Below are 57671 nucleotides of genomic sequence, written 5' to 3'. Positions count from 1 at the left end.
GCCCGCGTCAGGCGCCCCTGCGCACGCACCGAAACCCCACATGGCTGGTCGATGTGTCCACCGCTTCGGCATGTCGCGCGGCGGGGCGATAGCGGCGGCAGTAATTCGGTGCGCACAGATGCGATCCGCCTTTGAGCACCTTTTGCGGAATGCGCACGTTTAGCTGGCGGGAATCGTAGCTGCCCTCCAACGCGCCGCCGCGCGGATTTTGTGGCACGCAGCATGCCTTCGCTGCATCCTGCGGGTGCCGGCAGGACCACCAGTCCGAGGTCCATTCCCAGACATTGCCGATCATGTCGTAGAGGCCGAACGGGTTGGCCGGATAGGTGCGCACCGGCGAGGTACGCTCGAACCCATCGGTGCCAAGGTTCTGGAGCGGAAATTCGCCTTGCCAGATATTGGCCATGTGGCAACCGTCAGGCGTCAGTTCATCGCCCCATGCGAACTCCGTCTGCCCATGGCCGCCACGCGCGGCATATTCCCATTCCGCCTCGGTGGGCAGATCCTTGCCCGCCCATGCGGCATAGGCGGTCGCATCGCTATAGGCGACATGGACCACCGGATGGTCGTCGAGCCCCCTGATAGAACTGCCGGGACCATAGGGCCGGCGCCAGTTGGCCCGGAAGCGGAATTCCCACCACTGGCTGTAGTCCCGCAGGTTCACGGGATGCGGCGGCGGAGCGAAGACCAGCGAGCCCGCTTTGAGCATCTCGGGTCGGGCGCCGGGATAGTCCTTCGCATCAGGCACGATCTCCGCAAACGTGACGTGCCCCGTCCCCTCGACGAACGCCCGGAACTGGGCGTTCGTGACTGGCGTCTCGTCCATTGCGAAATCGCTGACCATGACGCGGTGGACGGGTTTTTCCTCCGGGTAATGGTGATCGGATCCCATCAGGAAGGTCCCGCCGCGGATCCAGACCATCGGCATCTCGGCGGGGGCGCCAACTGCCGTCTGTCGCTGTCGTGTCAGCCTGCCCATGGCAGCCCTCGCCGCTCGCTCGGGTTCAGGGATCGAAGGCGAAAATGCGCTTCCAATCCGTCTTCATGCTGATCACCGTCCAGCCTTGCCTGATCGCTTCGTCATGGAGTTGGGCGGTGAACGTGCCGACATGCGTGTCAGGCAACCCTTCCGCCGGGCCGTAGGCATACTCCCGCGACGCATCATCATGCAGCACAAGGACTGCAAGGCGCGGCCCATCTCCGGCCCTGGCATATTCCAGCATCTGCCGGTCGCCGGTCGAGTTGCCGAAGGATGCCTGCGGGCGGCGCCCGATCATGAAATGGATTCCCTCGGGCTTGCCGGCCTGATCGTCGTTGAGCAGCAGCTTCGGCTCCTTGATCAGGACTGGCTTGCCGTTCGCATCATAGGTGTAGGAGGTGGCGCCCGCCGTGCCGACCACTTGCTCCGGCGGGATGCCGTACACGGCCTGGGCATAGACCCGCACGAAATCCTGGCCACCGCCGGTGACGATATAGGTGCGGAAGCCATTTGCCCGGAAATAGGCAAGCACTTCCTGCATGGGCACATATGTCAGCTCGGTATAGGGCCGCTTCCACCTTGGATCGCGGGCATGCGCGAGCCATTCTGCCACCTCGGTCCGGAATGTCTCCGTCGACATGCCGGTGAGCGTCACCGCCAGAACCTTCTCCAGGTCGTGAAGGGAGAGTTTCGCGATGGCATCGCGATCGCCGGAGAGCACCGTCCTGAAGGGTTCACGCTGCCTGAGTTCCGGTTTCGCTTCGGTCAGTAGATGCAGGCGCGCGAAGGCATAAAGCACCTGAGTGTAAAGGGGATGTTCCGTCCATAGCGTGCCGTCCTGATCAAAGGTGGCGACACGATCCTGAGGCGGCACGAAGCCGGGACTGGCCGGGTCGGTCGTCGTGCGAATGAAGTCGATGATCGCGCGCTTTGCCGAGCCCTCGTTCCATGAGGGAAGCGCGTCTGCTACCGGCTGGGGTGGTGCCTGCCCGATCGCCCCGCCGGTGGTCAGGGCCAGCCCCAGAACCACGATGGAGGCCAGGATCGCCAGCGTTCGGCGCCCCCTCGCGCCAGCCGAAGTCATCCGCATCGCCGATGCCTCCCACATATCCCGCGATGGCCCGATCGAACATCGCGCCACGCATCCGTTCAGCGTCAGTCGCGGCCGCTTTTCATCTGCCGGACCTGCTGTACCACCTGCTCCAGATTGTAGCTCGCGGGATCCTGGAGAGGCGGGTAGTCAATATAAGTCGATAGTTCCCTCAGCCAAAGGGCCTGGCCGATGGGCAGGAGGTTCCAGTCGTAGACATAGGCCGTCACGGGCCCGGCCAGCGCTCCGCCCAGGCCGGTCAGCGTCTTGAGCTGTTCACCGACAGAAGTCTCGAACGGGTCGCGCTTGATGTTGACCACCTGCGTCCAGTGATAGGGCACCACACCGCTGATGAAGCCGGCCGGCGCATCCGATACCATCGCGAAGTACATTTTCCAGTTCTTGTAGCGAACGGCCGAGGGGTCCTTGCCGGAATAGTAGAAGAAGGTGTCGCGTCCGGATTTTTCCGAGGACCCTTCGAGATAGGCGCGCTGGTTGATGCCATCGAGCGTGGTCTTGACGATGTTCGGATAGTTGCCCTTCTCAATCCGCGCCTTGAGGTCGTTGCCCTTTGCACCGCCGGCAATATCGACGAGCGTCGGCAGCCAGTCGAGCGAGGCGAACATCTCCGTCTTCAGTGTTCCGGGCGCAATGTGCCCCGGCCAGCGCACCAGAAGCGGCGCGCGCATGCCTCCTTCCCAGGTCGACAGCTTGCCCCCCTTGAAGGGCGTGGTGCCGCCATCGGGGAAGGTGATGGTCTCGGCGCCATTGTCGGTCGTGAAGACGATGAGCGTATTGTCCAGTTGGCCCATATCCTGAAGCTTCTGCAAGACGACGCCGATGTTGTCGTCCATCTGCTTCATGCCAGCTTCATTCACGCCCCAATCCTTGCCGCCGGGCTCCCCCACCATGCCCATATATTTGTCGGAGAGAACGGTGGTGATGTGCATCCGCGCCGGATTGTACCAGACGAAAAAAGGCTTGCTCGTCTTGCGCGGATCATTGCGTTCGAGGAAATCCGTGACCTTGGCCGAGATTTCCTCATCGACCGTCTTGGAGCGCTCCAGCGTCAGGGGGCCTTCGTCCTTGCATACCTGCTCAGCAGCGGTTCCATCCGCTGACGTGCAGGAGAGCACCGGCCGTGGCGGCGTCAGGCAGATGGTCGTCTTCGGGTCCACGGCGCCAGCCGGCTCGGCAAGCCCGGGCACCGGGGTATTGCGGCAGGGCGGAGCGACCGTCTGCTCTCTCGGTGACTTGTTGATGTCGGGAAAGCTGACCCCCTGCATCGCGTCGAGATGGTACAGATAGCCCCAGAATTCCTGAAAGCCATGTGCCGTCGGCAGCGAGTCCGTATGGTCCCCCAGATGGTTCTTCCCGAACTCGCCGGTGGTGTAGCCGAGATCCAGGAGGAACCGGGCAAGTGCGGGCGTGCCGGGCCTCAGATAGGAGGGGCTGCCGGGCAGCTGGGGCGGGATCATGCCTGTTCTGAGGGGATGCATGCCCGTGAAGAAGGCGTTGCGGCCGGCGGTGCAGCTTTGCTCGGCGTAGTAGTCGGTGAAAACCGCTCCCTCCCGCCCGATGCGATCGATGTTCGGAGTCTCGCCCACCATGAGGCCGCGATGATAGATACCCGGCTGCATCCAGCCGATGTCATCGCCCATGATGAACAGGATATTGGGCCGGCCGGGAGGTTGTTGCTGCCCGAGGGCTGGCGGTGCCGATACGGACATGGAGATCAGCGCAGCCACCCCAGCCCACAGGCATGCCGTCCGCTTCATTGGTGTGCTCATAATCCCAGCTCCGCATTGCAAGCATTTGATGGGAAGTTGCCGCACGCATCAGCGAATTCGATCCATATTTACACCGAATTCGGGATGAGAAAACAGAATTATACGATCGGAATCATCATGAAGACTTACGTATTTTGACGGTGCCGCAAGATGGAGAGGCGATACGCCTTTTGAGGGGGTGGATTTCCCCTGCATCATGATCGAAGGATCGATGGTTTCTGTGCGCGGGATGCTCACCGCGGAGGACGACACGACCGCCTTGCGAGGTCGAACGTGCCGGTTTCCTTCGCGCGCTTAAACACGTACCAGCTGCGTTTCGCACCGAACCAGTTGCCCCCGGTGAAGGGCTTCTGGTCGCTGACCATGTACGACAAGGACATGTTCTTCGTCGCCAACCCCATCAACCGTTACTCGATGAGCCTGCGCACGAACCCGGTTCGTGAGCCTGATGGGTCACTGATCATTTACGTCCAGAACGAAAGTCCCGGCCCGGGCAAGGAGGCCAACTGGCTGCCCGCACCCAAGGAGCGGTTCGACCTCATGATGCGTCTCTACTGGCCGGATGAGAACACCCCCTCGATCCTCGACGGCTCTTGGATCATCCCTGCCATCACGAAGGTCGACTGACCCATCCGTTGAGTGGGCACTCACCTTTGGCAGCGGCGGTGCGGATGTATCGCGGCAGGTGAGGAGGTGAGAGGGAGGGAGACGGCAAATGCGCACGAGCCTATGTGCGATCTTGAAGGGAGCAGCGCGCCGGGGGCGGCGCGCGACCCCGACGATACTCGTTCTGGCGATGCTGGGCGGCACCGTGCATGCGGCCGATCCCGTGGCGAGCCAGGGACCGTCGGCGGTCGCACCACCCACGCCTGTCCCCTCCGACTGGCGCTTCCAGGCGACCCTCTATGGATGGCTCACCGCGATCGACGGCGACGTTGGGGTGCGCAATCTTCCCACCGTTCCCGTGCATGACTCGATCGTCGATGTGCTCGGGGATCTGGACGGTGCCTTCATGGGCACGTTCATGGCCCGGAACGGCCAGTTTCTGCTCCTGCTCGATGTGGTCGCCGCGCGCCTGTCGGCAGGCAGACAGGTCGGCACATACGGCGGATCGAGCGCCGACGTCGACCTCTCGCAGACCATCGTGACAGGCGCCGTGGGCTATCTGCTGCCTACCGGCCGGAGCGACATGGACTTCGCACTGACAGGCGGGGTCCGCTACATGCGGCTGTCCGCCGACGTGAGCCTGACGCCGTTCGCCCTGCCGACGATCACATCCGACAGCCAGAGCAAATCATGGGTTGACCCCACCATCGGCTTCGTCGCCCATTGGACCATCAACGAAAAATGGTTCGTCAATGCGACCGCCGACATCGGCGGCTTCGACGTCGGCTCAAAGCTGTCGAGCAACGGCTATGTGGGCCTCGGCTACATGTGGACCAAGTCCATCTCCAGCGCCATCGGCTATCGCTATCTTTACGAGGACTACGAGGGGGCCGGAAACCGGACTGGAGCCTTCCGCTACAACGCCGTCATGCATGGTCCGACCGTAAGCGTGGCATGGCACTTCTGACGGCCCGGATCGGCAGTTCGGCAGTCACTCAAGGCCATGCACATGGCCAGCAACCGCAGCGCGCGGGCTCGGCAGCATCTCTTCCGGCTGGCCCACCGCAGCCCTGAGGGACACGGACGACGCGGTGCGCGGAGAGAAATGGCCTGCCGGCGGATCTTATCAGAGGCTGGCCTCTTCCTGCTCCTGCAGCAGGCGCTGGGCGATGGCTGAGGCGCTCTTCACGTGCTGCAGGGCGGCTGCATTGGCCTCATCGCCCTTCCCCGCCTTGATGGCTTCGACGATACGCTGCATCTGTGCCGGTCCATCCACGCTGCGCCCTGAGGTCTGGATGGTCATGGAGCGCAGGTGGTTGATGCGCACGGTGAGCGAGTTCACGATGCCCCAGGCGATATCCTTGCCCGCAGCGGCGAACAGGGTGCGGTAGAATTCCGTGGTGGCTTCCAGCACCGCCGGCATGTCCGCACCCGCATAAGCCGTTTTAATGCGGGCAAAGCAGGCCTCCAGCGCGGCGATGGCGGCAGGGTCCTGCTGCTCGGCGCAGGCGCGGGCGGCGCTGCCCTCCAGCACGCCCCGGATCTCGTAGATCTGCCGTGCCTGATCCGCCGTGGTGCGGGCGACGATGGGGCCGCGCGCCTGCATGGTCGCCACCAGTCCCTCGGTCTCAAGATGCCGGAGCACCTCGCGCACGATGGTACGGCTCACGCCGAGCTGTTCGCACAGGTCGCGCTCCACCAGCCGCGCGCCGGGCTTGAAGCGCTGCGAGAAAATCGCCTCGCGCATTTTCTCCAGCGCCAGCTCACGCAGGGTCTTCGCCGGCCGGTCCACCCGCAGGGGCTCCATAGGCTCTCGAAGTGTGGTCATCGTCATGTCGTCCCGTTCACCCGACACCTGACGCAGCTGCGCCAAAAACTCAACATCTACGCCGCCGCAACCAAGGCTCCGGCGGGTGAGGAACCCACGAAAACGCAAATCCCTCGTTGCGGCCCTCATTTTGGCATGCCATATTACGGCACGCCATAATAATCCAGCGGGCGACGATCATGAACCTCCACCGAGAAGCGTTTGTGCGTAGGAACCGGACGGCTGTTACGCCATCCCTCTCGCGGCTTGCGGCATGTGCCGCCGGTGCCTTGATGGCACTCTCGCTGGCCTCTGCCGCCAGCGCGCAGGAGTGCAAGCCGAAGATCGCCGACAGCCTGCTGTCCAAGCCCGGCACCTTCATCATGGCCACCAGCCCCACCCTGCCGCCCATGGCCTATGCGGATCAGAAGGGCGTGCTGAAGGGCCTGCGCATCGACCTCGGCTATGAGATCGCCAAGCGCCTGTGCCTGAAGCCGGAATATGTGAGCACCGAATATGCGGCCATGATCCCCGGCCTGCAGGGCCGGCGCTGGGACATGATCAACGCCGGCCTGTTCGTGACCCCGGAGCGGCTGAAGCTGCTCTACATGATCCCTTATGAAAATCTGGCGATCAGCATCTCCACCGCCGTGAAGTCCGGCCCGCCCATCACCAAGGTGGACGACCTCTCCGGCAAGAAGATCAGCACCGACATCGGCGGCTATGCCGAGCGCAAGATGAAGGACCTGAACAAGGAGTTTCAGACGCGCGGGCTGGCCCCCATGGATATCGCGCTGTTCGACGGCTACGCCACCGTCTATCAGGCACTGCGCGCCGGACAGGTGGACGCCGCCGTCTCCATCGACCCGGTCGCCAAGCTCTATCAGGAGCGCGGCGAATTCACCCACGCTCTCTCCGGCATGTATCCCACCCCCGGCTCGCTGGCCTTCGGCGACAAGGCGGTGGCGGATGCGGTGGCCGGCGTGCTGCGCGAGATGGAAACCGACGGCTCGCTGGCCAAGTTGCTCGACCAGTATGGCGTCGGCCGCGCCGAGGGCGGCGTGCAGGTGCTCGGCCCCAAATCCTGAACTGCTTCCGGGACACCACGTCCCGGATCCTCATCGCGGGCTTCCAGCAAGCTCATTCGCGATCCGGCGGGGCCCGCACCCCGCCGGCCCCTCGCGTGCGACCTGACGCGCGCGCCAACACCAGATGATAAGAGGTCGCCGTGAAAGGCTGGCACTGGGACGGATTCTTCGAATATCTCACCAACGCCTATCTCCTTGAAGGCGCGCTCATCACGCTCGGCCTGACCATCTTCTCGATGATCTTCGGCCTCATGCTCGGCTTCGTCATCGCCGTCATGCGCATGTCGAAATACAAGTTCCTGTCCGGGCCGGCCTATTTCTACACCTGGATCTTCCGCGGCACGCCGCTGCTGGTGCAGCTCATCATCATCTATACCGGCCTGCCCCAGATGGGCATCAAGCTGTCCGTCCTTGAGTCCACGCTCATCGGCCTCACCCTCAACGAGGCGGCCTATCTGTCCGAGATCGTGCGCGCCGGCATCGCCGCCGTGCCGCGCGGACAGGTGAATGCCGCCCGCGCCATCGGCATGACCGAGTTTCAGGTGATGCGCTATGTGGTGGCCCCGCAGGCCTTCCGCATCATCATCCCGCCGCTGGGCAATTCGGTGAACGGCGTGCTGAAGACCACCTCCATCGCCTCCATCATCTCCATGGAGGAACTGCTCCGCCGCACGCAGGTGTTGATCCAGGAGAAGTTCCTGGTGCTGGAGCTGTTCGTGGTCGCCGCCCTCTATTATCTCGTCATGACCACCGTCTGGGAGCTGGTGCAGCGGCGCATCGAACGCCGGTTCGGCCGCGCCTTCGAGGCCCAGGCCAGCGAACCCGCCTCCCTTGGCGAGCAGCGGTGAGGAGGCCCCGATGAATACGACTGCTCCCATGATCGAGATTGCCGCCGTCAACAAATGGTACGGCGCCGGCTTTCAGGTGCTGAAGAACTGCAGCCTCTCCGTCCGTCGTGGCGAGGTGGTGGTGGTCTGCGGCCCGTCCGGCTCCGGCAAGTCCACGCTCATCAAGTGCGTCAACGGGCTCGAGCCGGTGAATGACGGCACCATCAAGGTGGACGGCGCTGCCGTCACCGACCCGTCCACCAAGCTTCCGTCACTGCGGGCCAAGGTGGGCATGGTGTTCCAGCATTTCGAGCTGTTCCCGCACATGAACGTGCTGGAAAACCTGTGCATCGGACAGGAGAAGGTGCTCAAGCGTGGGGCTTCCGAGGCCCGCGCCAAGGCGCAGGCGCTGCTGGAGCGCGTCGGCATGACCGCCCATTCCCACAAATATCCCGGCCAGCTCTCCGGCGGCCAGCAGCAGCGCATCGCCATCGCCCGGGCGCTCGCCATGGACCCCATCGCCATGCTGTTCGACGAGCCCACCTCGGCGCTCGATCCCGAGATGATCACCGAGGTGCTCGACGTGATGGTCTCGCTGGCACAGGAAGGCATGACCATGATGGTCGTCACCCACGAGATGGGCTTTGCCCGCAAGGTGGCCGACCGCGTGGTGTTCATGGATCGCGGCGAGATCGTCGAGGACACGCAGAAGCAGCGCTTCTTCGAGGATCCGCAGAGCGACCGGGCCAAGCTCTTCCTGTCCAAGATCCTGTCGCACTGACCAACTGATCAGCACCCGCCACGCGGGACGGACCGGCCCAACGCCGAACTGCCCGCCTTCGCTTGGCATACCATAATACAGAACCTAGAGAGACGACCCATGCTGCAACTCCGCAAACTGGTGGGATATGAGGAAAAGACCCTCATCGAGGGCGGCAAGGCCGCGCCCTCCCCGCTCTATCTGTTCGGCGCCGCCGCCGTGCTCACCAATCCCTGGGCCGGGCGCGGCTTCGTGGAGGACCTGAAGCCCGAGATCATGGCCATCGCGCCGGAGCTGGGCGCGCTGCTGACCGAAGAGATCCTGCGCCGCACCGGCGGCGGGGATGCGGTGGAAGGCTATGGCAAGGCCGCCATCTGCGGCACCGCCGGCGAGATCGAGCACGCCTCCGCCCTCATCCACACCCTGCATTTCGGCAACCATTTCCGCCGCGCGGTGGGCGCCAAGACCTATCTCGCCTTCACCAATGTGCGCGGCGGGCCGAACACACCCATCATGATCCCGCTCATGGACAAGCATGACGAGGGCCGGCGCTCCCATTACCTCACCGTGCACTTCGCCATTCCCGATGCGCCCGCTCCCGACGAACTGGTGGTCGCGCTCGGCGCCTCCATCGGCGGACGTCCGCACCACCGCATCGGCGACCGCTACAAGGATCTCGAATCCCTGAAGGACCTCCATGGCTGAGCCCTCCTTCCCCGGCCGCGCGCGCGCCCCCGTCGCCCTGCGGGGTGGCGCGCTGCGTGGCGAGATCGGCTATCTGCGCACCGGCAGCGGCAGCCCCGTGGTGCTGATCCACGGCGTCGGCATGAATGCGGAGATCTGGGCGCCCCAGATCGCCGCGCTGGCGGCCCATCATGACGTGATCGCCATGGACATGCCCGGCCATGGCGGCTCCCTGCTGCCGCCGGCCGATGCCACGCTGGATGATTATGCCGACGCGGTCATCGGCCTGCTCGATGCCCTCGGCCTGCCGCAGGCGGCGCTCGTGGGCCATTCCATGGGCGCGCTGGTGGCCACCCACACCGCTCTGTCCCATCCCGCCCGCGTGAGCCGGCTCGTCGCCATGAACGCCGTCTATTGCCGGCCCGAGGCGGTCAAGATAGCGGTGCGGGAGCGGGCGGCGGAGCTGGAGGAGAAGGGCTTTTCCGCCTCCATCGCCCCCACCATGGAGCGCTGGTTCGGCGATCCGGTGCCGGCCCATCTGGTGGATGTGGCCGCCATCGCCAGCCGCGCCCTGCGCACCGTGGATGCGGAAGGCTATCGCCGCACCTACTGGCTGTTCGCCACCTCGGACGAGGCCTTCGCGGACACGCTGCACACGCTCGCCATGCCGGCGCTGTTCTACACTGCCGAATTCGACCCCAATTCCTCCCCCGCCATGTCGCGGCAGATGGCCGAGCGTGCCCCGCAGGGCCGCGCCGAGGTGCTGGCCGATGCGCGGCACATGATGGCCCTCACCCATCCCGACGCGGTCAACGCCAGCCTCATCGCCTTCCTGAACGAGGCGGATGCGGGGGTGCAAAAACTGGAGCCGATCAAGCCATGACGGAAATCCGGACCTTCGATCAGTACATCGACGGCGCCTTCAGCCCCGCCGCGCAGGCCTTCGACAGCATCGATCCCTCCACCGAAGAGGTGTGGGCCCGCATGCCGCAGGCGAGCGCGGATGATGTGGACCGCGCCGTGCGCGCCGCCCACCGCGCCATGTATGAGGGTCCGTGGTCGCGCATGACCGCCACCGAGCGCGGGCGGCTGCTCTACAGACTGGGCGATCTCGTCACCGCCCATGCGGCGGAGATCGCGGAGCTTGAGACCCGCGACACCGGCAAGATCATCCGCGAGACGCGGGCGCAGATCGGCTATGTGGGCAGCTACTACCGCTATTTCGGTGGCCTCGCCGACAAGCTGCAGGGCGCTGTCCTGCCCATCGACAAGCCGGACCTCGACGTCACCCTGCGCCACGAGCCCATCGGCGTGGTGGCGGCCATCGTGCCGTGGAACTCGCAGCTCTTCCTCTCCGCCGTGAAGCTCGGCCCGGCGCTCGCCGCCGGCTGCGCGGTGGTGCTGAAAGCCTCCGAGGAAGGCCCCGCGCCGCTGCTCGCCTTCGCCCGTCTGGTGGAGGAGGCCGGCTTCCCGCCGGGCGTGGTGAACGTCATCACCGGCTTCGGCGAGGAATGCGGGCGCACGCTCACCACCCATCCCCTCGTCTCCCGCATCGCCTTTACCGGCGGCCCGCACACCGCCCGCCACATCGTGCGCAACAGCGCGGAGAACCTCGCCTTCACCACGCTGGAGCTGGGCGGCAAGTCGCCAGTGGTGGTGTTCGCGGACGCTGATCTCGACAGCGCTGCCAATGCGGTGGTGGCCGGCATCTTCGCCGCCAGCGGCCAGAGCTGCACCGCCGGCTCCCGCCTGCTGGTGGAGCGCAGCGTGGCGGAGCGTTTCCTCGGCATCCTCTCGGAGAAGGCCAAGGGCATCCGCATCGGCGACCCGCAGGCCATGGAGACCGAGATGGGCCCCGTGGCCACCGCCAGGCAGGTGGCCCACATCGCAGCCACCATCCGCGCCAGCCGCGAGGCCGGGGCGGAGCTCGTCACCGGCGGCGGACGCCCGGAGGGGTTGGCGCACGGCTTCTATGTGGAGCCCACCATCCTGCTGTCGCAGAGCGCCGATCTGCCCTGCTTCCGGGAGGAGTTCTTCGGCCCGGTGCTGAGCGCCACCACGTTCGACACCGAGGATGAGGCGGTCGCCAAGGCCAATGACACTGCCTTCGGCCTCGCCAGCGGCGTCTTCACCCGCAGCCTGTCGCGGGGCCATCGTATGGTGGCGCGCATCCATGCGGGCATCGTGTGGGTGAACACCTATCGCGCCGTCTCGCCCATGGCCCCCTTCGGCGGCTACGGCCTCTCCGGCCTCGGCCGCGAGGCGGGAGCGGACTCCATCCGCGACTACACCCGCACCAAGTCGGTGTGGATCAATACGTCAGACGCCCCCATCCCCGATCCCTTCATCATGCGCTGAGCGCGCCTTTCACCGGGAGACATCGGCCATGCTGAACCGCGTCCTCACCCCGCGCGAACTTCTTATCGGCGGCGGCAGCCTCGCCCAGTTGCCGGCTTTGCTCGGCCGCCTCGGCATGGCGCGCCCCTTCCTCGTCATCGACCCCACCATCCTGCGCCTCGGTCTCGCGGACGGGGCCATTGCCGCCGTGCGCGAGGCCGGTCTCGATCTGGAGGTGTTCTCCGACGTGGTGGAGGACCCCACCGACGAGAGCGTGGACCGCGCCGTGGCGCGCATCCGTGAAGGCGGGCGCGATGGCGTGATCGGCTTCGGCGGCGGCAGCGCCATCGACACCGCCAAGGCGGCCGCCATCATCGCCAGCACCGGCGAGAAGGTGCATGCGCTGAAGGTGCCGCGCATCGTCGACCTGCCCACCATGCCCATGGTGGCCATCCCCACTACCGCCGGCACCGGCAGCGAGGTGACGCGGGCCTGCGTCATCACCGACACCGCCGGGCAGGAGAAGATGCTGATCCTCGGCACAGCCGCTCTGCCCGCCGCCGCCATCGTCGATTATGAGTTGACGCTCTCCTGCCCGTTCCGCGTCACCGTGGACACCGGCCTCGACGCGCTCACCCACGCGCTGGAAGCGCTGATCAACAAGAACCGCAATCCCCATGCGGAGGCCTTCGCGCTCTCCGCGCTGAAACTCATCGGCGCCAATCTCGAGACGGCCAGCCTAGAGCCCGGCAACCGCGCCGCGCGCGAGGCCATGATGCTGGGGGCGACCCATGCGGGCCTTGCCGTCTCCAACACGTCCACCGCGCTGGTGCATGGCCTCTCCCGGCCCATCGGCGCCTTCTTCCATGTGCCGCACGGCCTCTCCAACGCCATGCTGCTGCCGCTGGTGACGGAATACTCCCTGGATGCCGCCTTGCCCGGCTATGCCGCCGCGGCCCGTGCGCTGGGCTGGGCCGATGGCACAACGTCCGATGCGGAAGCCGGGCGGGCGCTGGTGGAAGGCTTCGTTGGGCTCAACGCCCGCCTCAAGGTGCCGACCCCGAAGGCCTATGGCATCGACGAGGCTGCCTACCGCCGCCTGCTGCCCGAGATGGCCCGGCAGGCGCTCGCCTCCGGAACGCCGCTCAACAATCCGCGCGTGCCGTCGGAAACGGAGATCATCGCCCTCTACGAAACCGCGTGGGACGGCGGCCGCCTCGCCGCCTGAGGCACGCGGGGCCGGACTCCGGGCGAGGTTCATGATGCCCCCGGCAGCATGAACCTCACCCGGATTTACCGTGACGCGCTAACACCAAGTTTATTCAGAACCGTCAGTTGGTCCGCCCCCGGCTCGGACATCCTGCCCGCAGCGGGCACACCACCGGATACTCCGTCGGCAGGGGCTGGGCTCTGCCGCCTCGGCAAGCTCAGGACCGTTGTGTCACCTGATGTCGGAGGCCCTCCAGCCGATCCGGCGTCCTGATCGGACACTCAATTGACCCTGAAGCGGACGGGCGCGGTGATCGTCCTGTTGGCATCGGCTGGCGGCGGCGGAACAGGGGACGCCCGGCGGACGAGCGCCAGCACCTCGGCATCGAGGTCCGGAAAGCCGGAGGAGCGTGCGAGGGCCACGGTCAGGACATTGCCGCTCTCATCGAGGGAAAAGCGCACGAAGACCGTGCCGCTCTCGCGGCGACTGCGTGCGGCCGGCGGGTATTTCTTGCGTCGCTCCAGATGCGCCATGAGACGGGCATTCCAGGCTGCCGGTGTCGGTGTGGACATCAATCCCGACGCTGTCTGCCGGGCCGCATTACGTTCAGAGGGCGTCACCTGCGCCTGCGCGCGCACCGCCTGCGCCGAAGCCGTACTCGCCTCCTGACGCCGCTGGACCGGCTTGCGTTCCTTTGGGCGTTCAGGCTCGGGAGGCTTGGGTTCGGCGGGCTTGGGCTTGGCCACCGGCAGCGTCACCTCGGCCTGTTCGATGACCGGCAGCGGAGTCTCGGGGGCGAGAGGCTCCGTCACCTCGGACACCTCCTCCACGGCCTGCGTGGTCTGTTCCGGTATGGGCGCCTCAGCGCCCTTCATCTGCTGGGCGGCGTGGCTTGCCTCGGTGCTCACCAGATCAGGCGAGATCTCCGTCTCCTCGGTGGCCGTGGCCTCCGGCGTATCGGCCAGATCGATCATGATGGCCGCAGGCGGCATATCATCAGCGGGCACCACGGCGGGTGCATGCAACAGCCAGAGCGCGCCGCCCACATGGGCCGCGAGCACGATCAGGCCCGCACATGCCCACAGCGCCGCTCCGCTACCCGGCGCATCCGCCACGGAGGGAGGCATGAGACCTGCGACACGCGTGGCGGCGGCTTCCGTCGCCATGGCGGCATCGGGGCCAGCGGCAGCGGCGGTCACGTTCTCCCCTGTCCTTCATAGCAGCCGCGCCACACGTAGCGGTAGGGCAGCGGAGTCAACGCCAGCCGGTCCACCTTTGGCGAGGTGGCATCCTTCTCCTCGTCGTCCGCAACGTCATCCAGCACACCGGATATGCGCCCCAGCACCAACAGGCCAGCGACGACGGGCGCCAGGAAGGCAAGAGTGACCAGGCCCCAGACGAAGCCGTCGACGATCGTCTGCATACTACTGATGATCATGGACTCATTCCTTCCATTCCGCCGGATCACACCGCAGGCGGAGCGTCGAAGCCTCTCTCGACAAGGGCGTGCACATGCCGGAAGGCCGCTTCCCCTCCGGCCATCATCCGGGCGTCCTCCTCCGGCGACAGCTCCAGTGCATCGAGGGCGGCGGTGAAGGTCTTCCAGTGCAGGCCACGCCCTTCCGGTGCGGGGGCCAGATGGTGCGCACCGAAGGTCTCGTTGAGCCCGAGCGAAGCTGCCGCCTTCAGCAGGAAGGCTGCGCCGAGGTTCGAGCCCTCAGCCACATAGAGCCAGCCCAGCGCGGTCGGCAGATCCACCGCACCACCGGGCGTGAACAAGGGCGCGCCCACGACCGGCGGCGGCGCGAGGCCCAGATCCGCGAGATCCTGCGCGATCAGGTGCAGACGCCGCCGGCCGGCGAGGTCGGGCAACAGGCTGTCGAGTGTCGGATCGGCGTAAAGCGCGTCGATCTGACGATGGAAGCCGTGCTGGACGCGCAGGAACAGGCCGTAGCGCTCCCGGCTGGAAAAGGGCGCGCGGGACATGATGCCGGCATCAAGCCGATCATGGGTGGCGCCGGTGCGTGCCTTCAGGCGCTTCGTCCGGCCAAGGTCGGCGGTCTCCGGCGCGAGCGTGTCGGTGGTCATGCGGAAGATCCTTCTGGTGCGGGAGCGTCAGGAGCCGGCAAGGCCCTTCAGGCGCTCATATCCTGCGGCGAAGCCCTTCAGGGGCACGGACAGGGTCACGTCCTGGCCGCTGTCCTGCGCCTTGGCGGTGAGCTTCAGCGTGGTGGCCTTGCTCAGCGTCTTGATGAGCGCCGCATCAAGCGTAAGCGGCACGATGCAGCCGGCGGGCAGGCAGGTGGAGAAGGCAACGGCCTGCGCCGGCTTTCCCTCGTCCACCTGCGGGGTCACGCCGTCCGCGAGCCGCAGACCGAAAGGCATGAGCAGGGCACCGGAGGCACCTGTCTTGCCGACGGTGAGATCCACCGCCAGCACCAGCTGGTTGCCCTCCTGCCGGCGCTGCTGCTGGCTCATGCGGCAGATGCGGGCCGTGCCCTCCACCACGCAGGAGACCGTCCAGTCCTCGTAGGTCTCCTGCAGGGAGGAGGCTCCGCCGGGCAAGGCCGGAGCCCGTGCCGGAGCGGGCGCTTGCGCGAGCGCGGGCAAGGCGAGGGACAGGGTGGCCACGAGGGCCACCCCATGGATGAAGGTGCGCGCCATGCTCAGAACTCCACGCGCAGATTGGCGTTGATGCCGTTCTCGCTGGCCCGCGCGCCATACTGGCCCACATAGGTGATGCCGAACGTGCTGGACGACAGGATGCGCCAGTCGAAGCCCGCCTCCACCAATGCGGTATCCACATCGAGCGGCACACCGGCGACGCTGAAGCTGTCGCTGCCGATGAAGTTGGCGGTGGACACCGGATTGACGTCGCCGAAGGCATGCTGCCAGCCAAGGGTTCCCCGGGCGACGGTGGCGAGGCCGGCGAGATCGAGGCTGGCGGACGCACGGGCGCCCAGCGTGGTGAAGGTGGTGCTGGTGGTGGCGCCCTGCACGGTGAGGGCCGCGAAGCCGCCCGTCTCGCTGAAGCCATCCGTCTTAAGCTGGACATAGGCGAGATTGGCGAAGGGCTCGATCGCGACCGTGCCCATGTCGACCCGGTAGCCCAGTTCGCCGAAGGTCTGGAAGGTGCCGGCGTCGTAATTGGCCTTCAGGTTCTGGCCCACGAAGGCGACGGTGCGCTCCGACGTCATGTCGTGCCACGTGTAGGCAAGGCCCGAGCGGAACGACACCGCCCCCACCGTGGTGCCCGCATAGGCGCCGAAATGATAGTTGTCACTTTCCCCGCTGGCACCCGTCGTATTGAACGAGCCATAGCTGTAGCCGCCGAGCAGGCCGACCCGCCACGTGTCGAACACCCGCGTATCGGCACCAATCAGGAAGCCGCCGACCTTGTGGCTGATGGAAGCGGCATCGCCGTCCGCATTGATGCTGCCCCACGATCCGAAGGCGCTGCCCCACGCGGCGAACAGTTCGTCGTGCAGGGTCGGCTTGGCCATCGCCTTGTTGAAGGGCGCTGCATAGGGATGCTGATCGCCTGCATAGGACATCACGTTCATGCCCGGAGCCCCCACATTGTTGAAGGCGCCACGGACACGGCCGGTGATGGCATCGCGAACGAAATGGCTGTCCTGCATCATGGCCGTCTGCGACGTGCCATAGCTGGAGCCGGAGAGCTGTTCGAACGCCTGGCGTGCGGCATCATAGGTGGGCACGTTGGCGACGGCGAACCAGAGCGCGCTGCCCTGCGACATGGAATCCAGCGCGCCTGCGACGGCCTTCTGGTTCGGGGAGAACGCAACCGGCTGGAAGATGCCCGGATTGGTCGGGTTCGTGGGATTGGTGGGGGTCGTCGGATCGGTCGGGTCAGTCGGATCCGTGGGATCGGTCGGGTCGGTTCCGCCGCCCGTCTTCAGCGCCACCGTGAGGTAGGCGTTGTTGGTATCGGACGACGAGGTGTAGCTGAGGAAGGCGCTATCCTGCACATCCGTGAAGGTGCCGGTCAGGGCGCCGGTGGACGACAGGATGGTGTAGCGATAGCCGGTGCCGGAATAATCCGTGCCGTAATCGCCCTGCCCGCCGAGAGCGGAGACCTTCACCTTCGCGCCGCTGGCGATGGTGACGCTGCCGGCCACGTTGGTGAGGTCGGACGTCTTGTCGCCGGCGATGTTCACCGCATAGGTGGACGTCGCGCCGAACACCAGATCGCCCGCCACGCTGAGCGTGCCGATGGCGCCCGTCAGGCCCGGCGACAATGTGCCGGAGGCGATGTTGAGCGCGCTGCCAGCCGTGCCCAGCGTGCCGATGCCGCCGAGGAGGCCGGTGCCCGTCACCTCGAACGTGCCGCCCAGCTTGCCGTTCGCGTCCGCCAGAAGCGAACCGCCGCTCACATACGTCGTGCCGTTGAAGGCGGAGCTGTCCGCCGTCAGGCGCGTCACACCCGCGATCTGCTTGATGGTGCGGGCGCCGATCTGGGTCGCCTGAACCTGGATCTGCGGATCGAACGCATAGTCGGTGCCGGTGTGGTTGAACACCAGCGTGCCCGTGCCCGCGCCGAAGAACAGGCTCGGCGCATTCAGCGTACCGGCCGCAGCGGCGGCAGCGCCTTCGGCAGCGCCGATGTTGAGCGTGCCCGTGCTGTTGGTGGCGCTGGACGCCAGAACCACGCCGTTCTGGCCGGTGGTGGTGGCGATGACCGAACCGCCATTGGCGATCGTCAGCGTGCCGTGCGTATCATAGCCGCCGACGCGGAACGCATTTCTGCTCGTCAGCGAGGAACCGCTCCCGGTCACAAGGATGTCGGCGTTCGCGCCATCGGCGGCATTGGCGGTGACGAGCTGACCGGCAACCGTCGCGCCATTCTCCACTGTCAGCGTGCCGTTGCCGACGACGATGTTGTTCTCCGCCGCCACGGAGGCGCCGCTGCCGCTCACCTTCACCGCAGCCACACCCGCGCCGCCAATGGTCAGAGCGCCATAGGTCGTGGGATTGGTGGTGTTCTGCAGCGTCAGCTTGCCGGTGCCGGAGATGGTCAGCGTCGTGTTGTCGCCCGCCCCCGTGCCGAGCGCGAGAGGCCCGCTGACGATCGCCTCGCCGCCGGTGACGAAGACATTGGCAGCCTCGCCCGCGCCGGACACGACCGGCGTGACCATGGGGTTCCAGTTGGTGGCCTCGTTCCACGCGCCGGTCGTCTCGTTCCAGTAGGTGCTGGACGAGGCGTTCTTCAGCTTCACATTCAGATAGGCGTTGTTGCCATCCGACGACGAGGTGTAGGTCAGGAAGGCGCTATCCTGTACGTCGGTGAACGTACCTGTCAGCGCGCCGGTGGCGCTAACGATGGTGTAGGTGTAGCCCGCGCCCGCATAACTGACGCCGTAATCACCCTGCCCGCCGAGCGTGCTGACCTGCACCTTCGCGCCATCGACGATGGTGACGTTGCCCGCCACGTTGGTCAGGTCCGAGGTCCTGTTGCCGGCGATGTTCACCGCATAGATGGAATTGGCGCCGAACACGAGATTTCCGGCGACATTCAGCGTGCCGATGGCGCCCGTCAGGCCCGGCGACAACGTGCCGGAAGTCAGGTTGATCGTGCTGCCGGCCGTGCCCAGCGTGCCGATGCCGCCGAGGAGGCCGGTGCCGGAAACCTCGAACGTGCCACCGAGCGCGCCGGTCGCGTCCACCAGCAGCGAGCCGCCGCTCACATAGGTGGTGCCGTTGAAGGCGGAGCTGTCCGCGGTCAGACGCGTCACGCCCGCGATCTGCTTGATGGTGCGGGCGCCGATCTGGGTCGCCTGAACCTGGATCTGGGGGGCGAACGCATAGTCGGTGCCGGTGTGGTTGAACACCAGAGTGCCGGTGCCGGAACCGAAGAACAGGCTCGGCGCATTGAGCGTGCCGGCCGCGACGGCGGCAGCGCCTTCGGCAGCGCCGATGTTGAGCGTGCCGGTGCCGGTGCTGCTGGACGAGATGTTCATGCCGTTCTGGCCGGAAGCCGTCACCACGACCGAACCGCCATCGGCAATGGTGAGCGTGCCATGCGAGGCGGCACTGCCCATCCGGAACACGCTTCTAGCCTGCAGCGTCGAACCGGCGCCGGTCACGAGGATGTCGGCGTTCACCCCATCGGTGGCACTGGCGGTGACGAGCTGCCCCACCGCCGTGGCGCCATTCGCCACAGTCAGCGTGCCGTTGCTCACGACGATGTTGTTTTCCGCCGCGATGGATGCGCCGCTGCCGGTCACAGTGACAGCGCCCGTTCCGGCACCGCCGATGGTGAGGGCGCCGTACGTCGTGGGATTGGTGGTGTTCTGCAGCGTCAGCTTGCCGGTGCCGGAGATCGTCAGCGTGGTGCTATCGCCCGCCACGGTGCCGAGCGCGAGCGGCCCGCTGACGATCGCCTCGCCGCTGGCAACGAAGACATCCACGCCAGCCCCGCCGCCGGACGTGACCGGGACGCCCGACGGAGACCAGTTGGCCGCCGTGCTCCACGCACCGGTGGAGCCGCCCCAATGGATGCCGGGCTCAACCGTCTTCAGCGCCACGTTCAGATAGGCGTGGGTGGCGTCCGACGACGAGGTGTAGGTCAGGAAGGCGCTGTCCTGCACATCGGTGAACGTACCCGTCAGTGCGCCCGTGGCGCTGAGAATGGTGTAGGTGTAGCCCGCGCCGGAATAATCGACGCCGTAATCGCCCTGCCCGCCAAGCGCGGAGACCTTCACCTTCGCGCCACTGGCGATGGTGACGTTGCCGGTCACGCTGGTCAGATCGGAGGTCTTGTCGCCGGCGATGTTCACCGCATAGATCGAGCCGGAATTGAACACCAGATCACCACGCACGTTCAGCGTGCCGATCTGCCCAGTCAGACCCGGCGACAGCGTGCCGCCGGAGGCGATGGTGGTCACGTAGCCTGCGACACCGTTGTAGGGAACCGTCCCGATGATGCCGATGCCACCGAGCGTGCCGGTGCCGGAGACATTGAAGGTGCCGCCGAGCGCAGAGGTGGCCGTGGACAGAAGCAGCGTGCCGCCTGTGACATTGGTCGTGCCGGTGAAGGCGAGGCTGCGGCCGGTCAGATGCGTCTCACCGGCGAGCTGGTTGATGGTGCCGTAGCCCCGGTAGCCCTCGGTAAACACCGAAGCCAGTTCGAACGCGCTGGTGGCCGTTCCGGTATGATTGAGGACGATTGTGTTCGCCTGCATGCCGCTCTGCAGCGCGATGTTGGTGGCCGTCAGTGTGCCGGCCGCCGCCGCGGCTTGCCCGGCCGCCGCGCCGATGTTCAGCGTGCCGATGCCGCTGGAGTAGCCGACGGACAGCGTTCCATTGACGTTGAGCGCCCCGCCGTTGGTCAGCGTGATGATGCCGGCGCCGTTATAGCCCACCTGAAGCTCTCCGGTCACATTGACCGAGGAGCCGCTCCCAGTCACCAGCAGGGTGCCGGTATCGGTGCTCGAACCCGACAGCGTCATGCCGTTCTGGGCCGTCACCGTCCCGCCGTTCTCAACCGTCATCGAGCCATTGGAAACGGTGATGGATCCGCCCCGCATGAGGGTCGGGGTCAGGACGACGCCTGCCGCCGTCAAGGAGGCCTGAGGGCCGCTGACCGTGACCGTTCCGGTTCCGCCGAGACCGCCCACGAACAGGCCGAGGACTTGCAGTGTGCCGGTATCCGTGACCGTCAGCGAGGCCGTGTTGCCGCTGCCCCGTGCGAGCATGATGCCCGTGCCGGTGATCGCGCCGGGGGTGCGGACGAAGACCGTTCCATTCGAGATGCCGCTGGTCTGATAGCTTTCGCCGGCGGGCGGCAGGCCGGGAGTCCAGTTGCCCGCCGTGAACCAGTTGTTGTCACCTGCCGCGCCGCTCCAGGCATAGGAGATCTCCTGCGCCTGGGCCGACGACATGCCGCAGATGGCGAATGCCGCCCCGGCCAGCAGCGCATTGCGCAGGCGCGGCAGCCGGGATGCCCGCGCAATCGGCTTGCAGATCGCCGCCGGAAGCCCGAACGAGACGGAGGGGTCACGCTGTTGCATGGCTTTTTTCCTCAAATTGCTTGATCGTGGCGGGACGAAAATCCCGAAATTGAGCGGCTCCCGAGGCGCTGCCCCGGGACGGCCTTTGCGTCAGAATCTGTAGTTGAGACCCAGCCTGATCGCGTGCAGGTCGAACGTGTTCGATGCCTTGCGGCCGTTGACGATCCCGGAGGCGCCCTCGTGCAGCGTATCGCGATAGATCGGCAGCTCAGTTGGCGTGTAGCCGACGATCTCGCGCGTCAGATATTCCGGTCCGGCGCCAGCGGTGGCGTTACCGAATTCGTAGTCCGTACTGCCGAAGCGGCTGTAGGTGTAGTCGCTCTTCAGTGACCAGCGATCATTGAGCGCATACTCACCGCCAAAGCCCATGGTCGCGCCGATCCGCGTCGCGCCATCCTCGTCGACGTAATGGACGTAGTTCAGGTTCCCACCGGGCTGGTCATGGCCGCGCGCATAGACCCAATATTGATCGCGCGCGACGTCCTCCCGCAGAAGGGCGACGCCGGCGGTGCCATAGAGCATCAGCCCGTTGTCGAAGGCGTAGCCAACGCGGCCGCGCACGGTGGTGATCCAGTCGACCTTGTGATGAGTGCGCGACTGGAGCCAGTTCGAGGCGGCGAGAACAGCATCGTCCACCGCACGATTGTCCTGGCGCCCCTCGGCCCAGGACTTGCCGAAGTCGGCCTCGATGCCGAGCACGAACTTGTTGGCGAACTGCCAGTTATAGCCGGCCTGCAAGCCCACGAGGCCGCCGGAGAACTCAAGATTGGCAGCTTCGCTGGCTGCGATGCCATCTGCGAGACCACCGAACGTGTCCGCGGCGGGGTTGAGGACGCTGCTCGCGCCCTGGGTGCGCGCCATCGCGAAGCCGCCGTTGGCGCCGGCATAAAAGCCGCTCCAGTCGGTCGCGCCATGCCCCTCGCCGGTCGAGGCCCACGCCGGGCGCGAACGCTGTGGCAGCGGCTGGTCGCCACCGAACTTGCCGGTGAGGCTGGCATAGAAGGTGCGGCCCGGCCCCGGCTGCGGCAACATGCCGAGCGGATCCACATAGAACTGATCGGTGACATTCTCGACGCGGGCCGAGGCGGTCCAATTGTCGTTGAGCTTGTATTCGGCGAACACGTCGAACAGCGCGTAGGGGTTCCACTGGATCTGCGTGATGAAGGCCGAATAGCCGCGCGAGGTCACGTCGCCATGGTCTGCGGCGCGTGGGCCGACGTAATAGGCTCGGCCGCCGACGGTGAGCTTGTCGTCCAGAAACTTCTGCGACAGCTTGAGATCGAGCATGTATTCAGGCGGCACGTAATTGGTGGCGTAGTCGCCATACAGCGACATGTTACCGCACGTATCCGCGGTGACGCAGTATTCCACCTTTGTGTAGTAATTGGCGGAGAAGTCGGCCGCGAAGCCGTTCCACTCATAGCGGCTCGACAGCTCGAAGCCGGAGAAGCTGGCGCCGTAGATATTGTGGATGCGCAGCGCCGTGCCTTGCGCAACGTCCTGCGTGGCACGGGAGATGTAATCCCTCACCTGCCAGTCGAACCAGCCGAACTTGAGCCAGGCGCTGTCGTTCGCCGCCAGCACGCCCTGTCGGGTGACGTTGACGCCCAGATCCCAGCTGTTCAGTCGCTCAGGCTGAAGGCCCGGCTCGATGATGGTGAAGACGCCGACGGTTTCCATCAGGCTCGGCAGGCGGAGCGCGCTGGAATAATTGGCGTAGAACTGCGTCCCCTGGAACGGCTCGACCACGATGCCCGCCGAAGGGCTGAAGCCGCCGGCATCCCCCGGCGGACCGCTGTAAATCGGCTGCGAGCCAGCCGCCGTCGTGCCGAAGATCTTCTGGGTCGATCCCTCTGCGGAGAAGGCCGAATAGCGCAGGCCAGCGTTGAGCGTCAGCCAGTCGGTCGGCTTGTACGCCGCCTTCGCGAACGCGCCCCATTCGTCGCGCGTGCCGCTCGATGGCGTGACGAAGGACATGTATTCGGCGTATCGATTGAGCCCCACCTGCTGCTCGAGCAGGGACAGGCCATAGGTCATCTCGAAAGCGCCGATCTGGTCGAATGCGAACTTCGAAGTGTTGGAGACGTCCGTCCCCCACATGACCGTGTTGGTGCCGGTCCGGAAGTCATCCGCGAGGCCGATGTCGGCCGGCCACAGGTTCTGGCCGACGGGCGCGCCCGGCGTGGAGACGAGCCGCCCCTGATTCAGCAACTGGAAATAGGTCAGCCATGCGTTGACCTTCACGTCGATCAGGTCGTTGTCATCCGGATTCCAGCGATAGCGCGCCGTGCCGGTATCGATCCTCGTGCCGGTGGTGGCGCCGTACTTGGCCTGCGACATGTCCGCCATCGCACCGAAGACCGGCAGCCAGTAGCCGCCCTCGCCGCGATAGTTGTTATAAGTGACCTGCAGGCTCTGGCCGTCATCGGAGCGCAGGTTGACCTTGGCCAGCAGGCTCTCGGTTTCGAGCTGGGTGTTCAGCACCTCCTCGCCCGGCCGATAGTTGGTGTAGCCGCTGTTGACGTAGATACCCTGGGCGTTCAGCACCGGTGACGCATAGACGCCGTTGCCGCCGTTCTTGCCCGCGAAATAGTTGCCCTGCTTGCGCGCGGCATAGGCGATGAGGAAGTCCCAATTGTCCTGCTTCACCGCCGCCGCCACGCTGCCCGAGCCGGACGTGGGGCTGAGGAAACCCGGCCGGTCGAGGCCGGTCGTCGACTCCGTCAGGCCCGGCCTGTCGGTGGTCGGCCATTGGTAGCCGCCGATGGCGCCGGGTGTCGGGGGCGTCGTGTTGGTGCCGAAACCGCCGATGACCCTGACGCCCCAGGTGTCGCCGGGCTTGACGATGTCGCCCGCACCGATGGTGCGCATGTTCACGGAGCCGGCCGCGCCGCGCGAGGCGACGTCGAGGCCCTTGTTGATGTCGATGCCGGCGATCAGATCGGGATCGATATAGGTGCGGTTCGATTGGCCCTGATAGCCGTGATAGACAGTGACCGCATTCTCGGCATCGTCCACCGCGACCCGCACGCGCCCCTGCCCCTGAAGGCCGCGGATATTGACATCAATGCCACCCGCGCTATTGCGGGAATCTCCCGACAGCACACCCGGCGTGCCGCGAAAAATGTCCGAGGGGCTCGAACCACGATAGCGCTCGATGTCCTGCCCGGAGATGAAATTGGTGGCCGCCGCCGTCTCATAAGGCGTGTAGACGGAACTCTGCCCGCCGGCGCCGTTCACATCGATGATATCGAGGAGCAGCGAACCATCGGCCGGCGGCGGTGCGCCATCGGGCCCGCCGGGACCGGAGATCGTCACCACACCGGCACTCGTGAAGCGATAGCTGAGCCCGGAACCCGCCAGCAATTGAGCCAACGCTTGTTGCGGCGTGAAGCTTCCTGCCAGCCCGCCCGTCTGAAGGCCACGGGTGGTGGCGCCACTGTAGATCAGCTGGAGCTGGGATATCTCCGCGAAGCGGTTGAGCGCCTGCGCAAGGTTGCCCGCCGGGACCGTATACGCGCGCACCGGCGACGGGCTCTGCGATGACGTCTGCGCAAGCGCGCCGCCTGACAGCGTCAGCATAAATGCGGCAGTCGTCGCCAGGAGCATGCCCCTGACTCTGTTGCTTGCGCTCTGCGGCATTCCGCCCCCCATCGTCCACCAAGAAGAGAGGCCAGTGTTGCCGGCGGGGGCCAGCAAGACTGCCTTCTATCCTGTTAGACGCAGGGTCTTCGGTATCGAGGAGGTCCGATCAGGAATTATTTCGCCGATCAGCTATGAAGCAGCACCAGATAGCTGGTGAGACTGGTCGAATGCAGCCCCAGAGCTTCTTCTACGGCGTGCAGCGCCCGCGCAGGATCGCGAATGTCGAACACCCCGCTGACGGATTTGTTACTGATGGAGTCGTCAATAATCTGGATGCGCCCCGCGTAATAGCGGTTCAACTCTGCGATCACTTCGCCCAGAGGGCGATCCACGAAAACGAGCTTGCCCCGCCGCCACGCCGTCCGGGTGTCGGCATCCACGGCTCTGACATTATCGAGGCCACGCCGCGAGTAAGCGACAGCTTCGCCCGGTGACAGCTCCACGGCGCCTGCGGAAGCCGGATAGGACACGCCGACCCGGCTCTCCAGGACCGTGACCGTGGCCCCGTCGCCATCCTTGCCAACCGCGAACACCGTGCCGCGGGCCACCGCCGTGCCGGAGGCAGCCTCCACGACGAAGGGACGCGCGCTATCCTTGGCAACGGTGAAGACGGCCTCCCCGCGCAACAGGCGTATGCGGCGCTCCGATGGCGAATAGTCGATGGCCAGAGCGCTCGCAGTATTGAGTTCGACGCTGCTGCCGTCGTCGAGGCGCAGCGTTCGGATCTCGCCGGTGGCCGTCATGGCATCGGCTTCGAACCTCAAGGGGAGATCCAAGGCGTGGCCGACCACGAAGACCGCCACCGCAGCGGCGGCCGCCGCGAATGTCCATCGGCGGATCGGCATGGGCCGACGCTGGATCGCACGCAGGGGCACGACACGACCAGCATCGTTCGCCGCCACAGCCTCCACGGCCGGCCGGGGGATAAGGCCGAGGTCGATCCAGGTGCCCGAAATCTCCTCGAACGCAATCCGATTGGCTGCTGTCATCAGCCAATCCTGGAATTGCGCTTCCTCTCGTGGATCGAGCGGGCCGGCATCACGGCGGACATACCAGTCTGCGGCGGCCTCCAGCGCTGTCAATTTGTCAGCGTCGTTCATCGCTTATGTTGCCGTACCCGTCTGCACCCACCCTGCGATAACGCCTGCCGGCGTGTTCTCATCCTTATGACGGATGAGTTCCAAGGTAGAGGAGGTCAGCGCGCGGAAAAAATCAATCGGCTTCGCGAAGCCTTGCCGTGCAATGGATCAGAGCCTGGCGGAGATGCTTTTCCACCATGTTCCGGCTGATCCCCATACGGTTCGCGATCTCCTCCTGCGAGAGATCGTCGTATCGACGCAGGACAAAGCACTCGCGGCAGCGGGGCGGAAGCTCTTCAACCGCCTTGGCCAGAAGCGCCAGCCGTTGCTTGGCAACGAGCTGCCGCTCAAGATCCACCGTTTCGTCAGCGACTTCGAAATCGTCCGGCTGCTGCGGCACCACGTGCCCGAAGCTCCGCTCGCGCCGCAACTGATCAATCACCAGATTGCCGACGACCCGGTAGAGCCAGGCGCGCGGATTGTCGATCGTCTCACCGGGCGCGCTGGCGAAACGCAGGCAGGCTTCCTGCACCACATCCTCGGCGGCGGCCGCATTGCCCAGCTTGCGCGAAGCGTAGGAACGCAACTCGCCATAATACGCCTCGATGAGGCCTGAGACAGAAACAAACGCGACATCGGACATGATGAAACCGGGACGCCAGACATCTGTAATAGAGCGGCAATGTCAACGAGCGCAGCTCGCGGTTTCTTCTAACGGAAGCCGCGAGCCCATCGCAAGCACAATGTTTTCTAAAAGCTCTAAGATTGGCGCATCCATCGCAGGTGCAGGCAAGACCAGTCTACAACCTGCACTGCATGCGCAAATGCAGCATGTCCAAACACTCTAATCATGCCGCCAACGGCGTCGTGGCCCGAACTTGCAGTAAGTTCAAATTTGATCAGCAGATCATCATTAGATTGATGCGAAGGTGCACGACCACCGCCATGCAGGCGCGGGTGCCCGCGTCTGCATGGCGGTTCGGTCCGGTTTCACGCGGGCGAGCAGCCTCGCGATGGCATAAGCAGCGAACAGCTCAGAAGCGGTAATTCAAGCCGACCTTGAGCGCATGCAGCCCGATGTCCTCCAGCACGTTGCGGCCCGTGTTGGCATCCGCCGTCCCCGGGTTATTGACCACCAAATTGCCCGTGAAGCCGGCCGGGCACGGCGGGTTCGGGCTGCCGCGCCGGCAGAAGGTGGAGGTGGAAAAGCTTCGCGTCACACCCGCACGTGCATCCTCGAAGGCCATGCCGGCCCCGTCGAAGGCGGAGAAGGAATATTCGCCCTTGAGCGACCAATTATTGGCCAGCGCGAACTCAAAGCCTGCACCGCCGGTCCAGCCGGTGGCCGTGCTGGTGTCGCTTTCCGTGAACCAGGGATCCGTATCGGTGGGGCTGGTGGTGAGGAACTGGCGTGAGATGTACTGCGTGCGCCAGCCGCTCTGCCGCAGGAAGGCCGCGCCGCCGGTGCCATAGACCATCAGGCGGCCGAAGGAATAGCCGACACGCGCCCGCAGCGAGGCCTGCCAGTCCAGCTGATACTGGCTCTCGGCCGCCAGTTGCTGCCGCGCTGTCAGCAGGGCCGTGTCGGTGGCGAGGGTACGCACAACATCACCCCGCTGGTTCAGCACCGTGAAATCACTCTCGATGCCGATGATGAAGCCGTTGTCGAACTGGTAGTTATAGCCGATCTGGCCGCCGAACGTGGGGTCGCTGCCACTATAGATGGCGGCGGGCGTCTCCAGCGTCGGCACGCCGGCCCCGGTGGTGACGATGCCGGACACATCGGCGAAGGAATAGCCCGCGTGACCGCCCACATAGACGCCGGTCCAGTCGGAGCCGGGCGCGCCACGCGAGGCATTGCCGAGCGTGGTCGGCGCGGGAATGCGCGGCAGGCCGTCACCGCCCAGCCTGTGACTGAAGCTCAGGCGCGCGGTGCGGCCCGGAGCCGGCATGCCGGTAGTGGACATGGGGTCGTAATAATATTGGTCGGTGAGGTTCTCCACGCTGATGCTCAGTGTGGTGTCTTCGGAGAATTTGTAATTGGCGAACAGGTCGAACACCACGAACTGCGGCCAGGTGAAGTTCACGCCGATGAGGCCAATCGTGCTGGCGTTCTGGGGCGGCCAGGGCGTACCGTAGCGGGTGGACGCGAAGGTGGCACGGCCGCCAACCGTGAATGCCTCGTCGAACATCCGCACACCGGCGGTGACGCTGCCGCTCCATTCCGGCGGCACGAAGGTCGGGGGCGCCACGTTGGCCAGCACGCCATCCAGAGTCGGCACCGAGCAGCCATCCTGCTCGCAATACTCCACCGTCAGGTACTTGGTGAAATTGCCTTCCACGAAAACCTTGCCGGTGTCGTAGGAACCGGACAGCTCGATGCCGTGATAATTGGCGTGGTCGATGTTGGTATATTGCTGCGCGCTCTCGTTGCCGGGCACATCATCCACGACAACGTAATTGTCATAGCGGTTGCGGAAATAGGCAGCCTTGAAGCGCGCCTTGTCGCCGGCCAGAAACAGGTCGTCACGCAGCAGGTTGAGGCCGAACTCCCAGTTCTTCGACACTTCCGGCTGCAAGTCCGGGTTGACCTGGAGCGTGTAGATTTCCCAGTAAAGTTCGCGCAGGCTCGGGGGACGGTAGCCCTCCTTGTATTCGGCGTAGAGCTGCACGCCGTCCAGCGGCTTCACGATGACGCCCGCATTCGGGCTGACACGCGAGCCGGAATGTTCGGGATAGAGCGCCGAAGCCACCTCGCCCTCCGCCGCAAAATGGTCGTAGCGCGCGCCCGCCGAGACAGCGAGCCAATCGGTCGGCTCCAGCGTTGCCTTGGCGAAGGTGCCGATCAAGGTGCGGAAGCCATTCGGCCCGCGCGAGGTCTGGCCGGCGGCGTCGACCACATAGGGCGCCTGCGCATGCTCGTGGCGGAACTCGGTGCCGTAATTGAGCGCCAGGGCACCAATCGAGGTATCGAACAGCGAGATGTTGCCGATGTCACCGCCGGTGGTGAGCATGGAATGGTCGCGGTAGCCGGCGGGATAGGCATTCCCGCGCTCGTGCTCCAGATCCGTCGCCCAGAGGTTGGCGCTCAAATTCACCAGCCGGTTGTCGGACGGCGCATAGCGATACTTCGCGGTGTAGCTGTCGAGCCGGGTGTTGCTGAGCTGACGCTGACCGAGGTTGCTGAGGATGTTGATGAGCGCTTCGTCCTCCTCGCCCGCCTTGCTCTCGTAGAGCATGTAGCCGAGTTCGAACGACTGGCCGTCGCCCCACTTCAGTTTGGCCTTGGCGAGAACGGAGGAGGTGTCCGAGGACGTGTTGTAGACCTCCTCGCCCGGCCGGATGATGGCATTGCGGCCGGGATTGAGGCCCATCGTGCCTTCGGGATAGACGAAGCCGTTCGCCGCATTCTCGGCGCCCGCGAAATAGTTGCCCTGCACCCGTCGCGAATAGGCGATCACGCCCTCGAAATTCTCCTGCAACGTGGCCGCTGCCACGCTGCCCGACCAGCTGTCGCCATTGAAGCCGTCCGGCCGGTCCGTCTCGCGCGTCTGCGGCGGTGCGGTGTTGCTGAATTGCGTGATCAGCGGCGATTGCGTGCCGGTGCCCATGCCGCCCTTGACGCGCACACCCCAGTTATCGCCGCTGCGCACCAGATCCTGCGCAGACAGGGTGCGGAAATTGACGTTGCCGCCGATGGCGCCGCCGCCGACACCCTCGCTCGGTCCCTTGGAGATATCGATGCCACCGATGAGGTCCGGATCCACATAGGATTCATCGCGGGTGCCGGCATAGCCGCGATAGGAGGTGCTGGAATTCACCGCCCCATCCACCGCCACGGCCACGCGCCCCATGCCCTGAAGGCCACGGATGTTGGGGTTGATGGAGGTGCCGACCCGGCTGCCGCTATTGAGCACGCCCGGCGCATTGACGAAGACATCGCCGGCGGAATTGGGCGGCAGGCGGTCCAGTTGCTCGCCCGAGATATAGGAGGTGGAGCCGGGCGTCTGATAAGGCGTGTCGGCATTCCACCCCGTACCGGTGCCTGCCACCTGGATGGTGTCCAGCACCAGCACGTCATCGGCAGCACCGGCCCGGCCCGTATCGCCGAGCTGCAGCGCGCCGATCACCGCCGTACCGCGCGGGGTGATACGAAAGCCGATGCCGGTGCCCTGCAACAGCCGGCCCAGCGCCTGTGCCGGCGTCAACGCGCCGGTGACGGGGCTGGAACGCACGCCCTGCGCCACCTCCGGTGGAAAGGCGACCTGAAGGCCCGACTGGCGACCGAACTGAGCCAATGCGCTGCTGAGCGACTGCGAAGGAATGTTGAACGCGCGGGTCGCCGATGCCTCGCCCTGCGGGGCAGCGGCCTGCGCATGCCCCTGCGGCGGATGCATCACACCGGCCAGCGCACAGAAGGCGACACCCGCAAGCCAGAGACGCCGGCCGACAGTCCGGTGCGACCGGATGCTGCCCACGGTAAAGCTCAGATCCCCAGAACGCATGACGCACCCACCCCTGACATCCACGCACCTCACCCCAGAGATGCGACTTCGGACGTACAGACGAACGGCACGGCGGGATTCTCAGCCCCGGCGGATTTTTTTCTGCGAAAGCCGATCCCGCGGACCGGAACGGATCACCAGCGGCTGATGACGCGTGTCAGAGGCGTCAGCTGCCGCACCTTGCCGCCGAAGGGTTCGACGAGGCCGGAGAGTGCCGCATCCACATCCTTCAGGTCGAACAGGCCGCTCACCCGGCGCTGGGCCAGTGCGCGATCGGGGATGGTGATCCAGGCCTGATGATAACGCTGGAGCAGCTCCACGGCCTCCCCAACGGAAGCATCGGCGATGAAGATCCTGCCCTGCCGCCAGGAGCCGATGTCCTCGGCCGGCACTTCGGAAACGGATATGGTTCCGGCGGTGCGATCCAGCGTCAGCATCTGGCCGGGTCGCAGGTGAATGGCCGGCTCGGTGCCGCGCTCCACCACCGCTTCGATGGAACCATGAAGCAGCGCCACGGTGGTGGTCGTGGAGGTGGCCTGCACATCGAAGGCGGTGCCAGTCACCTTCACTTCGATGCCCGCCACGTCCACGATGAAGGGGCGCGCCTTGTCGGTCCGCACATCGAAGAAGGCCTGCCCCGAGAGCAGCGTCACCTGCCGCTGGCCATCGGTCAGCTGCGTGCTGATGGCACTGGAGCCGCCCAGATCCACGGTGGAGCCATCTGCCAGGTTGATCTGCTGGTTCTGCCCCGCATGGGTCAGATGGTCGGCGCGCAACGAGAGCAGCAGCGCGGGGGCGACGATCCAGATGGCCAGCCCGGCCGCAAGCGCTGCGGCGACAATGGTCGCACGGCGGCCGCGCGTCGCCCGCCCGGCACGCCCCTGCTGTTGGCGGCGCGGCTGTCCACCTGATCCGCTAGGCGCGGTCGCCGGCGCGAACGCTTCCGCGACCACCTGCTCGCTGGCGAGTGGGCGCTCATCGGCTTGCTGAAACGCTCCCAGCAGCCGCCATGTGACGTTGGCATCCTGCCATGCCGCCCGGTTGGCGGGAGAGGCCGCGATCCAGTCGTCGAATTGCGCACGCAGCAGAGAGTTCGCCGGCGCGTTCTGCAACCGCAGAATCCAGCCCGTCGCCTCTTCGAGCCGCTCATGCTCGGATTTCGCGTATCCTCCCAACTCGAACATTCCCCTGCCGGCTTTCTCCACCACAGAACTTGCGCCCGTTGCGTTCAATGGCTCCTGGACTTGTACAACCTGTTACAGGATTGCGGCACAGGCCGCGAGATGTGCGCTCATGGCCGCCCGCGCTTTGGCGGCACCGCCTCGGGATCCTGCCTCAGACGCAGGGTAATGGTCGCCACCGCCGTCTGCACGAGGCGGTATATGGTGGGCACGGAGAGATCGAGATGCGCGGCCACCTGCTCCACCGAGTAGCCGCCGAACCGGACCATTTCCAGGGCGATACGCTGGTTCGGTGGAAGTGCCGCGATCATATCCATGGCGCGCCTCACATCCTCGCAGAAGAGCACGGTTTCCTCCGGCGAGGGCAGCGGCTGCGGCTCCACCCAGTCCGGCGCATTGCGCCCCTTGCTGCGGGTTTCGTGCGTCCGGCGTCGCAGGTAATCCACCGCGAGGTTCCGCACGATGCGGAACAGATAGGCTCGCGGCGGCGGCGCTGTGGCCTGCGTACGCCCGGCCGGAACGAAGCGCAGGAAGGCTTCCTGCACCACGTCCTCCGCAGCCTCGCGCGATCCGAGAAGACGGGACGCATAGTCCATCAGGCCCGACCGACACGACAGATACAGGTTGAAGCGCAGGTCGGGTCGCTCGCTCATGCGCCGCTCCCGCGGGGTGCCGGCATCGCGTGGCCGTCCCGATATGCACGGCAGCAGGGGGCAACATGGAGGCGCATCATCCAGCAACCGTAAGCACGGCTTTATGGAATCAAGCGACCCTCCAGCCTGTGTCAAAATGCAATTCAGGCTATCTAGGCAGCAGAATACAGTCTTTCAATCACAATGATTTGGAACCCATCCAGACAAGTTCAGTCTGGAAAGGGAACAACTACATTCCGACAACCTTAAGATGCACGAGCATAACCGGAGATATGTATTATTCGGGCACAGCCTCCACCACTGGATATGCTGCCGGCCGGCAGGCTCTAGCCACATCATCCCAACGATTTCCGCTACGTCGGCTTCTGCCACAGTCACCGCGCCGCCGGCCCCTCAGCCGTCAACTGCCGGGGCCTGGTTACGAGACGTCAGCGTCATCATTCCCGCCTGAGTTGTCGCCCCTGTTTCACGCGGACCAGACGACAACGGAGCCGCGAGGGCATTGGGCACTCTCGGCTCCGCGGCGTCAGAGCGAGCATCGGCGCCTGCCGGCCGGCGGCGATCTTCAGGCAAGAGGTATGCGGCTGGAAGTTACCAGCCGATTGGGCTATCACATCGCCAACGTATAAGAGGTGGCGTTTTCGTCATGGACGCTGACTGTAAACGTGTTGACCGTGCTGCTTTTCTCGTGTGCAGGTTCGGCGCGCCATCTATTATGCACACATGAACTTGGCAGTCCGCACGTAAAACTCCTTCCAGGCGATGAGATATGAAGAAGTTGCTCAAGACGACATGGCGGAAATTGTTGAAATTCCCTGTTGTGGGCTACCTTCTTCGCCTCACCACCGGCATATTCAGACTGCCCCGTATCGACGCGAAGCTCACGCAGGCGCGCGCGCAGATCACCGCGCTCGAAGCTCAGATCGAGGCGCGAGGCGATTCGGAGCGCGCCCGCGCAGCTCAGGCGAGAAACGAAGAAGCCTGGTCCACGCACATTCCTGCGTTCCTGAACGCGGTGTCTTCCGTCGGTGCCTTCGGGCATGACCTCCAGCGTCAGGGCACGGCGCTGGCCGATCTGAGCCGCCGGATCGAGGCCGTGGAAGGACAGGGCGCCGCTGTCACGGATCTCCAGCAGATCGCCGCGCGCCACTGGTCGTCGATCGGCGAGGTCTGGCAGCGGCTGGAATTCATGCGCAAGGAAATTCTCTTCGAGGTTTCGCTGGGGAACGGTCCCGCGACCCAGGCGCTCGAAGAGCCGAAGGTTCTCGATCCCAAGCGCGTCGAGGCCCTGACTGCGAAGGGCCTGCGCGTGAACATGGGATGCGGCCACGTACCCTTCGATGATTATGTGAATGTGGATGCGCGGGAGCTTCCGGGCGTCGACGTGCAGGCGCGCCTCGACAAAATGCCGTTTGTGCCGGGAAGTGTCGCCGAAATCTTCTCCGCCCATGTGCTGGAGCATTTCTCGCACGAAGACCTGCGCCGCCGCCTGCTGCCCTACTGGTTTTCCCTGCTCGAGAAGGGCGGTGCGTTCCGCGCGATCGTTCCCGACTCCCTGGCCATGACCAAGGCGATGGCCGATGGCGAGGTGTCTTTCGAAGACTATCGCGAAGTCACCTACGGCGGCCAGGAATATCAGGGCGATTTCCATTTCAACATGTTCAGCCCGGACAGCCTGCGGCAGACGCTGGAGGAAGCCGGATTTGCCGATGTCCAGCTGATCGCGGAGGGGCGCAGGAACGGCAAGTGCTTCGAACTGGAAATGAGCGCGCGCAAGGCGTAGCGGGTCACAACCCTGGGGCACGTCGGGCTTTGATCGCGATGCAGTCAAAGCCGCAAGACGTTCTCTATCAAATGGTTGGAGCGTGTTCGCGTGTCCATGAAACACGAACATGCTCCGGGGGCGGATGGGGCGATGGCTTTTACGGTTTCCATAGTCATTTGCACGGATGGCCGGCGCGATAGTCTCCAGATCACTCTGGAGAGCCTCAAGCATCTGGACTACCGCGATTTCGAGGTCTGCATCGTCTGCGGTCCGACACTGGACGGCACGCGCGAACTGACAGAGGGATGGCCCCTTCCGCTGAAGGTGGCCTCCAATCCTGAGCGCAATCTCTCCATCTCTCGCAATATCGGCATTGCGCTCGCGTCAGGGGACATCGTCGCCTTCCTCGACGATGACGCGGTGCCGGAGCCGGAATGGCTCACTCAGATCGTGGCCGCCTATGAGGCGCCGAAGGTCGGTGGCGCCGGCGGCTTCGTCTATGATTACACCGGCATGCAGCTCCAGTGGCGCTACGGGACGGTGGACCGCATGGGGCGGCCGAACCTGAGCTGGGAACGGGCGGCCGGCGAGTTCAATTTCCCGCGTTCCTACAATTTCCCGCATCTGCTCGGCGCGAACAGTACCTTCCGGCGCCAGGCCCTGCTGGAGGTCGGCGGCTTCGACGAGGAGTTCGACTATTATCTGGATGAGACCGATGTGATCTGCCGTCTCATCGACGCCGGATGGGCCATTGCTCAGCTGGACGGCGCCTATGTGCATCACAAGTACAGATCCAGCGATCTGCGGAACGAAGCCAAGGTGCTGCGCTCCTGGTTCTCCATCCTGAAGAACAAGCTGTATTTCTGTCTGGTGCATCGCCATGGCTACCACTCGGTTCGCGCTGCGGTGGACGAGTGGACGGCTTACGTGCAGGATCGCCGCAATGATTGCGACTGGGCCCTCTCGGAGGGCCATCTCACCGCGCTCGATCGGGAGCGTTTCGAGCGGGAGGCCGAAGAGGCCTTCGAGGCCGGCCTGAAACGGGGACTGGCGGACAAGCGCGCTTTCCTGAAGCCGCGCGCAGGGGATGAAGAGCCCCCGGCCTTCACCCCCTATCTGGACCCGGCCTCGCGCACCAGCGGCAAGACCTACTGCCTGTTCAGCCGGGAATATCCGCCCGGCCCCGTGGGCGGCGTGGGACGCTACGTGCACGAACTGGCGATCGGCCTTGCCCAGCAGGGACACCAGATCCACGTCGTCACGCTGGTCGGCGACCAGAGCCGCGTGGATTTCGAGGACGGGGTATGGGTGCATCGCCTCGTGCCGGAGGCGCTGGAGGGTCCTTTGCCGGAAACCGTCGATGGGCCCATCCCTGTCGACATCTGGCGCGCGTGCCAGACCCGCCTCAATTGCGTGCGCGAGATCAACAGGCGCAAGCCGGTCGATGCCGTCTATGCCGTCATCTGGGATTGCGAGGGCGCTGCGGTGCTGCGCGAGCGGGCCTATCCGCTCGTGGTCGGCCTGCAGACCACCATGGCCTTCTGGCTCGAATCCCACGAGGACAAGGTTCAGGATCAGGAGTTCATGCGCGGCTTCGGCCAGCCCATGCTGGCTCTTGAGCGCGAACTCATCGCAACCTGCGATGCCGTGCACGCCATCAGCCCGGCCATCGGCCGGGATGTGGAAAAGGCCTATGAACTCGACCTCACCGGCCGCTCCGCGGTCGTGCCGCTGGGCATGCAGGACGTAGTGCCGATGCCGCGCATCGCGCCGCCGCCTGCGGAGCCGGGCGTCGAGCTGCGGCTCCTATTCGTCGGGCGGCTGGAGATCCGCAAGGGCATCGACGTCCTGCTGGAGATCGCACCGGCCTTGCTGGCGGGTTATCCCGGACTGCAGATCGACATCGTGGGCAATGACACCATACCCGGCCTCAATGGCCGGCCCTATCGGCGCGACTTCGAGGACAAGGGCCTGCCTGCGGCCCTGAGCAACCGGATCCGCTTCCACGGCGAGGTTGGGGAAGAGGAACTGCGCGGCTTCTTCCATGCGTGCGACGTGTTCGTTTCCCCCTCGCGCTACGAGAGCTTCGGCCTCGTCTTCGTGGAGGCGATGATGTTCTCGAAGCCGGTCATCGGCTGCAAGGTCGGCGGCATGGTCGACGTGATCGCCGAAAACGAGACCGGCCTCCTGGCGCAGCCGGGAGACGCGGGCTCGCTGCGGGCCGCTCTCGTGCAGCTGCTCAACGATGCCGGTTTGCGGGCGGCCATGGGGGCAGCCGGCCGCCGCCGCTATGAGGCGCACTTCAGCCGCGAACGCATGTCCACGGCCATTGCCGACCTGCTTTCGCAAGCCGAGGTCCATTGGCAGAACGCGCAGCCCCGTCTTGCGGCGGAGGCGCGCGCATGAAAAAGAAGATCGTCCTCGTCGCATCGGTGATCGTCAAGTACGATGCCATTTCCAATATCGTCAGAAACCTCCACACCTACTTCAAATCCTTCGAGAATTTTGAAGTCACTCTGATCACGGGGTGGTGTGACTACAGCGACATGCGTGCCGTCATTCTGGGTGATGCGGCCGCCATGCTGCGGCACCCGGCCTTTCTGCAAGCCGACGTGATCATTTATAATTTCGGTATCTACCATCCGCTGTTCGATGCCTGTCTGGTGGGCAACGGGCATGCGATCCAGATCTGCTATTTCCAGAACATCACGCCAGCGGAATTCCTGCCGCCCCAGCATTTGCCGGTGATCAAGAAGTCATTCACGCAGGTTCATAACTTCCGGCATGCGGATCGGCTCTGGGCGGCGAGCGAATACAATGCCAGCACCCTTGTGGAGCTGGGGATGGACGAAGCGCGCATCGACCTGATGCCCAATGCGGTGGATGATCCCCCGCTCGGCGACCTCGCCGGCAAGATAAACCGGCCTCTGCATCTCGTCTTTGTCGGGCGGGCGGTGACATCCAAGGGGCTTCTGGACGCCATCGAGGCGTTCTCGCAGGTGCATCGCCGCTTCCCGGCAGCCATTCTGACGGTGGCCTCGAACGCATCGCAATCTGATCCCGCCTATCTGGCCCGCTGTCGCGCCATGATCAGCGAGCGGGGGCTGGAACGGGCGGTCGTCTTCGAGCTGAGCCCCGACAATCCACGCCTGCACGCGCTTTATGAGCGCGCGCACATTCTCCTGCTCCCCACCTATCATGAAGGCTTCTGCGTTCCGGTGGTGGAGGCGCTGCGGGCCGGCGCGATCCCCGTCGGCTATGCGGCCGGCAACATGCCCTATGTGGTCGACGGGCTCGGACGCCTTGTGCCGCCGGGCGACACGGCCGCCCTGAGCGCTGCCCTGCTGGAGATCGCGGAAGATCTCGACGGCCTGGCGGCGGGCGGGGCCATCAGACTGGACAGGATGCAGGTCGGCCTCGCAGAGTTCGATCGTTTCACCAAACAGCATGTGGCGCACTTCATGACCTCACGCCTGAAGAAAATGGTGGTGTCCAACGTAAGGCGCCTGCTGTCCGAGCGTGCTGGAGCGGAGCCGATCGGGGAACTGGTGCCCATCGAGCCGCAGGCAGCCCCTCCGGCTCCGGCAGGGCCGGATGGCAGCGGCAGCCAGCTGCAGCCCCTCCGTCCGGAGGTGGAGGTGGTGCCCGACGATCTGATGCGCGAGCGCTCCCGGCCATCCCTGAACCGCCTGCCCGACATCTCCGACTGGGAGCCGGGCAACACGCTCACCGACATCATGCGCAGCATGCATCAGCCCATCTGCATCCACCGCAAGGCATGGGAATACGCCATCTGCATTCAGGGGCTGAGGCAGCTCGGCGTCGTCCATGAGAATGCGGTCGCGCTGTCCGTGGGCGCCGGATCCGAGCCACCGCTCTATTATTTTACGAACCACATCAAGAAGATGGTCGCCACAGACCTTTATGACAACGCGTATCATGAGGGCACGCCGGCCATGCTGGCCGACCCGGATTCCTTCGCGCCCTTTCCCTATCGCAAGGATCGCCTCGAAGTCCTGCGCATGGGTGGAGACAAGCTGGACTTTCCGGATCGGACCTTCGACTTCATCTTCACCCTGTCCTCCATCGAGCATTTCGGCTCGCGCGAGATTCAGCGGCGTTCCGTCGATGAGATGGCGCGTGTGCTGAAGCCGGGCGGCGTGGCCTGCATCATCACGGAGATGATCCTGTCCGATGGATCCGACAAGGAATACTTCCGGCTCGAAGAGATCAGGGACATCTTCCTCAGCCACCCCAAACTGCAACTGGTGGGCGGCGAGCTGGACCTTTCCATTTCCCAGTCGCACGTGGACTATCCCGTGGATCTCACGGGCACGAAATTCCTCAACAAGAGCGCGCATATCGTGCTGCGACGCGACGGCATGCGATGGACATCCCTGAGCATGTTCCTGCAACGCCGCGCCGACCGACGCTGAGAGGCTGCGACCGTGGTATGAGCGTTCACATGACCGACCAGAAATGATCTTCTACTCATCCCCGGCTTGAGCCGCGAGGTGAGAGGGGGTCGAGCGATACGCTCATCCGAAGATGAAAGCTGCGAATGATGTCGTCTTCTTCCCGCTCTCTCCCGGCCCCGACGGAAACCATGAGCGCCCACGTGGATAGCCTCATCGCGCAACGCAGGAGCGATCCCCGGCATCTCGCGCAGGTGGCGACGCGCATGCATTCCCTGCATTTCGAGGACGCCTTCATCGCGGAGATCCACCGCCGCATCGGCACACGATCCCGGATCTTCGTGGAGATCGGCGCGGGGTCCGGCGTGACGTGCAACACGCGGTTGCTGCTCGAAACGGGATGGACCGGGCTTTGGGTCTGCCTCTGCGCCGAGGAAGCGGAGGCGGCCGGGCTCCACATGGCCGCCTATGTGGACGCCGGGCGACTGCGTATCGTGAACGCGCGCGCCAATGTGCAGACGGTGAACGCTCTCATCGAGGAGCAACTGGCGGATGCGGACGTCGAATTCCTGTCGCTCGGCGAGGGCTATAACGACACCCATATCTGGCGGGCGCTGCGCCTGAAGGCGCGGGTGGTCTGCGTGGCCTATAACGCCTCCATCCCGCCCGGCCTGTCCTGGGAAGTGAGCTATGATCCCGAGGCCACCGCCAATGGCAACCATTTCGGCGGCTCCTTGACGGTGATCGAGGAGATCGGACGCGCCAAGGGGCTTTGTCTCGTCGGCTGCGACCTGCACGGGAGCACCGCGTTCTTCGTCCACAAGGATGAGGTGAGCGACCGCTTTCTCGCGCCCTTCGATGCCGAGACCCATTACGAGCCTCCCCGTCCCGGCCTGACCGGACTGACCACCCGCCCGCCGGCGGAAGCAGCCCCCATGACGGCGACGGCAGCGGCGGAAGGGGCAGCCTCCGCTTTAGGCCGGGTCATCCGACTGCCCGGTCTGGCGCCATATCTGTTCCACACCCACGGCAAGGCCGTCGACCAGTACATCTCGACCCAGATCAACCAGAGCGGCACCTGGGAGGCGCTGGAAACGGAAATCGTGCGCCGGCTGCTCGGCTGCTACGACACCTTCCTGGACCTTGGCGCCAACATCGGTTGGTACGCGCGCCTCGCCAAGGCCGTGATGCCCGCGGGCAGCGACATCTATGCCTTCGAGCCCGAGCCGCAGAATTTCGCATTGCTGCAACGGAACGTCGGGGCCGTGGACGAGAACATGCGCCTGCTGCAAATGGCGGTGTCCGATACCAGCGGCTCGATCTCCCTTCATCTGTCGGACACGAACCAGGGAGATCATCGCATCTACGCCTCCGAGCAGGGGCGCGCCGCTATCTCCGTGCCCATGGTGACTCTCGACGAGTTCTTCGATGGCCGCGCCATCGGCCCCTGCCTGCTCAAGAGCGACACGCAGGGCAGCGAGCCAAAGATCCTGCGGGGTGCAAGCCGGACACTGGCGCCGATCATGGCCGAAACCTCCTTCATTCTGGAGTTCTGGCCCCATGGCATGTCGGCGGCCGGCGAGGACGTCGCGGCCTTCGTGGATCGTCTGTCCAAACTGCCGCACAAGGCCCTGATCATGGACAATGGCAATTTCACGCTGAAGCCCATCACCTTCCCGGCGCTCGCCAGGCGCTGCGTGACGGATCTCGCCCCGGAGACCGGGTTCTTCGTGGACCTGCTGCTGGTCCCGCCGGGCTCGGCCGCCTATGCAGCCATTACCGACCTGATTACGTAAATGATGGATAATATTGCAGAACGCCGATAATGGCTGACAATGCAGTGCACCTCATATATGGTTTTACTGTACCATGGCCGCTTCTATTGGAGCGGCAGCATCACGCTGGGTGCACGTGAATTGGTGGGCGGTGGGGCGTCAGGGCTCAGGGGCGTATCAGTGTGAAGTTGCCGACAGAAATGCGACGGCTGCGTCGCTTCCTGCCTATCGTCGGAGCCAAGCTTCGTCGCCGCATCAAGGACTATGAGCTGATCGCGGGATCGGGCCTGTTCGATCCCGATTGGTATCTGGCGACTTATCCCGATGTGTCGCGCTCCGGCATGGATGCCCTGAGCCACTATCTGGCCTTTGGCGGCACGGAAGACCGCGCGCCCAGCCAGGCGTTCAATGCCCGGCAGTATCTGGCGGCCCACCCCGAGCTTGCCGCCACAGGCGCCAATCCGCTCGTGCATTTCCTGCGCCATGGCGAGGGCCGTGCCCTGATGCAGGCGCGCGCGGAGCAGGCAAACGAGCCTGCCGGACGTTTCTGGTTCTATATCGGCGATACGCTCGACTGGCTGGAGACGCACGATCATCTGACCGGCGTCGGCAAGGTCTCCATGGAGCTGTTCCTTGCCTCCCGAAAGGGACCGCAGGACTGCATCCCGTGCGTGATGGGCGGAAGCCCCTCGGGACTGATCGAGGAGAAGCGTCCGGAGGCCCTGCGCGGTCTGGCGAAGCATCTGGGGCTGCCGGCCGATGCGCTGCTCCCCGCCATGGAGGACCCTGCGCAAGGCGCGTTCCGGACGCCGCAGCCGGGCGACCATGTGTTCTTCACCGGCCTGATCTGGGCTGCTCCCTTCATCGGCCTGTTCCGCAAGCTGTCCAGCCAGGGCGTGACGTTCAGCGTTCTCATCAACGACATCATCCCGATCGAACGGCCGGATCTGGTAGGAGACGCCTATGCCACCTCGTTCGAGGAGTGGCTTGGCACCGTTGTGCAGACCGCCGACGTCATCTTCGTCTCGACCCCCTTCGTACGCGACCAGATCCTGCGCTGGGCGGCCCTCGCGCGGCTGGAGAGCAAGGCGGTTCTCGAGCTTGTCACCTATGGGCAGCGGGCACTGGAGCCCCGTTCGGACGCGTTGATGACGCGCGGGCCGCGGGCCGCCAAGGTGAGTACGGACGGCTTCGTGCTCTGCGTGGGCACCATCGACCGGCGGAAGAACCAGCTCTTCCTGTGCCGCATCTGGCACGAACTGGTCGCGCGCCTCGGCGCGGAGCGGGTGCCGCAGTTGGTCCTGGCCGGACGCGACGATCTCGGGCTCGCCGGGCAGGATCCCGCCCTGGCGGAGCTGTTCGCATCCGGAAAGATCCTCGTTGCCGAAGGCCTCTCCGACGCGGAGGTGGCAGGCCTTTATGGCGCGTGCCTGTTCAGCGCCTTCCCTTCGATCAGCGAGGGCTACGGACTGCCGGTGGCGGAGAGCCTGCTGTACGGCAAGCTGTGTCTTGCGTCCGATCTGCCCGTGGTGCGAGCCCATGCCGGCGACCTGATCTGGTACTTCCCTCCCGATGATCTGGGAGTCGCGGTGGATCTGTTCCGGCACGCCATCCTCGAGCCCGAGGCGCGGGATCTGGGGACTGCGGCCCTCAAACAAGGCTACCGGCGGCCGGAATGGCGGGGAACGCTGGAGACGATGGTCGCGGGCGGCTTCCGGGCTCAACAGGCTGCCTCCCTGCGCTTTGCGCACCACACCCAGAAGCTCAGCGTTCCCGGCGCGCCCGACATCGTGCCGGGCCCCGTCCTGATGCCGGCAGCACGCTGGTGCAGCCAGACCCGGCCCGCAGTCTCGATTCTCATCGTCAATCGCGATGACGTGCCGTGGACGCTGGAATGCATCCGGCAGATCTGGACGCACACCCGCAACCGCACCTACGAAATCATCATCGCAGACAATGGCAGCGATCCTGACGCCCTGGCGCCGCTGCGCCGTCTCGGCGCGGGCGTGCGCCTGCTGGAGATCGGCTGTGACCGCTTCCGGGGCGAAGCGCTCAACATAGCCGCCGAAGCGGCGACGGGGCGCTTCCTCTGCCTGCTCGACAATAGGGCCTGGGTGCAGCCGGAATGGCTGGAGGCTCTGGTATCAGCGGCGGAAACGGATGCGGCAGTCGGTGTGGTTCGCCCTGCGCTTCTCGCCCCGAATGGCGGCAAAGCGGCAGAGAGGCATGGAACGGAAGCACAGGATCGCCTGTCGGAGCTGCTGCCGGAGGGCTGGGACGGAACCGCCAGCGCCCCGGCGCTGCTGCTGTCGCGGGACCTGTTTTTGGAAGCCGGCGGCTTCGATCTCTCCTACGAGCCGATCTATTGCGAGGATGCGGACCTGTTCCTGAAGGTTCGGGCACTGGGGCGCACGCTGCTGGATAATCCGCAGGCGCGGGTCGTCATCCCTGAGGGGAAGGCCGGCAGCGAGCCTGACGCCGACGCGCGCGACAGTCTGCTGGCCACGCTCAATCGCGAGAAGCTCCGGGCGCGCTGGCAAGCGGCTCCTGACGTAGCCGACGGGCACAGCAGCACCGCGCCGGATCACCCGCCGTCGCAGACGGAGACCGCAGGCACAGAGGCCCCGACGGCGTTTCTATACACGCCTTATGCACTCACCCCCGGCGGTGGCGAGCGCTATCTGCTGGAACTGGCGAATGCGCTTTCCGACCAGTACCAGGTGACGGTAGTCACGCGTCACAGATACAGCCGCCTGCGCCTGCTGAATCTGGGGCGAGAGCTCAAGGTGGACCTGTCCCGTCTCAAGCTGGCTTCGGAAGAGGAATTTCTTGCCGGCCCATCCCCCGATCTCATGGTGGCCATGGGCAATCACATCATTCCGCCCGTCGCCGCCCGCGGAAAAACCTGCATCTTCCTGTGCCAGTTCCCCTTCCGGCAGAACGGCGTGCCGACCGGCGCGGAGATGCAGAGGCTGGCCGGCTACGGTACGATCGCGGTCTATTCCCTCTATGCGGCCACACATATCTATGCGGCTCTGCGAGAGTTGAAGCTGCGTCCGCCGACCGTGCGCATTCTCGCCCCGCCAGTCCCGCTGCTTCATGCGGGAGAGAGAGAGAAAAAGCGGCACATCCTCACTGTCGGTCGCTTCTTCGTGGGCGGACACTCGAAGCGGCATGATGTCCTGATCGAGGCGTTCAAATCCATCTGCCATCGCTTCAGCGAGCCGGTGGAGTTCCATCTCGCCGGCTCCGTGACTCCGGACACGACGAACCTCGACTATCTGGCGCAGTTGCAGGCCGCCGCGCAGGGCTATCCCATCCATTTCCATGTCAACTGTTCGGCCGAGGAACTGAACGGGCTCTATGCCGATGCCACCGTCTATTGGCACGGCACCGGCCTTGGCGTGGACCTCGCGGAGGAACCCGGCCGGGCGGAGCATTTCGGCATCAGCGTCGTGGAGGCCATGTCCGCAGGCGCCATCCCCTGCGCCCTCGACGTTGGTGGACCTGCGGAGATCATCACCCACGGCAAGACGGGCTTTCTCTACAATTCACCGGACGGCCTCGCCCGCCTGACGCAGGAGATCTTTTCACCCGACGCGGCAGAGCCCATGCAGCAGATGATGCGTGCTGCCCGCACGCGGGCGCACGACTTCTCCGGCGAGGCATTCGCGCGCAACGTCGCGCACCTGGTGAAGGACGTGACGGGCACCCGTTCGTAGGGTTTCGATCGGCGGCTATCGCCGAAACGGGCGCGACAACAATCTGGTATCGGTATAGTCGGCATGATGCAGCAGGACAGTTCCCCGAAAGCGGCCCCCCAGACCTGGATGTTCGGGCTGCTTCTGCTCCTCATTCCCTTCGGGCTGTTCGCCCTTGCACCGATCTGGCTGACCAATCCCCAGGGGGATTGGGACGTGTGGATGTACTATGGCTACTTCCACCACCTCTTCCAGTTTTCTGACCATTACATCTGGCCGGGAAATGCCTATATCGGGACCCGCCTGGCCTATTTCCTGCCCGGCCATTTCCTCTACCTCATATCGGGCGACAACTACTATAAACTCACCTTCAATATCGGCGTGTGCTACACGGCGATCATATTGTCGTTCTATTATGTCGTACGCACCTATATGCCACTTCGCGTGGCAGTCTCGGTGTCGCTCCTGCTGGCCACAGACTTCTACTTCCTGCGCTCCATCGGCTGGGACTATGTGGACAAGGGCGTGCTCACCTATGAGATGCTCACCCTCGCCTGCCTGACCGCCGCGCGGAACGAAAGCCGCCGCAGTCTCATGACGGTGGCCGCCGGCTTTTTCGCTACCTGCATGATCTTCGTGCATCTGGCATCGGCCATCGTCTTCCCCCTGCTCTTCATCTATTCCGGCTTCGTCGTCCAGAACGCCCGGTCACTGCGTGACTGGGGCAAGCATCTGCTGCGGGTGGTGATCTGCGGCACCATCGGCGCCCTCATCGCCCAGGCCCTGTTCGGCACCCTGATGGTGGTGCTGCACGGCGGTGATTTCTTCTTCATCATGAAGCAGATCGGCGTCGTCCAGGCCAACGTCTCCGGCTGGAACGCGCAGCTCGCCGCGCTGGTCGCGCGCGGCTACTGGATCACCGTGCCCCTCGCAGCCCTGGTCGGTGCCGCCGTCGGACTGGCGGCGAAACGGTTCCGGGGCACGACCTCGCGGTTTGAAACCTTCTGGCTGTGGGCGGTGGTGGGCCTCTATGGCGTCATGTTCACCGGCGAAGTGACCGGAAAGCTCTGGCTGCTGTCCCGCGACGGCATGCATTCCACCATCCTTGCGCCATTCAGCATGATCGCCTTCGGCATCCTGCTGTTTCGCAGCCAGTTCCGCGGCATGGTCGCGATGACGCTCGTGGTGTTCGGCTCCGCTTTCCTGGTGCGCGTATGGATCGGCGACGGGGCCGGGCTCTCCCGCTACGTCTCCCTCTCCATGCCGACGCTCGGCATTCTCATGGGCCTGCTGCTGGCGGCCAGCTTCGCCATCTCGAAGGTCCGCGCCACCATCGCCGCCATGGTTCTGATCGGGCTTCTGAGCGCCTTCAATCCCGGACACTTTGCCGACGACCGCGCCGTGCGCGCCGTCCATGCGCGGATCGTGGAGGTTTCGAACGGGAAGCTGCCGAGCCTCTTCTATGATCGCGCCGACCCGCAGCTCTATTTCATCTGGAGCGTGCTGGCCTCGTTCACGGATCGCGCGCTGGTCACGTCGCGAGAAACCTATCCCACACTGCGCGACGGGCTGACCAAGGGCGACATTGCTGTCATCGCGGGCAGCAATGGCCCCAGCGAGGATGAGGCGCGCGCCACGCTGCTGAAATATGCGCGCGCGGTTCGCACCGTCGCCACGTTCGAAAATGGCGGCGTCCGGTTCCATGTCTTCGAGGTCGAGGAGGCCCAGTAGCCCCTCCCCTGCGCTCCCACTCCGGCGGGGCGGCTATCGCGGCATCGTGCGCGCTTCTTCGCCCGACAGCTTCCGATGCCCCCGGTGGGGCCGGATCAGCTGATAGCGGGGCGGCTGATAATGATGGCCGGCGGTGAACGGTTTGGGGAAACGATCTTCCGTCAGATCGTTGCGCACGAAGAAGGCGTTGATGCCCATGAGATCACACCCCACGAGGGACAGATCCTTCCCGGCGGCAATGACCTCCAGCCGCTTGAGGCTTGCGCCGAACCAGTTGGTGCCGTTCCAGGCCGCCCCCGGAACATAGGGCACCTCATAGTCCACCGCCGGGGGAAAATGGGCGTTGTATTCGACGCAGGCGGCCCGGGCCGATGTCTGGATCGCCCGGAAGACATGGGAGGTGTGCTGATCGATATCGACGCTGAGCAAGTCCACTTCCGGGCCGAGATTGGCGCTGTCGATCAACGACTGAACAGTGTCCGGCTCGGCCATGGCATGGATGGCCTGCAGCTGGCCGGAGGCGATCTCATTGGCGAAGGTGTCGGTGATGCGATTGTAGAAGCCGGCATTGCCTTCGATCCACACTCCCTTCCAGCCCAGCATGAGCAGAAGGCGCGTGGTGTTCTCCGATCCGTCCTCCACGCCGATCTCGATGAAGGTTTTGTGCCGCGTGCCGATCCTGGCAAAGATTTCCGAGATCGCGGCATCCTCATAGGCCTGCGAAAACAGATGCGTGTTGTATTTGGCGAGGAAGGTCGGGCCGAACTTGCGGATCTGCTCTTCCAGCAGGAGGTCTTCCGCAACCAGCGCGGAGGCGCCCTGAGCCGCCGCCGCCTGGCTCATCAGCCATTCGAGACGCTCCATGCGTCCCAGCACCGCGTCGGTTACGTCGGTCATACCGGCTCCGCCTGTCCTTGCGTCCGCGGCGGGAGGCTGCGCACGGCTTCATGCCGTCGATAGACGATGAATGCGGACAGCGGAAGTTCCTTCCGCCTGGGGTGCGTTGCCGGACACGGACGGCCCGGCGAGGAGATCATCTGCCCAGCAGCAGCGTATCCGCCGCCTTCTCGGCGATCATGTAGACCGGCGTAGCGAGAAAATAGCCGGGGATGCGCGGAAAGATGGAGGCGTCCACCACCCGCAGCCCCTCGACGCCATAAACCCGGAAGGCGCTGTCCACCACCCCGCCTTCGGCGCGGGGCATCATGGCACAGGTGCCGCAGGCATGATGGCCCCAGGCATTGGCGCGCACATAGTCGCGCAGCGCCTCATCGCTGTCGCGCTGGCGGCCCGGCTCCTCCTCTTCGGCCACCTCGTCATCCATGGCATCCGCCACCTTGCGCACGAAACGGATGCCCGCCACCACCGCATCCAGATCCTCGGCCGGGCCGTTGCCTTCCTCGAAATAATGGAACTGCACCTCCGGCTGTGCGTCGGGGTCCGCCGAGCGCAGGCGCACATGGCCGGCGCTGTTGCCCGTGTAGGCCTTCAGGATCACCCAGGAGAGATAGTCCGGCTTGCGGATGCGCTCGGAATAGCCCTTGTAATAGCCCCGAAAATCCGCGAGCAGCGAGAAGCAGTAGAGGTCCGGCACCGCCAGCGTCGGTTGCGATTTCAGCGCAAGCGAGAACAGCACGCCGTTGCTGGCATAGTTGCCGAGGCCGAACCAGCTCCAGAGGCGATAGAAGCGATCGTGCGTGCTGTAGGTCACGCTGGACAGCATCTGCCACGGACGCTTCATGCGGCTCACCACGCCGATCTCGTAGCGGTCCTGCAGATTGGCGCCCACGCCCGGCAGGTCCACCACCGGCGCGATGCCGTGCCGTGTCAGTTGCGCGGGGCAGCCGATGCCCGAGAGCATGAGCAGTTTCGGCGTCTCGAACACGCCGCCGCACAGCACCACCTCCCGGCCCGCTTGCACCGTATGTTCGATGCCGTTCTGGCGATAGACCACGCCCTCGGCGCGAGGCGGGGTGCCGCTCACGAGAACGCGCTGCACCTGCGCATGAAGGCGCACCTCCAGCCGCTCGGGAAAGCGCCGGCGCACCTCCTCGCAGCGCTCGCGCGGCCCGTGCCGGGCATGTCGGCGGGTGGAGAGCGGCACCTGCCGCACACCGCTGGCGAAGGGGTTCCACCAGCGCACCTCATTGGGATCGAGCCGTGTGGTTTCCCATTCCAGCTCGCCGCCGCGAAAGCTGTCCGCCGCCGCGCGAATGGAATTGAGCAGGCCGCGCCGCAGGCTGCGGTCACGCAGGGCGCGCAGGGGTACGGCATGTTCGGTGCTGAGCCAGCCGTTCCAGCCGTGCCCGGTGGGATCCCAGCCCAGCAGCCGCCACATCCAGCGCCAGCCGAAGAAGCGATAGCGGCAGCGCTCGATGCGGCGGAAGTAGCCGAGCATGTTCGAGGCCCGCCAGCTGTCATCGCCGGTGAGCTGCCAGATATGGTTCCAGTCCAGATCATTGGGGCGCACGATGATGAGGGCATGGTGCGCCGAGCATCCCCCCAGCGCCCGCACCCGGGGATAGAGCACGCCGTCTTCAGCCGCGCTGTAGCGCCAGTCCTTCCGCTGCTGCGCGTCATCCGCATAATGGCGGACCCAATAGTCCCACGAGATACCGGGATTTTCGGACGCGAAGGCATGGAAGGCCGGCACCCTGTAATCCGGCGCCAGCGGCCGGGACGGCATATTGGTCGCAGGATCAATCTTGGAGGCGCTTGTCTCGGGCGGCGGCGCCAGCGGATCACCGCCCGCCTCCAGCAGCAGGACGCGGCTGCCGGCCTCCGCCAGCCGCGCGGCGAGGACCGCGCCGGCAGAGCCGCCGCCCACGATCACATAATCGAAGCGTGCGGCGCCATCCATGGGCATCAGAGGGTTCGCAGGAAGGAGATCAGCGCCTCCTTGTCCGGGGCGCTCAGCCCGGCACCGAACTCGTGGCCGCCGTTCACCACATAGTCCGGGCACTTGCTCAGGCCCACCAGCGTATCGATGAGCCCCGACTGCGCCACCACCTCCTTTGCCCGCGCGTCCACCTCCGGATTGGCAAGGTCCGCTGGCGTGCAGGTTCCGCCGAGCGTTGCGAAGGTCTTGATGAGGCCGGGGCCCGCCTTGATAAGCCGGACGTAATGCCGCCAGACGTCGGGCTCGTCATTGTCGGGCAGCAGCTTGGTGTTGGTGAGGGTGTTGATCGGAAAGCCCGATGGGAACGGCCCGATATGCACGCCTCCGTCCTCATCGAATGCCCAGCCCGCCACCGAATGGAGCACGCCGCCGAAGCGCTTCACCACGGGCGGCATGAAGCCAGCCGGCAGCTGTAAGCAGGAGGGCGCCGAGGTACGATAGATATAGCCCGGCACCGGTTCGGTGGTGAGCTTGTCGCGGCGGCGCGTCTCCGGCCAGAGCATCTGGCGGATCGAGCGATCGAACAGCGCCAGCCGATTGGCGACGCAGGGCATGTCCGGATCGTTCACATCAGCGGCGGGGCAAGCGGTGCTGCCCACATAGTTGGTGGTATAGCCGCCGGCCGGAACCGGCGCGGGCACGGTGCCGGCCGCAGTCGGCTGCATGGCCGCCCTCTGATCCGCCGCCTTCTGATCCGCAGCCTTGGGACCCGCATAGCCGCCATAGGCCGCCGAATAGGGCCGGTCGAAATAATCGTCATGGCCCACGGAATTGTTGGCGAGATAGGGCGCAGAGCTCCACACGCTCACCAGCGAGGCCGGCCGGATATAGCCGCGCCCGTTGCCCAGCGGCCGGAACGGCATGGCCGCACCCGACACGGGATGATGAACCGTGACCTCCTTCGGCGGCGGCAGGGTCTTGTAGGTGCTGGACGTGAAATTGTCCCAGATGTCGCCTGAGAGACCATTGGTGGCCACCGCCGTGCAGGCGTTGGTGCCCAGAATGTCAAGCGGCACGCGCCGGTCGGTGGAGAGATAATTGTTCTCCAGAAAGCCCTCGTTATCGACACGCACCTTCTCGGTGACGAGATCGATCATGCCGCGCTTGAACTCGTCCGATTGAGCCCATGACCAGTAGCGATCCCAGCATTCACGATACTGCGGCCCGGCCCCGCCACCGGCACACACGCCGGTGTCCACGCCCGCATTGAGCGGCGGCTCGGGCTGCTTGCTGGAATGGCAGGCGGCACAATTCTGCGCGAACACCACCTTGCCGCGATCAAGCTGGGCGGGATTCGCCGCGGGCGGCTGGGCGATGTCCTTCGGCAGATCCTTCAGCCGGTCGGCCCGCGCGGTGACGAGGAAGAAGATCGCCATATCGGCGGTGCGATCCTCGGTGGCATTCCAGTAAACCGACTGGAGCTTGGCGTCGGAGATCCTGATGGGCGAGATCTTGCGGCCGCCCGCGAAGGGGCGGAAGTGCAGCAGCCATTCCTCGCTGAACAGGCCGATGTTGAGATAGACGCGGTTGAGCGCGCCCAGCGTGCCCACGGAATCCGAGCCATCCTTCAGCACCCGCATGGAGCCGGACAGGCCGCTCCCGGGATCCCACCAGCCGGCGAGCGCGCGGGTCTGGGCATAGTCCTGAAACTGCTTGTTGTCGGTCTCCCCGCCCTTGAGCCGCTCCTGCCCCTTATTGAGCGCAATGCCCACGCGCGCTCGCACCTCGTAGACCGCATTCATGGTGCGCGGATTGTTCATGTAATCGGTGGACACCAGCGATGTGTCCAGCGAGCCGGGCGGGTTGGTGTGGAAGAGCTGGAACAGGAAGTTGCCCTCGTTCGGCGCGGGCACGCCCGGCTGTTTGCGGGGGCCGGTGTTCCAGAAGAAAATCCGGTCCACCCAGTAATATTGCGCGCCGGGGTTCGAGGTCAGCTCCTCGAAGCGGGGCTCCTCCACATTGCGCGGCGGCTTGATGGGGTTCGGCCCCACGTGGCAGAAGGCGCAGGACATGCCCACCCGATAGGGTCGAACAAGCGTGGCGTCGTTGTAATATTTGTCGTCCGTATAATAGCGCACCGGATCCCAGCGCTTCTGGGCCGCCTCGTCGAAATCGGGATTGGGAAACAGCCGCAGCCCCATGACGCCCGACGGCTCGCCATAGAAGGACCCCACGGGAAACGTCTTCGCGCCTGTCCCTCCACCACCTACTGTTCCGGCACTCACCAGAGGCTTGCCGCGCGCGCCGATGGCAACGCCCGGATAGGCCTTGTCCGCTTCCGCATTGCCGCCGAAGGGGTCCGCCCCGCCCTCGCAGCCTTCGGCCCGCCGGTCGAGCCACAGGCCGAAACGCGTCTCGTCCGGCCCCTCCGCCTGGCGGAAGCAGGGTTCGTTGACCAGCCCCAGATAGCGCCAGCGATTGTGCCGGCCATAGTCCTGGCTCGGATGCGAGGACACCGTCTTCAGAAGGTCGAACGCACCGAAGGTGTTCAGTGCCGCATAGTTCCAGAAGCGGTCATTGCCGCCGGTCCAGACGATCCAGCTGTTCTGGCCGCGAATGGCGGCAAGGCGCACCTCTTCCGGCGGGAGATGGAGATCGGTCGCTATCTGCAGGATTTCCGGCGGATAGGGCTGCCCCGGCGCCGGCGGCAGCAGCAGCCCCTTGTCCATGGCAGCGAAGTAAGGGGCGGAGGAGGCCGGCAGGCTCTGCGGCGTGCGCTTTGCGATCTTCGCTTCGTCCGGCTTGGTGCCGAAGGCGGCGGTGTCGGCCTCGATGATGCTCCGCACCACCAGAAGGCCGGCCACGGCAATGACGATCACCAGCCCGGCAAGGCAAAGCGCGCTCCACACAAGGATGCGTCTGATCCGGCCCTTCGACTTCGCCATGGCTCCCTCCCCTCGTGCGCGACCTCACAGCGTCTTCAGATAGGCGAGCAAGGCCTCGCGCTCGGCGGGTGGCAGGCCGGTGCCCCACAGATGTCCGCCATTGCCATTGCCCGGCAGCGTGGTGTCGTAGCGCGAGAGGCGGATGGGCTGATCATCCGCCGCGCTCACGAAGCCTCCGTTCGCAGCATCGATCAGGTCCGAGCCGCGATAGAAGTGCGCCGGGCGCTCGGCGGGTGGTGCCAGCAGCGCCCTCAGGTTCGGCACCGATCCGTTGTGCAGATAGGGTCCGCGCAGCCACAGGCCGGTCAGTTCGGTGGCCACATATCCGTCAGTCTTTTGAAAGTGGCGGAAGCCCCAGGGGTAGCTTGCCTCATAGGCGGTGTAGCGGCGTAGCGCCTCCGGCGTCCACATGTCGAGCCGGTGCCGATCGGTGCCCAGTTCCACCATGGGGATCACCGTGCGCAGGCGCGCGCCGCCAGCCTCATGGCAACTCGCGCATTCGGCCTTGTAGATGGCCTTGCCCTGCTCCACCGCCGCCGCCGGCACGTGATAGGGATCGTCCTCCGGCCTCAACGCCGAGAAGGGCGAGGGCGGCGGCGCCTGAAGACGCGCAAAGTCCTCCATCCGCGCCAGCGTCTCCTTCGCGCGCGGATAGCTCTTGTAGGTCATTCCGTCGCCTACGGCTCCCGATACCACCGTCTCGTGCAGATCGGCCTGGAGCCCGTCCCAGTGCAGCGCCGCCCGGCGCTGTGGTGTCGGGTCCAGCGTATTCAGGCGCCACAGGGGCATCATGTCGGAATTGCCGATGGTACCGTCATCGGGCAGGCCGAGATTGAAGAACTTCACCGGATTGAACGGGTCGATGCGGCCCGGTCCCCAGTCGGGCCGGTTGGCCATCCAGGCAAAGCGCTGCGCCTGATCGCGCAAGGCCGAGCGCGTGGCAGGGATCAGCAGATAGCGATAGAGCACCCGCTCCCACAGCGGCATGGCGTAGATGCCCCGGATCTCGGCCATCAGCCGCTCGGAGGTGAAGCGCGGATCCGTGCCGGCGCGCATCAGGAAGCGGATATAGGCCTGCGGGTCCACCCGCCCGCCTGCGCCTGCGCTCACCAGCCGCGCCGGCTGATCCCGGCTCATGCGATAGCTGCCCTGATGGCAAAAGGCGCAATTGGGCGCGACGCGCGGGATCACCCCCAGCGTCATCACCGAGAAGCCCACCGGCAGTTCCGCACCCGGCTCCCAGAACATGCCGATGGCGCCATAGCCATCCTGCCCGCGCGGCAAAAGGTCGGGAAACACTGTCGGCAGCACGCGCCAGATCCAGTAGGGCAGCCCCTGCGTCTCCTCATTGCCGATGGAGCCGTGGTTGAAGAGGCGTGCGGGATCATTGGTGGCCGGCTGCGCCACCGGCCTCAACAGCAGCAGCCACGCCGCCGCCGCCAGCACCACGAGGCCGACCAGCAGCACAAGTATTGAGCGCCAGAACAGCAATCTCATGGCGTGCCCCCCTGCGCGATCTTCGCCTCCAGGCGCACGATCCGGATGAGGCAATAGAGCGTGGCAGCGCCGATGCTGGCGTCCAGCGCCACCCCGGCCAGATAGCCGGCCGGCTGGCCGAAAACGAGCACCGCGAGCGTGAAGAACACCGCGCCGAACGTGCGTGAGGGAAACACCGCCAGCCACGCGATCAGCCGGTAGCGGTCGATGTCGATGGTGGCGGGAATGTAGAACACCGAGAGAATGCCCAGCAGAAGGCCGGCGAAACGAGGCCACAGGCTGGGATCATCCGGCACGCCGAACAGCGCCAGCAGCCAGGACGGGCAGATGAGCAGCGGCAGAACGAAGCCGAGGTTCAGCACGATGCCGATCCACACCAGGATCGCATGCCGGACCTTCCATTTGGTGAGGCTCTGCGGCTCGATCATAGCGTCTTCATATATTCGACGAGCGCATCCTTCTCGGATGCGGGAAGCTCGGTGCCGTAGCGCCGCCCCTCATGGCCGGCATTGCCATTGCCCGGCCGGCTGGTGTCATAGCGGAACAGATCGCTGCCGGACGCCGCGTCGGTCTTGTAACCCACGCGTTCGAGGTCGAACTCCTCCCCGCCCCGGAACCACACCGCCGGCCGGCTGGCGCTCGGCTCCAGCAGATCGCGCAGCGTCGGCACGGAGCCGTTGTGCAGATAGGGCGAACGCGCCCAGATGCCGTCGAGCGGGTGGTTGGCATAGCCGCCGGTCTTGCGGAAATGCTTGAAGCGCCAGGGATAGCCCGCATAGAGCAGGTTCTGTCCGGCGGAGAATTCGCGGGTGTAGGAGGCCCAGCGGCCGGGATCCGTGCCGATATCCTCCAGCTTCTCCACTTGCCCCAGGCGGGGATGGCGGCGGGTATCGTAATCATAGCCGCCGGCAGCGGCAGGCGCGCCCTGCCCGTGGCATTCCCCACAATAAGCGGAGAACAGCCGCCTGCCCGTCTCCACCTTCGTCGCGTCGATGCGCGCCGAATCCGGAAAGCGCGGCGGCGGCAGGCGCCACATCCAGCTCTCTATGCGTCCGATGGCCGGGCGGTCCACGGTGGTCGGCGTCACGCCCGCCCCCAGTGCGGCGCTGAGATTGCGCTCGGCCACGGAGGAATTGTTGCCGTCCCAATGCAGGTTCATGCCCTCGCGCGGGGCCTGCCGCCAGATGGCGGGATAATCCGAGGAGCCGTTCAGCGCGGTATCGCTGATATAGTCCGGCCCCATGGGGAAGTTGAACTGGATCGCCTTGTAGGGGTTGAACGTGTCCACCCGCCCTGGCCCCCAGTCTTCCTGCCGGTAGACGAACTCCAGCCGGGTGCCCAGTTCCAGCAGCGCTGCCTTTACGCGCGGAAACACGATGTAACGGTAGATCAGCCGCTCGAAGACATTGAGATTCCCCCCCACCTCCGGGCTCTGGATGGTGGCGATGAGGCTATCGGCATTGAACCCGGGATCGCGCCCCACATCCAGCAGGAAGCGGATGAGGGCCTGAAGGCGCAGATTGTTGGCGGGTGCGCCATCTATGGCATGCCGCGTGGGGTCGCCCGCCACCCGGTAGGTGCCCACATGGCAGACCGAACAGTTCATCCACACCCGCTCTACGCCGGAGACCACGCGACGGGAAAAGCCGATGGGCAGATCCGTTTCGCGCGGGCCGGGCCGGGCCGGGCCATAGGCCCCGGGCTTCCGGTCGAAGACCACCTCGTCTTCATAGAGCAGGCCAAACCGGCGATAGCCTTGCGGCCCCAGCTTGTCCGCATAGAGCACCGGCAGAGCCTTGAAGACCCAGTAAGGCAACCCCGACGCCGTTTCGCTGCCGATGGAGCCGTGCCGGAAATGATCATCCGGATCGTGATAGGCAATGACATACTGATTGACGGCCACCAGATAATAGACGGCCGCGGCAACCACCAGCAGCCCCACCACCAGCCACAGCCAGCGCCGCCGGGCGAGGATGCGCTCCACCGGCGTCGGGCGCTCATTGTCAGCCTCAGCCATGGGCATCCTCCGCCACAAGGCCATCCTGCGTCGCCCCGCCTTGCGCCACTGCTGTCGGCGATCCCGCATAGAGCGGGGGCTCGAAGACGGACATCACCTCCTTGAGCATCCGCGCATAACGCGTGTCGAAATCCTCCCCCTCGAAGCGGTTGAGGTCGTAGCAGCCGAGCGGATTGGCGAGGTCATTCACAAGGCATCGGTTGCAATAGCTGCATTCCTTGCCCGGATCCGGCCCGTTGGCGCGCTTGAGGATCTCCGGCAGATCGTTGTTGGCCACCAGCGGGCGCGCCATGCTCACCCCGTCGCAGGCACCGCTACGGATGGCATCCGCAATGGCATCGGCATGCTGGAAGCCGCCGGTGCACAGCACTTTCACGCTCGGATCAATGGACCGGATGTCGTCGGCAACCGCCTTGGCATAGGCAAGGTTGATGCCTTCGATCGTCTTGCCCCGCCGCCAGACCCAGTAGCGGCGGAACAGCCACGCGCCGATGGGATTGCGGAAAATCCCATAATTGAAGTGGGTGCGCGTGCCCTGCGCGAGCATGCCGCCATACCAGCGCGCGAGATCCTGCATCGGCATGTCGCCGGCGGGATTGCGCGGGTGCGGAAAGGTGGAACCGCTGGAGACATGGAAGGCGTCCACGCCCTTGCCGTCATCCAGCAGCAGGCGGCAGATCTTCACGGTGTCGTCGAGCGTATTGCCCTTCTTCCGCCAGGGATAAAGCCAGTCGTTGTGATCGACGCCGTTGATCTTCATCTGCAGATGAAAATCCGGACCCACCTCGGCGCGGATCGCCCGCACGATATCGAGCACAAACTGGGCCCGCCGCTCCCACGGCCCGCCATAGTCATCCGTGCGATTGTTGATGCCGGAGCTGAGAAACTGGCTGATCAGATACCCATTGGCACCATGCAGCTCCACGCCGTCAAGCCCTGCCTCGCGCGCGCGCCGCGCCCCTTGCGCGAACTGCGCCACCACCTGCCGGATTTCCGTCGTGGTCATGGCCTGCGCGAGCAGGCCATGGAAATAGTCGCTGTCGTCAGTGGAGCTGAGCCCACGATTATAAAGGTTCTCGACGCCTCCCATGTCCTGCTGCCGGCCTGAATGGCTCAGTTGCATCAGGAACTTGCAGTCATGGGCATGGACCCGCTCGCCGACGGCCCGCCAGAACGGGATCTTGTCGTCATCATCCACCATGGCGTAGCGCACGAGGATGCGCCCCCGCACGCTGACCGGCACGAAGGAGGAGATGATGCAGCCGATCCCGCCCCGGGCGAACTTCTCCTCCCAGTTCAGGCGCGCATGCCCGCCATGCCCGTTATATTCATCGAACATGCCGGAAATGTTGGAGCGAAAGAGCCGGTTCTTGACACTGAGCCGGCGGAAGGTCAGCGGCGAGAAAATGAGCTTTGCATTGTCCCCATGGGACAGATTTCTGTCGGGTGCATACAAGGCACGTCCCCCTTGCTTACTCGCCCACCAGCGGCAGCAACAGGAAATACGATCGCACGCCAATCTATAGATTGCCTGCAATGCTTAAATATATCTAGCAACGATTGCGCTTTAAGCTTTGTATTCATTGAATGCGCGAAATCAATTTAGATAAATTACATCAAAGCCGCAAGTGGAAACTGCGAAGCTTGCAACCCGCTACCAAGCTGCTGCGGCCGCACATGTCGATCCATCGCAGGCGGCCGCCGGCGTGGTGGCACATGAGGCGTGCCGGTATGGGCTGCCCCGATTGGGTCTTTAGTCCCGGCCGATCGGAAGATTGACTTAAGCCCAGGCCGCACAAACTTCCCGTCGCGTACCGGAGCGATTTGCTCCTCTCCCTCGTTTGCGCGTTGCATCGAGGCCGCCAAGGCGCAGCCGTTTGGCGTTGGAATTCGTCATCCCCGCCGCCCTACCGCATCCCTGCCGCGATCGGCCGACTGTTGCTCGGCACGGCTATGCTCGACGGCTGCGAATCATGTGCTCATTGAGGCCGTCCTCGCGGAAGTGCAGGTTCAGACTTGCAAAGGAGCCGTTCTGCATCGCCTTCTGCAGCGCGATCGAGCACCTCGACTGGTTGCCTTCCCGCCATTGCAAGATCGAAAATGAAGTGTGCCGAATGCCGGACCATATGGGGAGGAGGGCAGATCTCGCCGGTGAGTGGCGAGCTAGCGATGCCTTGCCTGCCGGAGAGCGAGATGCGGCCTGCCCGCAACCAGGTATTCGCAGGCGAAGGTGAGGACCGCGATCAGCACGCGGAAGCGGCAGCCATCAGAACTTGATTGGCGGCAGCTCTCCGTCTCCATCGCAGGTTCGGATCGCCGCGGAAGTCTGGTGGGTCGAAAGCCACTGGGTGATCCTGGAGATTGTCAAGCATGGGATCGGCTGGGCGTTCGCCTCCGATCACGTCATCGCAGCCTCTCCCGCCACGTCCGACCTGGTGATGCCCGATTTGCAGTTTGATGCCGGGGATTGGCCGGTGGCGCTGGAGCTGGCCTGGCACAAGCAACGGCCGCACGGGCCTGCCGCCGAATGGCTACGCGCCCGCCTGGGTTCAACCCGGATCAGCACGGCGCTTTGACGAACGGCCGGCGGGGGGCAACCAGCTCGACGAGCGACCAACTGTGGTGGGGACCATAGCCAGATGAGACCGGGCAGGCGAGTGTAAGGCCGCCCCCTCCCCTCGGCGCGAGGCGCGGGCCGGGATCGCACTTTTGCGC

Annotated in this window: 37 protein-coding genes and 1 pseudogene; 16 read left to right on the top strand and 22 right to left on the bottom strand. The window is 65.2% G+C overall.

Annotation, left to right across the window (positions count from 1 at the left end):
- Nucleotides 1-7: 7 nt before the first annotated feature.
- The 3 genes from IEW24_RS12260 to IEW24_RS12250 all read right to left on the bottom strand — a co-directional run bounded on the left by IEW24_RS12260 (nucleotide 8) and on the right by IEW24_RS12250 (nucleotide 3799).
- Nucleotides 8-922, bottom strand: coding sequence for a formylglycine-generating enzyme family protein (locus IEW24_RS12260; RefSeq protein ID WP_188579684.1), 915 nt, complete (start codon nucleotides 920-922; stop codon nucleotides 8-10).
- 82 nt (nucleotides 923-1004) lie between these two features.
- Complete coding sequence (locus IEW24_RS12255; protein WP_188578937.1) at nucleotides 1005-2069, bottom strand: HAD family hydrolase; 1065 nt, start codon at nucleotides 2067-2069, stop codon at nucleotides 1005-1007.
- A gap of 65 nt (nucleotides 2070-2134) precedes the next feature.
- On the bottom strand, nucleotides 2135-3799 hold the full coding sequence (locus IEW24_RS12250) for an arylsulfatase (protein WP_244644407.1): 1665 nt from the start codon (nucleotides 3797-3799) through the stop codon (nucleotides 2135-2137).
- A gap of 333 nt (nucleotides 3800-4132) precedes the next feature.
- Between IEW24_RS12250 and IEW24_RS12245 the strand changes: the two genes are divergently transcribed.
- On the top strand, nucleotides 4133-4486 hold the full coding sequence (locus IEW24_RS12245; RefSeq protein ID WP_308468746.1) for a DUF1214 domain-containing protein: 354 nt from the start codon (nucleotides 4133-4135) through the stop codon (nucleotides 4484-4486).
- An 88-nt stretch (nucleotides 4487-4574) separates the two neighbouring features.
- Nucleotides 4575-5432, top strand: coding sequence for a hypothetical protein (locus tag IEW24_RS12240; protein ID WP_188578933.1), 858 nt, complete (start codon nucleotides 4575-4577; stop codon nucleotides 5430-5432).
- Between the two features lie 159 nt (nucleotides 5433-5591).
- Here IEW24_RS12240 and IEW24_RS12235 read toward each other — a convergent pair whose 3' ends face one another.
- Complete coding sequence (locus IEW24_RS12235; RefSeq protein ID WP_244644350.1) at nucleotides 5592-6293, bottom strand: GntR family transcriptional regulator; 702 nt, start codon at nucleotides 6291-6293, stop codon at nucleotides 5592-5594.
- A 272-nt stretch (nucleotides 6294-6565) separates the two neighbouring features.
- Between IEW24_RS12235 and IEW24_RS12230 the strand changes: the two genes are divergently transcribed.
- The 7 genes from IEW24_RS12230 (at nucleotide 6566) to IEW24_RS12200 (ending at nucleotide 13196) form a co-directional block, all read left to right on the top strand.
- Nucleotides 6566-7360 (top strand): ABC transporter substrate-binding protein, encoded by a 795-nt coding sequence (locus IEW24_RS12230; RefSeq protein ID WP_244644348.1) that lies wholly within the window; start codon nucleotides 6566-6568, stop codon nucleotides 7358-7360.
- A gap of 140 nt (nucleotides 7361-7500) precedes the next feature.
- Complete coding sequence (locus IEW24_RS12225) at nucleotides 7501-8208, top strand: amino acid ABC transporter permease (RefSeq protein ID WP_188578929.1); 708 nt, start codon at nucleotides 7501-7503, stop codon at nucleotides 8206-8208.
- Between the two features lie 28 nt (nucleotides 8209-8236).
- Entirely contained in the window at nucleotides 8237-8968 is a 732-nt protein-coding gene (locus tag IEW24_RS12220; RefSeq protein ID WP_188579680.1) for an amino acid ABC transporter ATP-binding protein, read from the top strand.
- Between the two features lie 99 nt (nucleotides 8969-9067).
- The gene (locus IEW24_RS12215; RefSeq protein WP_188578927.1) at nucleotides 9068-9652 is read left to right on the top strand and encodes an amino acid synthesis family protein; all 585 of its coding nucleotides are present in this window, start codon (nucleotides 9068-9070) and stop codon (nucleotides 9650-9652) included.
- A complete protein-coding gene (locus IEW24_RS12210; protein WP_188578925.1) occupies nucleotides 9645-10514 on the top strand; it encodes an alpha/beta fold hydrolase in 870 nt (289 codons plus the stop codon). The genes IEW24_RS12215 and IEW24_RS12210 overlap by 8 nt, the downstream gene beginning before the upstream one ends.
- A 5-nt stretch (nucleotides 10515-10519) precedes the next feature.
- The gene (locus IEW24_RS12205; RefSeq protein ID WP_210324210.1) at nucleotides 10520-11989 is read left to right on the top strand and encodes an aldehyde dehydrogenase; all 1470 of its coding nucleotides are present in this window, start codon (nucleotides 10520-10522) and stop codon (nucleotides 11987-11989) included.
- A gap of 28 nt (nucleotides 11990-12017) precedes the next feature.
- Nucleotides 12018-13196: an iron-containing alcohol dehydrogenase gene (locus IEW24_RS12200; protein WP_188578921.1), complete on the top strand. Its 1179-nt coding sequence runs from the start codon at nucleotides 12018-12020 to the stop codon at nucleotides 13194-13196.
- A gap of 263 nt (nucleotides 13197-13459) precedes the next feature.
- Here the strand turns inward: IEW24_RS12200 and IEW24_RS12195 are convergent, their stop codons facing one another.
- From IEW24_RS12195 to IEW24_RS12145, 11 genes are all read right to left on the bottom strand, one after another.
- Nucleotides 13460-14377 carry an energy transducer TonB family protein gene (locus IEW24_RS12195; protein WP_244644346.1) on the bottom strand — a complete coding sequence of 306 codons (918 nt, stop codon included), beginning with the start codon at nucleotides 14375-14377 and terminating at the stop codon, nucleotides 13460-13462.
- A complete protein-coding gene (locus IEW24_RS12190; protein ID WP_188578919.1) occupies nucleotides 14374-14616 on the bottom strand; it encodes a hypothetical protein in 243 nt (80 codons plus the stop codon). Before IEW24_RS12190 ends, IEW24_RS12195 begins: the two co-directional genes overlap by 4 nt.
- Before the next feature lie 26 nt (nucleotides 14617-14642).
- Entirely contained in the window at nucleotides 14643-15266 is a 624-nt protein-coding gene (locus IEW24_RS12185; RefSeq protein ID WP_188578917.1) for a biliverdin-producing heme oxygenase, read from the bottom strand.
- A 27-nt stretch (nucleotides 15267-15293) separates the two neighbouring features.
- The gene (locus tag IEW24_RS12180; RefSeq protein WP_188578915.1) at nucleotides 15294-15842 is read right to left on the bottom strand and encodes an invasion associated locus B family protein; all 549 of its coding nucleotides are present in this window, start codon (nucleotides 15840-15842) and stop codon (nucleotides 15294-15296) included.
- A gap of 2 nt (nucleotides 15843-15844) precedes the next feature.
- Nucleotides 15845-21208, bottom strand: coding sequence for an autotransporter domain-containing protein (locus IEW24_RS12175; protein ID WP_188578913.1), 5364 nt, complete (start codon nucleotides 21206-21208; stop codon nucleotides 15845-15847).
- 90 nt (nucleotides 21209-21298) lie between these two features.
- Nucleotides 21299-24817, bottom strand: a complete 3519-nt coding sequence (locus tag IEW24_RS12170; RefSeq protein ID WP_188578910.1) for a TonB-dependent receptor domain-containing protein — start codon at nucleotides 24815-24817, stop codon at nucleotides 21299-21301.
- 161 nt (nucleotides 24818-24978) lie between these two features.
- On the bottom strand, nucleotides 24979-25953 hold the full coding sequence (locus tag IEW24_RS12165) for a FecR family protein (protein ID WP_188578908.1): 975 nt from the start codon (nucleotides 25951-25953) through the stop codon (nucleotides 24979-24981).
- Between the two features lie 112 nt (nucleotides 25954-26065).
- Nucleotides 26066-26575: an RNA polymerase sigma factor gene (locus IEW24_RS12160; RefSeq protein WP_188578906.1), complete on the bottom strand. Its 510-nt coding sequence runs from the start codon at nucleotides 26573-26575 to the stop codon at nucleotides 26066-26068.
- Between the two features lie 391 nt (nucleotides 26576-26966).
- Nucleotides 26967-30437 carry a TonB-dependent receptor domain-containing protein gene (locus tag IEW24_RS12155; RefSeq protein WP_188578905.1) on the bottom strand — a complete coding sequence of 1157 codons (3471 nt, stop codon included), beginning with the start codon at nucleotides 30435-30437 and terminating at the stop codon, nucleotides 26967-26969.
- 134 nt (nucleotides 30438-30571) lie between these two features.
- The gene (locus tag IEW24_RS12150) at nucleotides 30572-31621 is read right to left on the bottom strand and encodes a FecR family protein (protein WP_188578903.1); all 1050 of its coding nucleotides are present in this window, start codon (nucleotides 31619-31621) and stop codon (nucleotides 30572-30574) included.
- A gap of 107 nt (nucleotides 31622-31728) precedes the next feature.
- The gene (locus IEW24_RS12145; RefSeq protein ID WP_188578900.1) at nucleotides 31729-32271 is read right to left on the bottom strand and encodes an RNA polymerase sigma factor; all 543 of its coding nucleotides are present in this window, start codon (nucleotides 32269-32271) and stop codon (nucleotides 31729-31731) included.
- 769 nt (nucleotides 32272-33040) lie between these two features.
- Here IEW24_RS12145 and IEW24_RS12140 point away from each other — a divergent pair.
- The 6 genes from IEW24_RS12140 to IEW24_RS12115 all read left to right on the top strand — a co-directional run bounded on the left by IEW24_RS12140 (nucleotide 33041) and on the right by IEW24_RS12115 (nucleotide 45658).
- Nucleotides 33041-34054, top strand: coding sequence for a class I SAM-dependent methyltransferase (locus IEW24_RS12140; protein ID WP_188578898.1), 1014 nt, complete (start codon nucleotides 33041-33043; stop codon nucleotides 34052-34054).
- A 96-nt stretch (nucleotides 34055-34150) separates the two neighbouring features.
- Nucleotides 34151-36442, top strand: coding sequence for a glycosyltransferase (locus tag IEW24_RS12135; protein ID WP_507762630.1), 2292 nt, complete (start codon nucleotides 34151-34153; stop codon nucleotides 36440-36442).
- On the top strand, nucleotides 36439-38472 hold the full coding sequence (locus tag IEW24_RS12130; RefSeq protein WP_188578894.1) for a glycosyltransferase: 2034 nt from the start codon (nucleotides 36439-36441) through the stop codon (nucleotides 38470-38472). The genes IEW24_RS12135 and IEW24_RS12130 overlap by 4 nt, the downstream gene beginning before the upstream one ends.
- 170 nt (nucleotides 38473-38642) lie before the next feature.
- Entirely contained in the window at nucleotides 38643-40247 is a 1605-nt protein-coding gene (locus IEW24_RS12125; protein ID WP_188578892.1) for an FkbM family methyltransferase, read from the top strand.
- A 179-nt stretch (nucleotides 40248-40426) separates the two neighbouring features.
- A complete protein-coding gene (locus tag IEW24_RS12120; protein WP_188578890.1) occupies nucleotides 40427-43948 on the top strand; it encodes a glycosyltransferase in 3522 nt (1173 codons plus the stop codon).
- A 108-nt stretch (nucleotides 43949-44056) separates the two neighbouring features.
- Nucleotides 44057-45658, top strand: coding sequence for a hypothetical protein (locus IEW24_RS12115; RefSeq protein WP_188578888.1), 1602 nt, complete (start codon nucleotides 44057-44059; stop codon nucleotides 45656-45658).
- Between the two features lie 33 nt (nucleotides 45659-45691).
- Here the strand turns inward: IEW24_RS12115 and IEW24_RS12110 are convergent, their stop codons facing one another.
- The 7 genes from IEW24_RS12110 to IEW24_RS12080 all read right to left on the bottom strand — a co-directional run bounded on the left by IEW24_RS12110 (nucleotide 45692) and on the right by IEW24_RS12080 (nucleotide 56412).
- Entirely contained in the window at nucleotides 45692-46555 is an 864-nt protein-coding gene (locus IEW24_RS12110) for a hypothetical protein (protein ID WP_188578886.1), read from the bottom strand.
- A 136-nt stretch (nucleotides 46556-46691) separates the two neighbouring features.
- Nucleotides 46692-48524, bottom strand: coding sequence for a GMC family oxidoreductase (locus IEW24_RS12105; RefSeq protein ID WP_244644345.1), 1833 nt, complete (start codon nucleotides 48522-48524; stop codon nucleotides 46692-46694).
- On the bottom strand, nucleotides 48524-51442 hold the full coding sequence (locus tag IEW24_RS12100; protein ID WP_188578883.1) for a c-type cytochrome: 2919 nt from the start codon (nucleotides 51440-51442) through the stop codon (nucleotides 48524-48526). The genes IEW24_RS12105 and IEW24_RS12100 overlap by 1 nt, the downstream gene beginning before the upstream one ends.
- A 24-nt stretch (nucleotides 51443-51466) precedes the next feature.
- A complete protein-coding gene (locus IEW24_RS12095) occupies nucleotides 51467-52939 on the bottom strand; it encodes a c-type cytochrome (RefSeq protein WP_188578881.1) in 1473 nt (490 codons plus the stop codon).
- A complete protein-coding gene (locus tag IEW24_RS12090) occupies nucleotides 52936-53367 on the bottom strand; it encodes a hypothetical protein (RefSeq protein ID WP_188578879.1) in 432 nt (143 codons plus the stop codon). The genes IEW24_RS12095 and IEW24_RS12090 overlap by 4 nt, the downstream gene beginning before the upstream one ends.
- On the bottom strand, nucleotides 53364-54956 hold the full coding sequence (locus IEW24_RS12085) for a c-type cytochrome (RefSeq protein ID WP_188578877.1): 1593 nt from the start codon (nucleotides 54954-54956) through the stop codon (nucleotides 53364-53366). The genes IEW24_RS12090 and IEW24_RS12085 overlap by 4 nt, the downstream gene beginning before the upstream one ends.
- Nucleotides 54949-56412, bottom strand: coding sequence for an NADH:flavin oxidoreductase (locus tag IEW24_RS12080; protein ID WP_188578875.1), 1464 nt, complete (start codon nucleotides 56410-56412; stop codon nucleotides 54949-54951). Before IEW24_RS12080 ends, IEW24_RS12085 begins: the two co-directional genes overlap by 8 nt.
- A gap of 853 nt (nucleotides 56413-57265) precedes the next feature.
- Between IEW24_RS12080 and IEW24_RS12075 the strand changes: the two are divergent.
- A pseudogene (locus IEW24_RS12075) lies at nucleotides 57266-57532 on the top strand (LysR substrate-binding domain-containing protein); the annotation flags it as partial.
- Between the last annotated feature and the right edge of the window lie 139 nt (nucleotides 57533-57671).

The sequence above is a fragment of the Azorhizobium oxalatiphilum genome (assembly GCF_014635325.1).
Classification (GTDB): Bacteria; Pseudomonadota; Alphaproteobacteria; order Rhizobiales; family Xanthobacteraceae; genus Azorhizobium; species Azorhizobium oxalatiphilum.
The sequence above is the reverse complement of the archived record's forward strand: the minus strand, read 5'-3'. Positions and strand labels throughout refer to the sequence as shown.

What these genes read in the sequence shown, in the direction of transcription:
- IEW24_RS12260 (WP_188579684.1), bottom strand. Translation starts at nt 922, where the DNA reads ATGGTCTGGATCCGCGGCGGGACCTTCCTGATGGGATCCGATCACCAT.
- IEW24_RS12255 (WP_188578937.1), bottom strand. Translation starts at nt 2,069, where the DNA reads ATGCGGATGACTTCGGCTGGCGCGAGGGGGCGCCGAACGCTGGCGATC.
- IEW24_RS12250 (WP_244644407.1), bottom strand. Translation starts at nt 3,799, where the DNA reads ATGTCCGTATCGGCACCGCCAGCCCTCGGGCAGCAACAACCTCCCGGC.
- IEW24_RS12240 (WP_188578933.1), top strand. Translation starts at nt 4,575, where the DNA reads ATGCGCACGAGCCTATGTGCGATCTTGAAGGGAGCAGCGCGCCGGGGG.
- IEW24_RS12235 (WP_244644350.1), bottom strand. Translation starts at nt 6,293, where the DNA reads ATGACCACACTTCGAGAGCCTATGGAGCCCCTGCGGGTGGACCGGCCG.
- IEW24_RS12230 (WP_244644348.1), top strand. Translation starts at nt 6,566, where the DNA reads ATGGCACTCTCGCTGGCCTCTGCCGCCAGCGCGCAGGAGTGCAAGCCG.
- IEW24_RS12220 (WP_188579680.1), top strand. Translation starts at nt 8,237, where the DNA reads ATGATCGAGATTGCCGCCGTCAACAAATGGTACGGCGCCGGCTTTCAG.
- IEW24_RS12215 (WP_188578927.1), top strand. Translation starts at nt 9,068, where the DNA reads ATGCTGCAACTCCGCAAACTGGTGGGATATGAGGAAAAGACCCTCATC.
- IEW24_RS12210 (WP_188578925.1), top strand. Translation starts at nt 9,645, where the DNA reads ATGGCTGAGCCCTCCTTCCCCGGCCGCGCGCGCGCCCCCGTCGCCCTG.
- IEW24_RS12200 (WP_188578921.1), top strand. Translation starts at nt 12,018, where the DNA reads ATGCTGAACCGCGTCCTCACCCCGCGCGAACTTCTTATCGGCGGCGGC.
- IEW24_RS12190 (WP_188578919.1), bottom strand. Translation starts at nt 14,616, where the DNA reads ATGATCATCAGTAGTATGCAGACGATCGTCGACGGCTTCGTCTGGGGC.
- IEW24_RS12185 (WP_188578917.1), bottom strand. Translation starts at nt 15,266, where the DNA reads ATGACCACCGACACGCTCGCGCCGGAGACCGCCGACCTTGGCCGGACG.
- IEW24_RS12180 (WP_188578915.1), bottom strand. Translation starts at nt 15,842, where the DNA reads ATGGCGCGCACCTTCATCCATGGGGTGGCCCTCGTGGCCACCCTGTCC.
- IEW24_RS12175 (WP_188578913.1), bottom strand. Translation starts at nt 21,208, where the DNA reads ATGCAACAGCGTGACCCCTCCGTCTCGTTCGGGCTTCCGGCGGCGATC.
- IEW24_RS12170 (WP_188578910.1), bottom strand. Translation starts at nt 24,817, where the DNA reads ATGCTCCTGGCGACGACTGCCGCATTTATGCTGACGCTGTCAGGCGGC.
- IEW24_RS12165 (WP_188578908.1), bottom strand. Translation starts at nt 25,953, where the DNA reads ATGAACGACGCTGACAAATTGACAGCGCTGGAGGCCGCCGCAGACTGG.
- IEW24_RS12160 (WP_188578906.1), bottom strand. Translation starts at nt 26,575, where the DNA reads ATGTCCGATGTCGCGTTTGTTTCTGTCTCAGGCCTCATCGAGGCGTAT.
- IEW24_RS12155 (WP_188578905.1), bottom strand. Translation starts at nt 30,437, where the DNA reads ATGCGTTCTGGGGATCTGAGCTTTACCGTGGGCAGCATCCGGTCGCAC.
- IEW24_RS12150 (WP_188578903.1), bottom strand. Translation starts at nt 31,621, where the DNA reads ATGTTCGAGTTGGGAGGATACGCGAAATCCGAGCATGAGCGGCTCGAA.
- IEW24_RS12145 (WP_188578900.1), bottom strand. Translation starts at nt 32,271, where the DNA reads ATGAGCGAGCGACCCGACCTGCGCTTCAACCTGTATCTGTCGTGTCGG.
- IEW24_RS12140 (WP_188578898.1), top strand. Translation starts at nt 33,041, where the DNA reads ATGAAGAAGTTGCTCAAGACGACATGGCGGAAATTGTTGAAATTCCCT.
- IEW24_RS12135 (WP_507762630.1), top strand. Translation starts at nt 34,151, where the DNA reads ATGAAACACGAACATGCTCCGGGGGCGGATGGGGCGATGGCTTTTACG.
- IEW24_RS12130 (WP_188578894.1), top strand. Translation starts at nt 36,439, where the DNA reads ATGAAAAAGAAGATCGTCCTCGTCGCATCGGTGATCGTCAAGTACGAT.
- IEW24_RS12125 (WP_188578892.1), top strand. Translation starts at nt 38,643, where the DNA reads ATGAGCGCCCACGTGGATAGCCTCATCGCGCAACGCAGGAGCGATCCC.
- IEW24_RS12120 (WP_188578890.1), top strand. Translation starts at nt 40,427, where the DNA reads ATGCGACGGCTGCGTCGCTTCCTGCCTATCGTCGGAGCCAAGCTTCGT.
- IEW24_RS12115 (WP_188578888.1), top strand. Translation starts at nt 44,057, where the DNA reads ATGTTCGGGCTGCTTCTGCTCCTCATTCCCTTCGGGCTGTTCGCCCTT.
- IEW24_RS12110 (WP_188578886.1), bottom strand. Translation starts at nt 46,555, where the DNA reads ATGACCGACGTAACCGACGCGGTGCTGGGACGCATGGAGCGTCTCGAA.
- IEW24_RS12105 (WP_244644345.1), bottom strand. Translation starts at nt 48,524, where the DNA reads ATGCCCATGGATGGCGCCGCACGCTTCGATTATGTGATCGTGGGCGGC.
- IEW24_RS12100 (WP_188578883.1), bottom strand. Translation starts at nt 51,442, where the DNA reads ATGGCGAAGTCGAAGGGCCGGATCAGACGCATCCTTGTGTGGAGCGCG.
- IEW24_RS12095 (WP_188578881.1), bottom strand. Translation starts at nt 52,939, where the DNA reads ATGAGATTGCTGTTCTGGCGCTCAATACTTGTGCTGCTGGTCGGCCTC.
- IEW24_RS12090 (WP_188578879.1), bottom strand. Translation starts at nt 53,367, where the DNA reads ATGATCGAGCCGCAGAGCCTCACCAAATGGAAGGTCCGGCATGCGATC.
- IEW24_RS12085 (WP_188578877.1), bottom strand. Translation starts at nt 54,956, where the DNA reads ATGGCTGAGGCTGACAATGAGCGCCCGACGCCGGTGGAGCGCATCCTC.